This is a genomic window from Streptomyces exfoliatus, assembly GCF_000725545.1.
Taxonomy (GTDB): domain Bacteria; phylum Actinomycetota; class Actinomycetes; order Streptomycetales; family Streptomycetaceae; genus Streptomyces; species Streptomyces exfoliatus.
Genome location: NZ_JNZP01000032.1, coordinates 1 through 55,101, shown reverse-complemented (window position 1 = coordinate 55,101; position 55,101 = coordinate 1). Strand labels below are relative to the sequence as shown.

The window sequence follows — 55,101 nt, the reverse complement described above, 5'->3', positions numbered from 1 at the left end:
CCGTAGGCTGGGTGGGACGAGGCGGAACGAGGACTGGGCGGGCGTGGACGTGACCGAGGACCAGGGTGTGAACGAGGAGCCCGGGGACGAGCGCCCCGGCGACGAACGGCCTGAGGACGAGCGTCCCGGCGACCTGCGGCCTGGCGCCGAGCTGCCTGGGGGCGCGCCCCCCGCTGACGACCGGACCGCTGACGACCGGCCTGCTGACGACCGGCCTGCTGACGACCGGCCTGCTGACGAACGGCCCGAGGCGCGGCTTGAGCGGGCCGTGCGGGTGGCCGAGCAGGCCCTGATCGAGTTCGAGATCGCCGTCGAGACCTTCCGGGTCGAGGTGGACAACTTCTCCCGACTGCACCACCAGAAGCTCGGCCCCATGTACGCGCGCCTCGACGAGCTCGACGCCCGGATCGCCGAGGCGCGGGCGGCGCGCACCGGTGACCCGGAGGACCTGCGGCGGGCGGAGGAGGCGCGGGCGGCGGTTCTGCCGATGCCGGGCGTGGACGAGCTGTTCCACGACTGGATCGACTCCGACGGCCTCTCCCCCGAGGCGGCGGCCATGCTCACCGACCGGCCGGTGCAGCCGCCGAAGCGCGTCCGCCCCAGCGAGGAGGTGCGCAGGCTCTACCGGGAGCTGGCCCGTAAGGCCCACCCCGATCTGGCCCGCGAGGAGGACGAGCGGAAACGGCGCGAGGAGTTCATCACGCGGGTGAACGCGGCATACGCCAGGGGCGACGAGACGCTGCTTCGCGAGCTGTCCGCGGAGTGGGAGGCCGGTCCCGTGCCGGCCGAGGAGCGGCTCAGCGAGAGCGAGGAGCTGTACGCGCGCCTGGAGTGGCTGGCCGAGCGCAAGGACATGCTGTCGGCGCTGGCGCGCGAGCTGGAGGACAGTGCGATCGGCGCGATGCTGCGGATGGCGCCGGACGACCCGGACCGTCTCCTGGAGGAGATCGCGGAGCAGCTGCTCACGCAGGTCTCCGAGCGTGAGACCGAGCTGGCCGGGCTGGTGCAGTAGGTTTTTCCGTGCGCTCGGATTCCCGCCGGGCGGTACTGACGAGAGAAGGCCGTTCCCATGAATTTCTCCCCGCTGCCCTCGGTGGACGCGGCTTCCGTGCCGGCCGACGGTCTGGTGCTGGACGTCAGGGAGGACGACGAGTGGGCGGCCGGTCATGTCGAGGGTGCGCTGCACGTGCCGATGAGCGACTTCGTGGCCCGATTCGGTGAGGTGACGGAGGCCGTGGCCGAGCGCGGGCGCGCCTATGTGATGTGCCGGGTGGGTGGCCGGTCGGCGCAGGTCACGCAGTATCTGGTGCAGCAGGGCTTCGACGCGGTGAACGTCGAGGGCGGGATGCTCGCCTGGGACGGTGCCGGGCGTCCGATGGTGACGGGGAACGGCAGCCCGGCCTTCGTGCTCTGACGGTCGGCGGACGTCAGCCCAGGGGGTGGGCGGCCAGCAGGTCGCCCAGGGCTTCTTCGTGGGCGGCGGCGGGGCCGAGGGACAGTTCCAGGTGCTTGGCCCAGGCGTGGTAGCGGTGCAGGGGGTAGTCGGTGTCGGCGCCGAAGCCGCCGTGCAGGTGCTGTGCGGTCTGCACCACGCGCCGTACGCCTTCGGATGCCCAGATCTTGGCGACGGCGATGTCCCCTGCCGCGGGGAGCGGCGCTTCGGTTTCGCCGGCGAGGCGCCAGGCGGCCTGCCAGAGGGTGACTTCCATGGCGCGCAGGTCGATGTAGCGGTCGGCGGCCTGGACGGCGACGGCCTGGAAGGTGGCGACGGGGTGGCCGAACTGTTCCCGTTTGCCGGTGTACTGGCTCGTCATGGTGAGTACGGCTTCGCCGAGGCCGAGGGCGAGCGCGCAGGTGCCGGTGGTGAGCATTCCGCGCAGCCATTCCCAGGCGCCTTCGGCGTCGATGACGTCGGTGCCGTCGATGCGTACGGAGTCGAGCCGTAGTTCGGCGAGGAGTTCGCCGTTGGTGGAGTACTGCGCGGCGAGGCCGAGGCCTTCGTGTGCGCGGGGAAGCAGGGCGAGGACGGTGCGTCCTTCGGGGGTGTGCGCGGGTACGGCGATGAGGTCGGCGCCGTGGGCCCAGGGGACGGCGGTCTGGAGGCCGTCGAGGATCCAGTCGGTGCCGTCGCGGTGCGCGGTGACGGCGCGGTCGGCGGGGTCGTGGCCGGTGCGGCCCTGGGAGGCGGCGGTGAGGACGAGTTCGCCGCGGCCCGCGCGGGGGAGGAGTGCGGCGGCGGTGTGCTCGGGGGCGTACCGCTCGATGGTCATGGCGACGGCGCTGGTCTCCAGGAGGGGGACGCGGGCGAGGACGCGGGCCGCTTCGCGCAGGACGAGGCAGAGGGCGACGGGGTCGAGTCCGGCGCCGCCGTGTCGTGGGGACACCACGAGGCTCAGCAGGTCGGCGGTGGCGAGGCGGGACCAGAGGGGCCGGTCCAGGTCCTCGGAGACGGCGCCCGGTGTGAGGGCGGGGCTCGGTACCACGTCGGGTGTGACGGTCGAGAAGACCGCCTTGGCCGTCTCGACGGCCGCCTGCTGTTCCTCGGTGAAGGTGAAGTCCACTGCCCGGCCCTCCCGTTGCTGAACCCCGCTCATCCTGACGGTTCGTCAAGATAGAACAGGTTCTAGTGGAAGGGAATGGCGGCGGCGGTCTCCGAATGCGTCAGCGGTCGAAGTCCAACTCCACGTCGGGCGTGACCGGGTGGGACTGGCAGGCCAGGACGTATCCGGCTTCGGTCTCCTCCGGTTCCAGTGCGAAGTTGCGGTCCATCCGCACCTCTCCGCCGACGAGGAAGGCGCGGCAGGTGCCGCACACTCCGCCCTTGCAGGCGTACGGGGCGTCGGCTCGGGAGCGCAGCACCGTCTCGAGGAGCGTCTCGCCCCGGTCCACCGGCCAGGTACCGGACCGGCCGTGCAGGGTCGCGGTCAGGGTGGCGTGCGCGGGAGTGTCGGCCGTGGGGACCGCGGTGGGCGCGGAGCCGTCGTCGACGTGGAAGATCTCCTGGTGGATCAGGCCGCGGCCGACCCCGAGGTCGCCGAGTGCCTGCTCGGCGCCCTGTACGAGGCCGAAGGGGCCGCAGAGGAACCAGCCGTCGACGGTGTCGACCGGCAGCAGCGCGGGCAGCAGCTCGGTGAGCCGCTCGCGGTCGAGCCGGCCGGACGGCAGGCCCGCCTGCTGCTCCTCCCGGGAGAGCACGGTGACCAGCTGGAAGCGGTCGGCGTAGCGGTCCTTCAGGTCGGCGACCTCGTCGAGGAACATCGTGGACGCGGCGGTGCGGTCGCTCCGGATGAGGCAGAACCTGGCTTCCGGCTCCTGGGCGAGCAGGGTGGTCGCGATCGACAGGACCGGGGTGATGCCGCTGCCGCCGACGACGGCGGCGAAGTGGCCGGGGCGCGGGGTGAGGGAGAAGCGGCCCATGGGTTCCATGACCTCGACGAGGTCGCCGACGGCCAGTTCCTTGAGCGCGTACGTCGAGAAGGAGCCGCCGTCGACGAGCCGGATGCCGACGCGCAGGACGGGGGGCTCGCCGGCGGGGACGGCGGGGGCGCAGATCGAGTACGTGCGCCGGATCTCCTCGCCCTGTTCGCCCGTGCGACGCAGGGCGAGGTGCTGGCCGGGGAGGTGCCGGTAGGCCTCGTGGAGTTCGGGCGGGACCGCGAAGGTGACGGCCACGGAGTCGTCCGTGAGCCGTTCGACCTCGCTCACGCGGAGCGGATGGAACCCGGCCCGTCCGGTGGCGCCTGAGGACCCCATCTACAGCTCCTTGAAGTGGTCGAACGGTTCGAGGCAGGCGGTGCAGCGGCGCAGCGCCTTGCACGCGGTCGAGGAGAAGCGGCTCAGGAGCTCGGTGTCCGTGGAGCCGCAGTGGGGGCAGCGGATCGCCAGGGTGAGCGGCACGGGGCCGCCGGCCGGGCCTTGGGGGCGTGGCGGGGCGACGCCGAACTCGGCGAGTTTGCGGCGGCCTTCCTCGCTGATGTCGTCGGTGGACCAGGCGGGGGCGAGGACCGTGACGACGGAGACGTCGGGTACTCCGTGTGCGTGGAGTGCGCGCTCGATGTCCGAGGACATCGCCTCGACGGCGGGGCAGCCCGTGTACGTCGGGGTGAGGGAGACTTCGACGCTGCCGGGGCCGGTGACCTGGACGCCCCGCAGGACGCCGAGCTCCGCCAGGGTGAGGACGGGCAGCTCGGGGTCGAGGACGGCGCCGGCGATGCGGCTCAGTTCCTCTTCCAGGGCGGTCATGGTCACCATGTCGCCCCCGGGTGGCTGCGGTGCAGGTGCTGCATCTCGGCGATCATCCGGCCGAAGGGTTCGGTGTGCAGTCCCTGGCGGCCGGCTCCGGCGGCCCAGGCGCCGGTGCGGGGGCCGGAGGGCACGGTGAGGGTGGCCCTGCCGAGGATGTCGGTCATGGACGCGAGCCAGGCGCTCTCCATGGCGGCGTGGTCCACGTCGAGTCCTTCGACGGGCTGGAACAGTTCGCCCGTGTACCGCCAGAGGGCGTCGCAGGCGCGCTGCATGCGCTCGTGGCTCTCGGTGGTGCCGTCGCCGAGACGCAGGGTCCAGTGCTCGGCGTGGTCCCGGTGGTAGGCGACCTCCTTGACGGCCTTGGCCGCGAGTCCGGCGAAGGGGCCGTCGCCGGAGGCCAGCTGCCCGTACAGGAGGTGCTGGTAGGTGGAGAAGTAGAGCTGGCGGGCGATGGTGTGGGCGAAGTCGCCGTTGGGCTGTTCGACCAGCTGGACGTTCCGGAAGGAACGCTCCTCGCGGAGGTAGGCCAGTTCGTCCTCGTCGCCGACGAGGGAGAGCAGGACGCGGGCCTGGCCGAGGAGGTCGAGGGCGATGTTGGCGAGGGCGACCTCCTCCTCCAGGACGGGGGCGGACCCTGCCCACTCCCCCAGGCGGTGGGAGAGGATGAGGGCGTCGTCGCCGAGGGCGAGGGCGGCGCCGGTGGACGTGGCGGCCTCGTGGGTGTCGGGGGTGCTGCTCACAGGTGCTTCACCCCCTCCGGGATGTCGTAGAACGTCGGGTGGCGGTAGGGCTTGTCCGCGGCCGGTTCGAAGAAGGGGTCCTTCTCGTCGGGCGAGGAGGCGGTGATCTCGGTGGAGGGGACGACCCAGATCGACACGCCTTCGCTCCTGCGGGTGTACAGGTCGCGGGCGTTGCGCAGGGCCATCTCCGCGTCGGGCGCGTGGAGACTGCCCGCGTGGGTGTGGGACAGTCCGCGGCGGGAGCGCACGAACACCTCCCACAGCGGCCAACCGTCGCTCGTCATGCCTGTGCCTCCCCGTGCTTGCCGGTGTGCTTGTGCTTCTCCGCGTGGGCGGCCGCGGCTTCTCTCACCCAGGCGCCGTCCTCGTGGGCCTGACGCCGCTTGCTGAGCCGCTGGTCGTTGCAGGGGCCGTTGCCCTTGAGCACGTCCCAGAACTCGGTCCAGTCGATGGCGCCGAAGTCGTAGTGCCCGCGCTCCTCGTTCCACCGGAGGTCGGGGTCGGGGAGGGTGAGTCCGAGGGCCTCGGCCTGCGGCACGGCGATGTCGACGAAGCGCTGTCGCAGTTCGTCGTTGGTGTGGCGCTTGATCTTCCAGGCCATGGCCTGGGCGGTGTGGGTCGACTCGTCGTCGGGCGGGCCGAACATCATCAGGGAGGGCCACCACCAGCGGTCCACGGCGTCCTGCGCCATGGCGTGCTGGGCCTCGGTGCCCTGGGAGAGGGCGAGCAGCGCCTCGAACCCCTGGCGCTGGTGGAAGGACTCCTCCTTGCAGACCCGGACCATCGCGCGGGCGTACGGCCCGTACGAGCAGCGGCAGATCGGGACCTGGTTGGTGATCGCGGCCCCGTCCACCAGCCAGCCGATGGCGCCGACGTCGGCCCAGGTCAGCGTGGGGTAGTTGAAGATCGAGGAGTACTTCTGGCGGCCCGAGTGGAGCTTGTCGAGCAGCTCGTCGCGGCTGGTGCCGAGGGTTTCCGCGGCGCTGTACAGGTAGAGGCCGTGGCCGGCCTCGTCCTGGACCTTGGCCATGAGGATCGCCTTGCGGCGCAGCGAGGGCGCGCGGGTGATCCAGTTCGCCTCGGGCTGCATGCCGATGATTTCGGAGTGGGCGTGCTGCGCGATCTGCCGGACGAGCGAGGCGCGGTAGGCCTCGGGCATCCAGTCGCGCGGCTCGATCCGCTCCTCGGCGGCCACCGCGGCGTCGAACACGGCCTCGTGAGCGGCCTGCTCCGCCGCCACGGCCGCGTCCGACACGCCGGGCACGCCCGTGGTCCCTGCCGTATCTGCCGTCACTGCGGTCATCGGACCCCCTACCGACCGATCGTTCGGTTGAATGACTTCAATGGTGAGTCGGCGGCCCGTATGGTGTCAACCCTGTGGATAACCGAGTGGGCCGATCGGGATCGGGGCGGGATGGACGCGGACGTCGAAAAGGGCGCGGCTGACGTGAGCGACGACCGTCCGGCAGCCCAGGCGGACCCCCTCGGCGCGATCGCCCCGGACGCGTCCCCCGACGCCCAGGACTCCGGCACCGGGATCATGGCCCTCTCGCTGCCCTACCAGGTCGTTCTCGCCGTGGCGCTCGCCGTCGCCGGGGTGTTCGCCTGTGTGCACCTGGCGATGGTGTTCCTGCACGTGGCGCCGTCCAACACGCTGACCAAACGGCACGGCCAGGCCGTCGACGACTGGGTCTATCCGGAGTTCGAACAGAACTGGAAGCTCTTCGCGCCCAATCCGCTCCAGCAGAACATCTCCGTCGAGGTCCGCGCCGAGCTCGCCGCCCCGGACGGCGCCCTGCGCACCACCGGCTGGATCGACCTCACGGCCCAGGACACCGAGGCGATCCGCCACAACCCGATGCCCAGTCACGCCCAGCAGAACGAACTCCGCCGGGCCGTGGACTTCTACCTCCACTCGCACTCCGACGACGAGCGCCCCGAAGGGCTGCGCGGCCACCTCTCGGAGGAGTACATGCGCAGGATCGCGATGCACCGCCTCGACGCCCTTCCCGTCCTCCGGGGGCCCGACGGGCGGGCGCTCGCGGGCGACGTGCGCCGTGTCCAGCTCCGGGCCGTCACCCGGCCCGTGGCCGCCCCCCGGTGGAGCTCCGAGGAGACCGACACGGCCCCCTCCTACCGCGACCTCCCGTGGTGGCGGGTCACCGAAGCCGACCGGCCGGCAGGAGCCCACCGAAGCGGTACGGAGGCGGCCCGATGACCACGCCCACACCACCCCAGCCGTCCCCCGCACCCCGGCCGTCCCCCGCACCCCTGTCGGGCCCCACTCCCCAGCCGTCCCGCACGGCAGCCCGCGAGCCCTTCGACCGCCGGCTCGCCCGTGCCGTCCAGACCGTCACGGGCCGCTCCCTGGGCCCGTACCAGACGGCGATCGTACGGATCGGCTTCTCGCTGACCTGGCTGCTCTTCCTGCTGCGCGAGCTGCCGTACCGGCACGAGCTGTACGGCCCCGACAGCCCCTGGTCCTGGGAGATGGCCCGCCGGCTGATCGCCGACAACCGGTCCTTCAGCGTGCTCATGTGGTCGGACGGCCGGCTCTGGTTCGAGCTCGTCTACGGGCTGGCCGTGCTCTCCGCCGTGCTCCTCCTGGTCGGCTGGCGCACCCGGGCCGTCTCGGTGGTCTTCATGGTCGGGGTGCTCTCGCTGCAGAATCGCTCCGTCTTCGTGGGGGACGGCGGTGACAACGTCCTCCACCTCGCCGCGATCTACCTCGTGCTGACCCGCTGCTCCCAGGTGTGGTCCCTCGATGCCCGGCGGGCCGCCCGCGAGGCCCGCGCCGCCCAGGCCGGCGGGCCGCCACGCGTCGATCGCACCGGCCCGCTGCTGTGGACCGTGCTCGGCGGCCTCCTCCTCGCCACGACGTGGTTCAGCGAGGTCTCCGGCGAGTGGTGGCTGCCCGTGCTGCTGTGGGTCCTGTGGCTCGGGAACGCCCTCTGGTGGCTGGTGTGCCGGTTCGCGCCCGGCGAGCCGCGCACCCTGCTCGACGCCCTCGCCCACCTCGGGCACAACGCCGCCCTCCTCGTGATCATGGCGGAGGTCTGCCTGATCTACGCCACGGCCGGCTGGTACAAGGTCCAGGGTTCGCGCTGGCAGGACGGCACCGCGCTGTTCTACCCCCTCCACCTCGACTACTTCACGCCCTGGCCCGCCCTCTCCGGCCTGCTCGCCGCCAGCGGGATCATGGTGATGCTGGTGACCTACGGCACGGTGATCGTCCAGGTCGCCTTCCCGTTCACGCTCTTCCACCGCAAGGTCAAGAACGTGCTGCTCGTCGCGATGATGCTGGAGCACGCCGGGATCGCCGTGCTTCTCGGCCTGCCGGTCTTCTCGCTCGCGATGATCTCCGCCGACGCCGTCTTCCTGCCGACGGCGTTCCTGGCCGGGCTCGGCGCGTGGGTCGTACGGGGCAGGGACCGGCTGCTGCGGCGGGCGCCCGCCGGGACGCTGCCCGAGCAGCGCCGTACGGGTGAGGAGCACGGCCCCCGTACCCTCGTCGGGTGAGCACCACCAGTACCACTGACGAGAAGCCCGGGGCCGGAGACGAGGCCGGAGCCGGAGTCGAGCCCGTAGCCCAGGCCGGGGCTACGGCGGCCGAGCCGGTCCAGTACGACGAGGGCTTCGGCCCCGAGATCGGCGTGGGACCGCACCCGGAGCCGTGGCCCGAGGGCGAGCGGTACGACCCGGAGCTGCTTGCCGGCGGCGACCGGCGCAATGTCGTGGACCGCTACCGGTATTGGACGCGGGAGGCGGTCGTCGCCGACCTGGACACCCGGCGTCACGACTTCCACGTGGCCGTGGAGAACTGGGGCCACGACTTCAACATCGGCTCGGTGGTACGAACCGCCAACGCGTTCCTGGCGAAGGAGGTCCACATCGTGGGCCGACGGCGCTGGAACCGGCGCGGCGCCATGGTCACCGACCGCTACCAGCACGTCCGGCACCACCCGGACACCGAGTCGCTGACCTCGTGGGCGGCGGCCGAGGGCATCCCGGTCATCGGCATCGACAACCTGCCGGGCGCCGTCCCGCTGGAACGGACCGTGCTGCCCCGCCGCTGCGTGCTGCTCTTCGGGCAGGAGGGCCCGGGACTCACGGAGGAGGCCCGCGCCCATGTGGAGATGGTCTGCTCGATCGCCCAGTTCGGTTCGACCCGCTCGATCAACGCGGGGGCGGCCGCCGCCATCGCCATGCATGCCTGGGTGCAGCGCTACGCGGAGATCCAGAGCCCGTAGACGTGTTCCCGGGGGCCTTCAGTGCGCCCCCGGGAACACGTGGATCACCCGGGATCGCTCGGGTTCACCCGAGGTCAGGCCTGGCGGCGGACCTCCACCACCCGGAAGCGGTTGGAGACGAAGGCGCCGTCGCACAGGGCCGCGTTCGCCGCCGGGTTGCCGCCCGAGCCGTGGAAGTCGGAGAACGCGGCGGTCTGGTTCACGTACACCCCGCCCGTGAGGTTCAGCGAGAGCTGGGCCGACTCCTCCAGGCAGACCTCCTCCACCGCGCGCTCGGTCTCCTCCGAGGTCGTGTAGGCCCCGACCGTCATCGCGCCCTTCTCCCGGACCGTACGGCGCAGCAGCTCCAGGGCCTCCTTGGTGGACTCCACCGAGACGGCGAAGGAGACCGGGCCGAAGCACTCCGAGAAGTACGCCGCCTGGGCGTCGGGCTTCGAGCCGTCCAGCTTCACGATGACCGGCGTCCGCACGACCGCGTCCGGGTACTCCGGGTTGACCACCTCGCGGGAGGCGAGCGCCACCTCCCCGAGGCCCGCGGCGGCCTCCAGGCGCGCCTTCACGTCCGGGTTGACCAGGGCGCCGAGGATGCCGTTCGCCCGGGCGTCGTCGCCGAGCAGACCGCCGACGCCCGCCGCGAGGTCGGCGACGACCTCGTCGTACGACTTGGGGCCCTGGTCGGTGGTGATGCCGTCGCGGGGGATCAGCAGGTTCTGCGGGGTGGTGCACATCTGGCCGCTGTACAGGGACAGCGAGAACGCCAGGTTGGCGAGCATGCCCTTGTAGTCGTCGGTGGAGTCGACCACGACCGTGTTGACGCCGGCCTTCTCGGTGTAGACCTGCGCCTGGCGGGCGTTGTCCTCCAGCCAGTCGCCGAACTCGGTGGAGCCGGTGTAGTCGATGATCCGGATCTCGGGGCGGACGGCCAGCGTCTTGGCGATGCCCTCGCCCGGCCGCTCGACGGCGAGCGCGACGAGGTTCGGGTCGAAGCCGGCCTCGGCGAGCACCTCACGGGCGACACGGACGGTCAGGGCGAGCGGCAGGACCGCGCGCGGGTGCGGCTTGACCAGGACCGGGTTGCCGGTGGCGAGGGAGGCGAACAGGCCCGGGTAGCCGTTCCACGTGGGGAAGGTGTTGCAGCCGATCATCAGGGCGATGCCGCGGCCGACCGGGGTGAACTCCTTGCTCAGCTGCAGGGGGTCGCGCTTGCCCTGGGGCTTGGACCAGTCGGCCCGCCCGGCGGGGGTGCGGGTCTGCTCCGCGTACGCGTAGGCCACGGCTTCGAGGCCGCGGTCCTGGGCGTGCGGGCCGCCGGCCTGGAACGCCATCATGAACGCCTGTCCGCTGGTGTGCATGACGGCGTGGGCGAACTCGTGGGTGCGGGCGGAGATCCGGGCGAGGATCTCCAGGCAGACCAGGGCCCGGGTCTCGGCCCCGGCGTCGCGCCAGGCGCCCATGCCCGCGCGCATCGCGGGGAGCAGGACGTCGATGTCGGCGTGCGGGTACTCGATGCCGAGGGACGGGCCGTACGGCGAGGTCTCGCCGCCGGTCCAGCCGTCCGTGCCGGGCTGGTCGAGCTCGAAGCGGCTGTTCAGAACGGCCTGGTGGGCGGCGAGACCGGCCGCGGCGTCGAGCGAGCCGTCCGCCCCGTACGCCTTCGGGTGCTCCGGATGCGGCGACCAGTAGGCGCGGGTCCGGATGGTGTCGAGCGCCTGGTCGAGCGTGGACCGGTGCTTGTCGGCCAGACGGTCGGTGGTCAGCTGAGCGATGGCCATGGAAGGACCAACTCCTCGTCGAGCTGGGCAGGGAGACACGTACGGAGTTAGAGTAACCGAACGATCGGTCGGGACAAGGGGGTCCGTCGATCCTGTGGAAAACCCATCGGGGAGGATCACCCCTATGAGCGCCAACGTGAGCGCCAACGTGAACGTCAGGGGGAGCGACGACGTGACCGCCACTGAGCCCGCCGCCGTGCGGACCGCAGGAACCGGAGCCGAAGAGGCCGCCGAGGCCACCGACACGGTCAGCGAGGCCGCCCGGGACACCCAGGCCGCCGAAGCGTCCGAGGCCGCCGGGACCGTCGGCCGGGACCGTACCGTCGCCGTCGTCGGCACGGGCACCATGGGCCAGGGGATCGCCCAGGTCGCGCTGGTCGCCGGCCACCCCGTGCGCCTCTACGACAGCGCCCCCGGCCGCGCCGAGGAGGCCGTGGCCGCCCTCACCGCCCGCCTCGACCGGCTCGTCGAGAAGGGACGTCTGGACGCCGCCGCGCGCGAGGACGCCGTCCGTCGGCTGCACGCCGCCGCCGAGCTCGACGAGCTCGCCGACGCGGCCCTCGTCATCGAGGCGATCGTCGAGCTGCTGCCCGTCAAGCAGCAGCTCTTCGCCGACCTGGAGAAGGTCGTCGGCGACGACACGGTCCTCGCCACCAACACCTCCTCCCTCTCCGTCACCGCCATCGCCGGCGGCCTGCGGCTGCCCGGCCGGTTCGTCGGCCTGCACTTCTTCAACCCGGCGCCGCTGCTCCCGCTCGTCGAGGTCGTCAGCGGCTTCGCCACCGACCCGGACGTCGCCACGCGCGCGTACGCGACGGTGAAGGAGTGGGGCAAGACGCCGGTCCGCTGCGCGGACACCCCCGGCTTCATCGTGAACCGGGTCGCCCGCCCCTTCTACGCCGAGGCGCTGCGGGTCTACGAGGAGGGCGCGGCCGACCCGGCCACCATCGACGCCGCCCTGCGCGAGTGCGGCGGCTTCCGCATGGGCCCCTTCGAGCTGACCGACCTCATCGGCCAGGACGTGAACGAGGCGGTCACCCGGTCGGTGTGGGAGTCCTTCTACCAGGACCCGAAGTTCACGCCCTCGCTCGCGCAGCGGCGGCTCGTCGAGTCGGGCCGGCTCGGCCGCAAGACGGGCCGGGGCTGGTTCTCGTACGCGGAGGGCGCCGAGCGGCCCGAACCGCACACGGCGGCCCCGGCCGAGGCGCCCGCGAAGATCGTCGTCCGGGGAGACCTGGGGCCCGCTGAGCCGCTCGTGGGGCTCTTCGAGGAGGCCGGGATCACGGTCCGCCGCAAGAAGGGCTACGGCGGGTTCATCACGCTGCCGGGCGGCGGTGAGCTCAACCTCGCGGACGGCGAGAGCTCCTTCGAGTACCACAAGGAGGAGATCGTCTACTTCGACCTCGCGCTCGACTACGCGCGCGCGAGCCGGATCGTGCTCTCCGCCAAGGAGGGGATCTCGCCCGGGACCCTCGCCGAGGCCGTGGGTCTCTTCCAGGCCCTCGGCAAGAAGGTCTCCGTGATCGGCGACGTGCCCGGCATGATCGTGGCCCGTACGGTCGCCATGCTGGCCGACGTCGCGGCCGACGCGGTCGACCGGGGCGTCGCCACCGCCGAGGACGTCGACACGGCCATGCGGCTCGGGGTCAACTATCCGGTCGGTCCGCTGGAGTGGGCCGGGAAGGTCGGCTACCAGCGCACGTGCGGCCTGCTGGGGGAGCTGCACGAGCGGTATCCGACGGGGCGGTACGCGCCGAGCGTCGCCCTCGTGCGCCGGGGATACGCCGAGGACGGGAAGGACTCCTGATGACCACGGCGAAGCGCGACACGTACACCCCCGAGACGCTGCTCTCGGTCGCTGTCCGGGTCTTCAACGAGCGCGGCTACGACGGCACCTCCATGGAGCACCTCTCCAAGGCGGCCGGAATCTCCAAGTCGTCGATCTACCACCACGTGTCCGGCAAGGAGGAGCTGCTGCGGCGGGCCGTGAGCCGGGCGCTTGACGGGCTCTTCGCGATCCTCGACGAGCCGGGCGCCGGGCAGGGGCGGGCCGTCGAGCGGGTCGAGTACGTCACGCGGCGAACGGTCGAGGTGCTGATCGCGGAGCTGCCGTACGTGACGCTGCTGCTGCGGGTGCGCGGCAACACGGGCACCGAGCGGTGGGCGATGGAGCGGCGGCGCGAGTTCGACCACCGGGTGTCCGAGCTGCTGAGGGCCGCCGCCGACGAGGGCGATCTGCGCGCTGATGTGGACATACGGCTCGCCACCAGGCTGCTCTTCGGCATGATCAATTCACTCGTGGAGTGGTACCGGCCGCATCCGGACGCGACGGCGGAGCGCGAGCAGCTCGCCGAGACCGTCGCCCACCTGGCCTTCGACGGGCTGCGGACGGCCCGCTGAGGGCCGTCCGGCTCCGGAGGAGGGGTCCGTCGGGGCGGTCGTCGGGGCGGTCCGTCGCGGCTCAGGCTCCTGAGGCGGCCCTCAGCGCTCACGGCTCCTGAGTCGGCCATCGGGCTCAGGCGCGCGGGTCCGTGTTGAGGTCCGTCTCCTCGAAGACCAGCAGCGTGCGCGTGGACAGCACCTCGGGGATCGCCTGGAGCCGGGTGAGGACCAGCTCGCGCAGCGTCCGGTTGTCCGGCGTGTGGACCAATAGCAGTACGTCGAAGTCCCCGCTGACGAGTGCGATGTGCGTGGCGCCAGGCAGCGCCCTGAGCTGCTCGCGGACCGTGCGCCAGGAGTTCTGGACGATCTTGAGCGTGATGTAGGCCGAGGCGCCGTGGCCGGCCCGTTCGTGGTTGACGCGGGCGCTGAAGCCGCGGATCACGCCGTCGTCGATGAGCCGGTTGATGCGCGCGTAGGCGTTGGCCCGGGACACGTGGACCCGTTCGGCCACGGAGCGTACCGAGGCGCGGCCGTCCGTCTGCAGCAGGCGCAGGATGTCCCGGTCGATCGCGTCCAGAGGGCGTGCCGGAAGCGCGCCCGTCGGGGTGCCCACAGGGGCGCTCAGGACCTCGCCGGCCACTTCTCCGTCGCTTCCGCCGAGGGTGTTGCCCGGTTCGTCGGCCGGAACCCCGCTCCGGTCGACGGCCATTTGTTCATCCGCCATGTCCCCCCGCCTCTCTCCGCTGGACGACCTGCTTCTATCCCAGGCTGTGGAGAACCGTTTGTCCACAGGCTGGAGGTGCCTGTAGCCAAAATGCCTCCACGACCGAACAATCGGTAGGTGAGGCGCGCCACACTCGCGCCACCCGCCTTCGGGTCTTATGCCCGCTCCCACGAGGAGGTGGACTCGTTGCAACAGCGCAGTTCGACAGTCCAAGAGCCGCCCGGTGCCGTTCCCGCCTACCGGCCCACCCCGCCGCCGGCCTGGCAGCCGCGGACCGATCCCGCCCCGCTGCTGCCAGACGCCGAGCCGCTGCGCGTGCTCGGCACGGACGCCGTGGCCGACGCCGACCCCGCGCTGCTGCTCCGGCTCTACGCGGAGCTGATCCGCGGCCGCCGGTACAACACGCAGGCCACCGCTCTCACCAAGCAGGGCCGCCTCGCCGTGTACCCGTCCACCACGGGCCAGGAGGCGTGCGAGATCGCCGCCGCCCTCGCCCTGGAGGAGCGGGACTGGCTCTTCCCCTCGTACCGCGACACCCTCGCGGCCGTCGCCCGCGGCCTCGACCCGGTCCAGGCGCTGACGCTGCTGCGCGGCGACTGGCACACCGGGTACGACCCGCACGAGCACCGCATCGCGCCGCTCTGCACCCCGCTCGCCACACAGCTGCCGCACGCGGTGGGCCTGGCCCACGCCGCCCGGCTCAAGGGCGACGACGTGGTCGCGCTCGCCATGGTCGGCGACGGCGGCACCAGCGAGGGCGACTTCCACGAGGCGCTGAACTTCGCGGCCGTCTGGCAGGCCCCCGTGGTCTTCTTCGTCCAGAACAACGGCTTCGCGATCTCCGTGCCGCTCGCCAAGCAGACCGCCGCCCCCTCCCTGGCCCACAAGGCCGTCGGATACGGGATGCCCGGCCGGCTCGTCGACGGCAACGACGCGGTCGCCGTCCACCAGGTGCTGACCGAGGCCGTGGCCCGCGCCCGGCGCGGCGGCGGCCCCACCCTGGTCGAGGCGATCACGTACCGGATCGACGCCCACACCAACGCCGACGACGCCACCCGCTACCGCGCGGCCGGCGAGGTCGAGACCTGGCGGGCGCACGACCCGATCCTGATCCTCGAAAGAGAACTGACGGAGCGTGGCCTGCTCGACGAGGACGGCAGGCGCGCGGCGGCGGAGGCCGCCGAGACGATGGCCGCGGAGCTGCGCGAACGGATGAACGCCGACCCGGTGCTCGACCCGATGGACCTCTTCTCCCACGTGTACGCGGAGCAGACGACACAGCTGCGCGAACAGGCGGCGCAGCTGCGCGCCGAGCTCGAAGCCGAGGGTGAGGCGTGATGACGACGGCGACCACCGGACCCGCGGCGGACAGGACCACCGCGAACGCCGGAAAGCCCAAGCCGGCCACGATGGCGCAGGCGCTCCAGCGGGCCATGCGCGACGCGATGGCCGAGGACCCGACCGTCCATGTGATGGGCGAGGACGTCGGCACGCTCGGCGGCGTCTTCCGGGTCACGGACGGGCTCGCCAAGGAGTTCGGCGAGGACCGGTGCACGGACACCCCGCTGGCCGAGGCCGGCATCCTCGGCGCGGCCGTCGGCATGGCGATGTACGGCCTGCGGCCGGTCGTCGAGATGCAGTTCGACGCGTTCGCCTATCCGGCGTTCGAGCAACTGATCTCGCACGTGGCGAAGATGCGGAACCGGACGCGCGGCGCGATGCCGATGCCGATCGTCATCCGTGTCCCGTACGGCGGCGGGATCGGCGGCGTCGAGCACCACAGCGACTCCTCCGAGGCCTACTACACGGCCACGCCCGGACTGCACGTCGTCACCCCGGCCACGGTCGAGGACGCCTACGGGCTGCTGCGCGCGGCCATCGCCTCCGACGACCCGGTGGTCTTCCTGGAGCCCAAGCGGCTCTACTGGTCCAAGTCCGACTGGTCCCCCGAGGCGCCCGCGCCCGTGGAGCCGATCGGCAAGGCCGTCGTACGGCGGCAGGGCACCGGCGCCACCCTGATCACCTACGGCCCCTCGCTGCCGGTCTGTCTGGAGGCGGCGGAGGCCGCCCAGGCCGAGGGCTGGGACCTGGAGGTCGTCGACCTGCGCTCGCTCGTGCCCTTCGACGACGAGACCGTCTGCGCCTCGGTGCGGCGCACCGGCCGCGCGGTCGTGGTCCACGAGTCGACCGGCTTCGGCGGGCCCGGCGCGGAGATCGCCGCGCGCGTGACCGAGCGGTGCTTCCATCATCTGGAGGCGCCGGTGCTGCGGGTCGCGGGCTTCGACATCCCGTACCCGCCGCCGATGCTGGAGCGCCACCATCTGCCGGGCGTGGACCGGGTGCTCGACGCGGTGGCGCGGCTGCAGTGGGAGGCGGGAAGCTGATGGCGCAGGTGCTCGAGTTCAAGCTGCCCGACCTCGGTGAGGGACTCACCGAGGCGGAGATCGTCCGCTGGCTGGTCAGCGTCGGCGACGTCGTCGCCATCGACCAGCCGGTCGTCGAGGTCGAGACGGCCAAGGCCATGGTCGAGGTGCCCTGTCCGTACGGCGGTGTCGTCACCGCCCGGTACGGCGAGGAGGGCTCCGAACTGCCCGTCGGCGCGCCGCTCCTGACGGTCGCGGTGGGGGGTGGCACGGCGGTGTCCGGGGCCGCCGTCCCGGCCGCCTCCGCCGCCGAGGAGTCCGCCTCCTCCGGGTCTTCGGAGCAGTCGGGCAACGTGCTGGTGGGGTACGGCACGGCGGAGCCCGCCGCCCGTCGTCGTCGGGTACGGCACGAGAGCCCGGCGGTGTCGCAGAAGCCCGCCCCCGCCGCTCCCGCGCCCGTACCGGTGCCGGTGGCGGCCGCTCCGGTGCCCGTTGCCGTGGGTTCCGGTGGTCACGAGGGCCCGGTGCCGGTCATCTCGCCGCTCGTACGGAAGCTGGCCAGGGACCGGGGGCTCGATCTGCGGGAGGTCCGCGGATCGGGGCCCGAGGGGCTGATCCTGCGGGCCGATGTGGAGCTGGCCCTCGCCGCCCTGGATCGTCCGGCGGCGGCGCAGGTGCCCGCGCCCGCGCCCGTCGCCACCCCCGCGCCCTCGGGCCCCGCTCCGGCCGGTGAGCGGATCCCGCTGCGCGGCGTCCGCGGCGCCGTGGCGGACAAGCTGTCACGCAGCCGCACGGAGATCCCGGACGCGACCTGCTGGGTGGACGCGGACGCGACCGAGCTGATGGCCGCGCGCGCGGCGATGAACGCGGCGGGCGGGCCGAAGATCTCGCTGCTCGCGCTCCTCGCCCGGATCTGCGTCCATGCCCTGGCCCGGTTCCCCGAGCTCAACTCCACCGTGGACACCGCCGCCCGGGAGATCGTCCGGCTGCCGTCCGTGCACCTCGGCTTCGCGGCCCAGACCCCGCGCGGGCTCGTCGTGCCCGTGGTCAAGGACGCGGGGACGCGCACGGCCGAGTCGCTCACCGCGGAGTTCGCCCGACTGACGGAGGCCTCCCGGCAGTCGGCGCTGACTCCGGCCGATCTGACGGGCGGCACGTTCACCCTGAACAACTACGGGGTGTTCGGGGTCGACGGATCCACGCCGATCATCAACCACCCCGAGGCCGCCATGCTCGGTGTCGGCCGGATCATCCCCAAGCCCTGGGTCCACCAGGGCGAATTGGCCGTCCGTCAGGTGGTGCAGCTCTCGCTCACCTTCGACCACCGCGTCTGCGACGGCGGCACGGCCGGAGGCTTCCTGCGGTACGTGGCGGACTGCGTCGAGCAGCCCGCGGTCCTGCTCCGCACGCTCTGACGGCCCGTCCGTCCCTCCGGCGGCGGCCCATGCCTGCCCGGGCCGCCCCTCCGGCGGCGGCCCGGACGGCTCCTCCGTCCCCCGGCGCGCGGCCCGGACCGTCTCTCTGGATGGGACGGGGCGCGCGGCCGTGGCGCCCCGCGCCCCATACTGCTGGGATGACCACCGCATACGACGCCGTCGTGCTCGCCGGAGGCGCCGCCCGGCGCCTCGGCGGATCCGACAAGCCCGCGGTACGCGTCGGAGGACGGACCCTCCTCGACCGGGTCCTCGCGGCCTGCCCCGACGCGGGCCTCACCGTGGTCGTCGGCGATCCGCGCCCCACGCTCCGTCCTGTCCGCTGGACCCGGGAGGAGCCGCCCGGCGGCGGACCGGTGGCCGCGCTCGACGCCGGAGTCCGGGAGACGGACGCCGCCGCCCTCCTCGTCCTCTCCGCCGACCTGCCCTTCCTGGACCGGGACACCGTCCGGCGCCTCCTCGCGGCGCTCGACGAGACACCCGAGGCGGACGTCGCCCTCCTCGCCGACAGTGAAGGACGGGACCAGCCGCTGGTCGCCGCGTACCGGACCGAGCCGCTGCGACGGGAACTGCGCCGACTCACGCAGGATCACCGCGGCCTGGCCCACATGCCGTTGCGCCACCTCACCCAGGTGCTCCGCCCCGTCCGGCTCGCCGCCGGGCCGCTCGCCTCCTTCGACTGCGACACCTGGGAGGACATCGCCACGGCCCGGGCGCGCATCAGGGAGCATGGAACCGTGCTGGATGAATGGATCACCGCAGTCAAGGACGAACTGGGCATCGAGCTGGACGTCGACACCGACGTGCTGCTCGATCTGGCCCGTGACGCCGCCCACGGGGTGGCCCGCCCCGCCGCGCCCCTGACCACCTTCCTGGTCGGATACGCGGCGGCACGCGCGGGCGCCGAGGGCGGTCCGGAGGCGGTCGCCGAGGCCGCCCGCAAGGCCGCCGCGCTCGCCCAGCGCTGGGCGGCCGAGCAGGACGAGGCCGGATGAACCTGAAGGATCCCCTCCCGGTGGCCCCGGGAACAGCGGCCGACGCGCGGGACGGACAGCCGCACCGGGCGACCGCGTGGCCGGAGGCGCGGGCCGTCGCCGTCCGCGCCGGCGCGGACGCACGGGCCGGACGGGCGCCGCTGGGCGTTCCGCTCGGCCAGGCGCTCGGACAGGTCCTCGCCGGGCCGCTCCTCGCCCTCACCGACCTGCCGCCCTTCGACACCTCCGCCATGGACGGCTGGGCGGTCGCCGGGCCGGGTCCGTGGATCGTTCGCGAGGACGGCGCCGTGCTCGCCGGTCACGCGCCCGCCGCCGTACCGGCCGCCGGCGAGGCCGTGCGGATCGCCACCGGAGCCCCCGTCCCCGTCGGGACCACCGCCGTCGTGCGTACCGAGCACTCCCGGACCGCGCAGGGAGGAACGGGTGCGGTGAGCGGCGCCACCCTGCTGCACGCCCTGCGCGAGGTGGTACCCGGGCAGGACATCCGTCCCCGGGGACAGGAGTGCCGCTCCGGCGACGAGCTGCTTCCGCCGGGCACCCGTGTGACCCCCGCCGTCCTGGGCCTCGCCGCCGCCGCCGGCTACGACGAGCTGCCCGTACCGTGCCGGCCCCGGGTGGAGATTCTGGTCCTCGGCGACGAACTGCTCACGGCGGGACTCCCCCACGACGGGCTCATCCGCGACGCCCTCGGCCCGATGCTCGGCCCCTGGCTGACGGCGCTCGGCGCCGATGTCCTCGCCACCCGGCGGATCGGCGACGACGCCGAAGAGCTGTACGCCGCCGTCACCGGCTCCGGCGCCGACCTCGTCGTCACGACCGGCGGGACCGCCGCCGGGCCCGTGGACCATGTCCACGGCGTGCTCGACAGGGCCGGAGCCACCCTCCTGGTCGACGGGGTGAAGGTCCGGCCCGGCCACCCGATGCTGCTCGCCCGCCTCGACGCCGAGCCCACCGGAACCGGCCCAGTCCGGCATCTCGTCGGGCTCCCCGGCAACCCGCTCGCCGCCGTCTCCGGCCTCCTCACCCTCGCCGAGCCCCTGCTCACGGCCCTCGCCGGAGCCGGAGTCGGAGCCGGGTCCGCGTCCGGGTCGGGGTCCGGGTCGGGGGCCGGGAACGAGGTCGCCCGCGTACCCGTCCAGGACGAGGTGCACGGGCATCCGCACGACACGCGGCTCGTCCCCGTCGTCCGCCGCGGCGGACGGGCCGTACCCCTGCGTTACAACGGACCTGCCATGCTCCGGGGCATCGCCGCCGCGGACGGCCTGGCCGTCGTCCCGCCGGGCGGAGCACGTCCCGGCCAGGAGCTGGATGTCCTCGACCTTCCCTGGCCGGCGGCAGAGGGGGCCGTACCGGCCCAAGGAGCGTGTTTCACGTGAAACTTCCCAGTCGTGACGTGATGGCACGCCACGCGGACGAGCGGATCAGCGGCCCCCGGGTCAGCCTGCCCCGCCGGGTGATCGAGCGGCCGCTGCGCCAGGTCGGCAAGCGGCTGCTCATGGCGCTCGGCGTGCTCCTCCTGACCGTCCTCATCGTCTACGTCGACCGTGACGGCTACCACGACAACGCCAACGGGACGCTCGACTTCCTCGACTGCGCCTACTACGCGACCGTCACGCTCTCCACCACCGGATACGGCGACATCGTGCCGTACAGCGACACGGCGCGGCTCGCCAACATCCTGCTGGTCACGCCCCTGCGCGTGCTGTTTCTGATCATCCTGGTCGGCACCACCCTCGAAGTCCTCACCGAGCGGACCCGCGAGGAGTTCCGGCTGAACCGCTGGAGGTCCACCTTGCGCGACCACACCGTCATCGTCGGATTCGGCACCAAGGGGCGGTCCGCGATCCAGACCCTCTGCTCGACCGGGCTGAGCAAGGACCAGATCGTCATCGTCGACCCCTCCAACAAGGTGATCGAGACGGCGAACGCGGACGGATTCGTCGGCGTCATCGGCGACGCGACCCGCAGCGACGTGCTGCTCCGCGCCGAGGTGCAGCGGGCCCGGCAGATCGTCATCGCCACCCAGCGCGACGACACGGCGGTCCTGGTCACCCTCACGGCCCGCCAGCTCAACCGGGGCGCGAAGATCGTCGCCGCCGTCCGCGAGGAGGAGAACGCGCCGCTGCTGCGCCAGTCCGGTGCGGACGCGGTCATCACCAGCGCCAGCGCCGCCGGGCGTCTGCTCGGCCTCTCCGTGCTGAGCCCCAGCGCCGGCACGGTGATGGAGGACCTCATCCAGCAGGGCTCCGGCCTGGACCTGGTGGAGCGCCCGGTCACCAAGAGCGAGGTCGGCAAGAGCGTGCGGGAGACCGGCGACCTGGTGGTCAGCGTGCTCCGGGGCCACCGGCTGCTCGGCTACGACGACCCCGCGGCCAGCCCGCTCCAGCTCACCGACCGGGTGATCACCATCGTGCGCGCCGCCGCCGTCACCCCGCTCACCACGCCGCCGCAGGACTGAGTACCCGGCACCGGGCCGCGATGTGGCGGCGGGAGTAGCCTCGCCGCCATGTATGCGATCACGATTCCGGAACCCGGTGGCCCCGAGGCCCTCGTCTGGGCCGAGGTGCCCGATCCCGTACCCGGCGAGGGCGAGGTGCTCGTCGAGGTGGTGGCGAGCGCCGTGAACCGCGCCGATCTGCTCCAGCGCCAGGGCTTCTACGACCCGCCGCCCGGCAGCTCCCCGTACCCCGGCCTGGAGTGCTCGGGCCGGATCGCCGCCCTCGGCCCCGGGGTGTCCGGCTGGTCCGTCGGCGACGAGGTGTGCGCACTGCTCGCCGGCGGCGGTTACGCGGAGAAGGTCGTCGTCCCGGCCGGCCAGCTGCTCCCCGTTCCGGAGGGCGTCGACCTGGCCACGGCCGCGGCGCTTCCCGAGGTGGCCTGCACGGTCTGGTCCAACATCTTCATGATCGCGCACCTGCGGCCGGGCGAGACGCTGCTCGTGCACGGCGGCGCGAGCGGGATCGGCACGATGGCGATCCAGCTGGCGAAGGCGGTCGGGGCGCGGGTCGCGGTCACCGCCGGGGGCCCCGAGAAGCTGGCGCGCTGCGCCGGTCTCGGCGCGGACATCCTCATCGACTACCGCGAGCAGGACTTCGTCGAGGAGCTGCACAAGGCGACCGACGGGGCGGGTGCGGACGTCATCCTGGACATCGTCGGCGCCAAGTACCTGGAGCGGAACGTGAAGGCGCTGGCCGTGAACGGCCGCCTTGTCATCATCGGTCTCCAGGGCGGCGTGAAGGGCGAGCTGAACCTCGGGGCGCTCCTCGCGAAGCGCGCCGCCGTGCTCGCCACGACGCTGCGGTCCCGCCCGGAGCACGAGAAGGCGGCGATCGTCGCCGCCGTCCGGGAACACGTCTGGCCGTTGGTCGCCGCGGGCACGGTCCGGCCGGTCGTCGACCGGACGGTGCCGCTGACGGACGCCGCCGAGGGCCACCGAGCCCTGGAATCCGGTACCCACGTCGGCAAGGTCCTGCTGCTCGCCCCCTAGGCATACGAGGGAGGGGCCCGGCACCCATGTGCCGGGCCCCTCTCGTCTCGCGGGGTGACGTCCTACAGGTACGGCCCCGAGCGGATCGCGTGACCGTTGCCGCGGTCGTCGTCGTCATCGTCGTGCGACGCACCCGGCGGCAGCGCCCTGCGCATCTGCTCCAACTGCGCGCGAGCCGCCATCTGCTGGGCGAACAGCGCCGTCTGGATACCGTGGAAGAGGCCCTCCAGCCAGCCCACCAACTGCGCCTGCGCGATGCGCAGCTCCGCCTCGGAGGGGATCGCCTCGTCCGTGAACGGCAGGGAGAGACGCTCCAGTTCCTCGACCAGCTCGGGCGCGAGCCCGTCCTCGAGTTCCTTCACGGAGCTGGCGTGGATGTCCTTGAGCCTGACCCGGCTGGCCTCGTCGAGAGGTGCCGCGCGTACTTCCTCCAGGAGCTGCTTGATCATGCTGCCGATCCGCATGACCTTCGCAGGCTGCTCGACCATTTCCGTCACCGGGACCTCGCGGGGTTCGTCGTCGCCCTGAACGCCGCCGAGTGCCATCCCGTCCTGTCCCACGATGAGGACCTGGGGGCTCTCCTGCGACCTGTCATTCCTCGGCATCTCCATGCCGCCATTCTCTCGTACATACGCGTCATCACACGGTGTGCCCCTGTACGAGGGTGATCCACCCTCGTACAGGGGCACAGGACGGCAACGAAGAACGTCAGGTCGCCGCGCGCCGGGCCAGCGCGCCGCGCGAGCGGGTCACCAGGGCGGCGAGCAGGGCGGCACCCAGCGGTACGGCGACGAGCAGGCCCGCGAGCGTCTCCCAGGGGATGACGATCGGGACGTACGGCGGGCCCGACAGGCCGTTGTCCCAGCCCTGGCGGATCGCCTCCTCGTAGTATCCGATCGCCTCGCGCTCCTCGGTGAGCCGGAGCCCGATCGCCGGCAGCACGCCGGCCGCCGATCCGAGGATCACGCCCATCGCCGCGACGACTCCGCACTGGAAGCCGCTGAGCGTACGGCGGACCCGGGGCGGGGCGCCTACGGCCGCGAGCGTCTTCAGGTCGGCCTCCGCGTCGGCCTGGGCGAGACCGGTCGCGATGCCTGCGGCGCCGATCGTGACGAGGCCGGCGAAGACGGCCAGCGCGATCACGAAGAGGCTGTCGTCGTTGACGAAGCCCTGCTCCACGTGCAGGTCGACATTGCTGCCGAGCTTGGCGAGCTCGCCGTCCAGCTTCTGGCGCTCCTCGGTGCCCGGCATCCGCTCGGTGCTGAAGTACGCACCCGCCGGCAGGGTGGCGAGACCGGCGGCCTTCGCGGTGGCCGGGGTCATCAGCAGTCGGACGCCGTAGGACTCCTGCCCCTCGGGCACCAGGTAGGCGGGGACGGAGCTGACCTTCCCGGGTGCGGGCAGGCCCTTCTCCATGGCCTTGTCGGCGGCGGCGATGTCGGTGACCTGCTTGATCCCGACGGTGCCGTTCTTGTCGATCGCGGCCCGGGAGAAGGAGACGATCTTCCCCTCGGCGAGGGCCTTCACGGCCCCCGGGTCGTCGACGCCGAGGACCTGGAGGACCTTCGCGTCACCGACGAGCAGGCCGCCGTCGACGGAGACCCAGCCGCCGCCGGAGGACTGGGCGCAGCGCCAGTCCTCGGTGATCATCTTCCGTCGCTGGTCGGGGGTGTACTTCTCGCTGGGGTCGCCGGCGCCGGGCAGGGCGGTGGCGTACAGCGGGCACTCGTTCGCCTTGGGAAGCACGACCTCGTAGCGGCCGCAGTCCTGGCCGCCGCCGCCCCAGGGGTCGCAGCCGGGCTTGCCGACCGAGACCCGCTCGACGTCGGCGCGGACGTCGACGGGGAGGTAGCGCTGGACCGCCTCGCGGACCGCGGGGACGTCCCGGCCGCCCTCCTCCATGACGAAGGTGGAGACCGCTCCGTGCGGCAGACGGGCCTCGTAGGCGGCCCTGTTCTGTGCCTCGCTGCTGGCCATGAAGGTGGAGACGGCGACCGTGCCCGCGACGGCGGCGAGGACGGCGGCGACGGCGGGTGCCGTACGCCCCCGGTTCCGGACGGCGTCCCGGAGCGCGAGCCGCGGCGAGAGCGGCAGCCAGCGTCCGGTCCGGCCGAAGAGCCCCACCAGGGCCGGGGTCATGGCGACGACACCCAGCTCGGCGATGGCGGATCCGCCCGCCACGATGACGAACGACTCGGTGACGATCGAGCCGAAGAGTGCGATCGCGCCGCCCAGGAGGACGGACGCGAGGCCGATCAGGGGCAGGACGCGGCTGCTGCGACGGACACCGCGCCGCCCCGTGAGGGAGGCGAGGACGGTCTGCCGGGAGGCGGTCACCGCCGGGACGATGGCGGCGAGCAGACCGGTCAGGACGGCGAGCAGCGCGATGCCGAGGAGTTCGAGCGGCCGGACGTCGAAGGCGCCGAACCGCTGCTTCATCATGTCCTCGAGGACCGGCTGCAGCGCCAGCGTGAGGACCACGGCGAGGACCGTGCCGATGACGGCCGCGGCCACGCCGATGACGAGGCCACCGCTCAGCACGATGGCGCGGATGTGGCTGCGGGCGCCGCCGTTGGCCCCGACCAGACCGAGCTGGCGGCGCGAGCGGCGGGCGCCGACCGCGAAGGCGGGTCCGGCGAGGAGACAGATCTCCAGCATGGCCAGGCCGACGACGGTGCCGACGGCGGCGAGTTCGGCGGCGTCGGCCCCCGGGCTGGAGTCCCAGGCTCCCCAGCCCTCCTTCGCGTACAGCGGCACCTCGGACTCGGCGGGCGGGTCGAGGAGGACGGCACGGGAAGTGACCGCAACGCCCTTGGTGTTGATCTGCTGGACCGTGTTCCACGTGAAACCACCGGACTTCTTCACCAGGTACGCGGTGGAGTTGTCGGGGGCGGGCAGACCGGACTTCTCGACCGCTTTCGCGTACGGGGCGAGAAAGGCCCCCGGCAGCGCGTTGACCTGGGCGGTGCCGAGCGCGTCGGGAAGTTCGTAGGAGCCGACGATCCGATACGTACGGTCGAAGTTGCGGGCGGAAAGGGTCGATCCGACCGACAGACCGCTGACCTCCAGGAATTGCGAGGTCGCCATGACCTCGTCGGACTTCTCCGGGTAACGCCCCGAGAGGAGGGTCGTGATGCCGCGGGTGATCGGGTCGGACGCCTTCAGCTCACGGACGTCGGTCGTGAGCAGACCGTGGGCCGTGGTCAGCTTGGCCGGACCGGAGCGGTCCGTGAGGACCGTGGAACCCGCCGGGATCGCCTTGGTGACGTCGGTGCGGCCGTTCGGCCACGCCTGGTCCTTGTAGTCCTTGGCCGGCGTGTGCATCTCGCCCAGCGGGTCCTGCAGGATCGGAACGCCCTCGACCTGGGCGTCCCTGAATATCGCGTCGGCCGCGCCCATCGACCGCTCCACCCGTTCGGCGGGGGAGAGTTCGGAGCTGCGGTAGGTCAGATCGAGGCCGCTGACGCCCAGGATGGGCAGGGCGATCATCGCCAGGACGAGGGCGCTGCGGCCCTTGGAACGCCAGGCGTCGCGACGGGCGATGCGGATCGCGGCCCGCCAGGAGTGGAGCCAGGTCTTCACGCTTCGGCCACCTGGCCCGACAGCAGGGACTCGGCGTCGTTGCGTACGGTCTGATCGACGATCGCGCCGTCCCGCAGGAACACGACCCGGTCCGCCCAGGCGGCGAACCGCGGCTCATGGGTGACGAGGACTCCGGCGGCACCCGCGTCGCAGCGGGAACGGAGCAGGGCGAGCACGGACTCGCCGGTCTCGGAGTCGAGGGCGCCGGTCGGCTCGTCGGCGAGGACGAGCCGTCGGTCGCCGACCAGGGCGCGGGCGATGGCGACCCGCTGCTGCTGGCCGCCGGACATCTCGTCGGGGAAGCGGTCGGCGAGGTGGCCGAGTCCCATCTCCTCCAGTGCCGTGAGGGCTTCGACGCGCGCCTTGCGGGCGGAGGTCCCGTCGAGCTCACGGGGGAGGGCCACGTTCTCGGCGGCGGTCAGGGCCGGGATGAGGTTGTAGTCCTGGAAGACGTAGCCGATGCTGCGGCGGCGCAGGGCGGCCAGTTCCTTGACGCTCGCGGTGGTGATGTCGGTGTCCTCGACGATCACCCGGCCCGAGGTGGGGGTGTCGAGGCCGCCCGCGATGGTCAGGAGCGTGGACTTGCCGGAGCCGGAGGGGCCCATGACGGCGACGAGTTCACCGGGGTACACGGCGAGGTCGATGCCGCGCAGGGCGTGCACCTCGGTGGCGCCCGCGCCGTGGACGCGGGCCAGGTTCTGGAGTTGCAGCACGGGCTGCTGTGCGGACATGAGGGGTCCCCCTTGGACGCACCCGGCGGTCGGCCGGGTCCGGGATCGAGCGGTGGAAGGTGGTGCGAGAGCGGTACGGGGTGGGCGCCGGCGTGCGGTCAGCGCGCCCCGGCCGCGGGTGGTGTGGTCGGGGCGGGCGTGGCTGGGGCAGGCGCGGCCGGTGTGCTCCGGGCGTCCGTGGCCGTCGAGGTCGCCGTGGTCGCCGTGGTCCTCGCGGCTGTCGCGGACAGGCGGATCAGCCGGGACTCGCAGTGGTCGAGCCAGCGCGCCTCGGCCTCGGTCTGGAAGATCAGCTGCTCCAGGACGAGCAGCCAGGCCACGTCGTCCCGCTCCTGTGCGCCGCCGTTCTCGACGGCGACGAGCGCCTGGGCCTTCAGGCGGGTGTAGTCCTGCATCGCCTTCACGGTGTGGTGGCGCTGGGACTGGATGACGTCGCGGATGTCGACGCCGGGGGCGCCGACGGCCATGGCGAGCTTGATGGCCAGCTCGTCACGGGCGGGGCTGGTGCGGTCGACCGGCTTCTCGAACCAGGCCTTGAGCTCGGCGCGACCGCTGTCGGTGATCGCGTAGAGCGCGTGCCCGGCCGCGTCCTCGCCGCCCTGGGCGACCATGCCGTCGCGCTCCAGCCGGCTGAGGGTCGTGTAGACCTGGCCGACGTTGAGCGGCCAGGTGGAACCGGTGCGGGACTCGAACTCCGTACGGAGCTGGGAACCGTACCGAGGGCCGCGTTCGAGGAGGGCGAGGAGCCCGTGGCGGATCGACATACTCAGTATGTATACCGGGTATGCCCGAGCCGACAACCGCCCTGAGACGGAAGCGGGGGGTCCGCCTCAAGGGGGACCCGGGCGCGCCGAACGGCTCAGCGGCGGCGCATCCGCACCCCGAGGAAACCGATCCCGAGCCCCATCAGGGACAGCCCCACCCCCAAGGTGAGGACGGGAATCCGCTGGTCGACGAGGGGCGGCGTCGCTTCCGCCGCCATGCGCGGCGCGGCGGCGGGCCGGCTGGCGGGCACCGCCTCCGTCACGACCGGGTCCTCCTCGCGTACCGCTTCGGCCTCGCCCCCTTCGACCTCCTGGGCGCCCGGTTCTGTTGCCGTTTCGGTACGAGGGGCGTCGACGGCGGTCTCCGTGGCGGTCGCGGACGGGCTGGGCGGCACGGAGCGGCCGGGTCGGGGCCGCCCCTCACCCGCCGGCCGCCCGGCCAGGGAGGCGGAGCCGCTGGGGGCGGGGGCGTCGCTGGGCCCGGCGGTCGACGCGGACGCGGTGGGTGCCCCGGTGCCGGTCGGCGCGGGCGCCGGGGGCGGAGGCGTACCGGCGACCCCGGTTCGCCCGGGAGAAGCGGAGCCCGAGGGCGTGCCGGGGCGGGTGGCGGAGGGCGTCCCGGAGCGGGTGGCGGTCGCGGACGGCGCGCCGGAGGAGGGGGACGCCGAGGGTGACGCGGGAGGCGTCGAGGAGGGGGCCGCCGGGGTGGTGCCGGCCGGGGGCGGCGGCGCCGTGGTGCCCACCGACGTGGCGGGCGCCTCCGCCCCGTACGCCAGGCTCTCCCCGTAGCCGGGGGGCGCGGCGTACAGGGCGCACGCGCAGGCGAACACGCAGGTGAGCGCGGGGCTGAGAGCCCGCGCCCGTGCCCTGCGGAATGCTGGAGTCACCGGGTGACCCCCTCCCGTACCGAGGCGCCGACTGGTCGACTCAGCGTCACATGACGGGAGATTTCCGGCATCCGGGACGGTGGCGGCAGGCGTAGGCGGGAGGGGAGGACGAAGGCCCGGGCGGGCGTCCGGCCTACTGCGGCGGGTTTCCCGTGGAGATGCTGAGGGTGAACTCGGCGTCCTTGTCGGTGATGTCCTCACCCGCCGGCGGGTACTGCTGCAGGACCGTGCCCTCGCCGTACGTCGCCTCGTCCACCGGGGTCTGGGTCATGATCTTCCACCCGGCCGCCTGGACGCAGTCCTTCACCGACTGGATGTTCTTGTAGGTGAAGTTCGGGACCTCGAACTTCTCCGGGTCGTCGTTCGACTCCGTCGGCTGCGTGCACTTCTTCGGGTCGATGGTCTTGGTCAGATCCGGGCCCTTGTGGCCGGGGGCCGCCGTCTGGGTCTCCGTGGTCGTGCCGCCGGTGCCCCCCGTGCCGCCCGCCTTCGGGTCGTCCTCCTTCTGGTTGACGACCAGGAAGACGCCGCCGATCGTGAGCAGGGCGACGACGATCGCGCCCACCAGCACCGGCGTGTTCCGCCGGGAGCCGCCGCCGGTCGGGGCGGGCGTGTGCGCCGGGGCGTACGGCGCGGGCGCCGGGGTCTGGTACTGCGCCGGCGCGGGAGCCGGGGTCTGGTACGCCGACACGGGGTTCGGCGCCTGCTGCGGGTAGCCGTACGACGGGGCGGGCGCGGGGGTCGCGGGGCCGTACGGTCCCGGCTGGTAGGGCTGCTGCACGCCGTGCGGGCCGGGCTGCGGGGTCGGCGGCGGCGTCTGGCCGACGGGCGGGAACACCGCGGATCCGACGCCCGCGCCGCTGGTGACCGGGCCGCCCTGCACGATCACCGGGGCGCCGGTCTGACCGGCCGAGAGCACCCGCAGGCACTCGTCGCGCATCGCCGCCGCGCTCGGGAACCGCTCGTTCGGGTTCTTTCGCAGCGCGCGGGCGACGAGCGCGTCCATCGCCGGTGTCACCGCCCGGTTGACGGTGGACGGGGCGACCGGCTCCTCCTGCACGTGCGCGTACGCGATGGCCAGCGGGGAGTCGGCGTCGAAGGGAAGACGGCCGGTGAGCAGCTGGAACAGCATGATGCCGACCGAGTAGAGGTCGGACCGGGCGTCCACCGCGCGCCCGAGGGCCTGCTCGGGGGAGAGGTACTGGGGGGTGCCGACGACCATGCCGGTCTGCGTCATCGACGTGACCCCGGACTGCATGGCCCGCGCGATGCCGAAGTCCATGACCTTGACCACGCCGCGCTTGGTCGTCATCACGTTGCCGGGCTTGATGTCGCGGTGGACCAGGCCCATCTCGTGGCTGACCTCGAGGGCGGCGAGCACGTCGGCCGTGACCTTCAGCGCCTTGTCGGCCGGCATCGCGCCGTACTGCCGCACGTCCGCCGCGAGGACCGAGCCGAGCGGCTGCCCCTCCACGTACTCCATGACGATGTACGGCATGACGGCGCCGTCGAGGGTGTCCTCGCCGGTGTCGAAGACCGAGACGATGTTGGTGTGCGACAGCTTCGCGACCGCCTGCGCCTCGCGCCGGAAGCGCTCGCGGAAGGACTGTTCCCGGCCGAGCTCGGTGTGCAGCGTCTTGATGGCGACCTGCCGGTCGAGCGCGCTGTCGTAGGCCAGGTACACCGACGCCATGCCGCCCTCGCCGAGTAGGTCGCGCAGCTGGTACCGGCCGCCCGCGACCGAACCGCCCGCATAGCGGCCCTGTGCGCCGTCCTGGCTCATCTGTGCTTCCCCCTACGCGCGCGTGGCGGCGTTGATCCGGAATTTACTGGCCAAGTCTGCCCGAGGGCAGTGACACGTCAAGCCGGGTGCCCGTTCCGTGACCCTCCGCACAGGAAGCTTCGCCGAACCGTTTCCGAAGTGGCGGAGGAAACCCGCCGAATTTGCACAGGCGTACGTGGGCGGGGTTGGATGGCCGGTCCATCTCGGACCGTGATGTCGTACGGAGCCTGTAGCGTGACGACTGGACACGGCACGACAGACGACGGCGAGGACTGATGGCACCCGAATCCGGATCAGGTGGCGGTGTGCCGGACGCGTCAGCGGAGTCCTGGGGCGTCGGCGGCGTCGTCGGCGACGGCCGCTACCGGCTGACGCACCGTCTGGGCCGCGGCGGCATGGCGGAGGTCTTCGCCGCCGAGGACGTACGCCTCGGGCGCACGGTCGCCGTCAAGCTGCTCCGCGCCGATCTCGCCGAGGACCCGGTGTCCAAGGCGCGCTTCACCCGCGAGGCGCAGTCCGTCGCCGGTCTCAACCACCACGCGATCGTCGCCGTGTACGACTCCGGCGAGGACCTGGTGGCCGGCCGCCCCGTGCCGTACATCGTGATGGAGCTGGTCGAGGGCCGCACCATCCGCGACCTGCTGCTCAGCGCGGAGGCCCCGGGTCCCGAGCAGGCCCTCATCATCGTCTCCGGAGTCCTGGAGGCGCTGGCCTATTCGCACCAGCACGGCATCGTGCACCGCGACATCAAGCCGGCCAACGTGATCATCACCCACGGCGGCGCCGTGAAGGTCATGGACTTCGGCATCGCCCGCGCCCTGCACGGCGCGCAGTCGACGATGACGCAGACCGGCATGGTCATGGGCACGCCCCAGTACCTGTCCCCCGAGCAGGCGCTCGGCAAGGCCGTCGACCACCGCTCCGACCTGTACGCGACGGGCTGCCTCCTCTACGAACTGCTCGCGCTGCGGCCCCCGTTCACCGGTGAGACCCCGCTGTCCGTCGTGTACCAGCACGTCCAGGACGTACCGGTCCCGCCGTCCGACGTCACGCACTCCGTGCCGCCGGAGCTGGACGGTCTGGTGATGCGCTCGCTCGCGAAGGACCCGGACGACCGGTTCCAGAGCGCGGAGGAGATGCGCGCCCTCATCCAGTACGGCCTGCAGATGCTCCAGCAGCAGGGCGGCCACACCGGCACGTGGAACACCGGCCCGGTCGTGATGCACGAGGGCGGGCACACCCCGGTCGGCGGCGTGGCCGCGACGACCGCCATGGGCCACCCCATGCACGGCGAGACCGCGCAGGGCCCGATCCTGCCGCCGATGAACCCGGACGACGGCGGGTACGGCGGATACGACGGCGGCGGTACGGGCGGCGGCGGTGGCTACGGCCCGCAGGGCGGTGGCAGTGGCGGCGGTGGCCGGGGCAAGGTGTGGCTGTTCGCCGCGCTCGCGGTGATCGCGGTCGTCGCCGGCGTCTTCTTCGCCCTCGACAAGGCGGGCGACAACGGCAAGAAGACGGGCGTCGACAAGCCGACCGTCAGCAACACCCCCTCGAAGGCCTCCGAGGAGCCGACTCCTTCGGAGGAGCCGTCCGAGCAGCCCTCGACGGACCCCGGCACGTGGACCGGCGACCAGACGTGGACCACCACCCCGCCGCCGGTGACGACGGCACCGCCGACCACGACCCCGCCGCCCACCGAGCCCACGGGCGAGCCGACGACGACGACCGCGCCGCCCACCGACCCCACGGGCGAGCCGACGAAGACGACCACGCCGCCGACCGAGCCGACGGGCGAGCCGTCGACCGGCACCTCGACCGGCCCCAGCGACGGCGGCAACGAGGACCCGCCTCCGACGGGCGACGACAACGGGACCGAATGACCGGTACGGGCGGAGCCTCACCGCCCGGACTCACCCCGTGAACGCGTCGCGTACCGCGTCGTACTCACGGGTCCACCAGACCGCCAGGGCCGACACCGCGGGAAACTGCGGGTCGGCCCTTCGGTCGTGCAACTGGTAGCGCCAGCGCAGCGTCCAGAAGTCGTTGAGCCGCTCCCACCACACCCGGTGCGCCGCCGCCGCCAGCTCGGCGCGGTCGGCGCCCGTCGCCCGCCGGTACGCGCGCGCGTACGCCCGCACCTTCTCCAGGGCCAGTTCGCCGCCCGGCCGTACGAAGAAGATGGCGGCTGCCCTGACGGCCTCCTCGGCCCTGGGGCGAACCCCGAGCCGGTCCCAGTCGACGATCGCGGCGGGCTCCGCGCCCCGGTAGAGCAGGTTCAGGGGGTGGAAGTCGCCATGCACCCAGCCGGCGGCCGCGGCGGGCGGCGGCCGGTGGTGGGCGTGCTGGGCCAGGAGCCTGCGCCGCTCCCTGAGCCGGTGCTCGGCGAGCGCGTCGAAGCTGTCGTGGGGGCGGTGCGCGCGGGCGAGACGGATCAGTTCGTCGATGGCCAGGAAGGTGTCCTGGAGGTCGGCGCTCGCCCGGCCGCCGTCGTCGGCCCCGCACGTTCCGTCGGGCCCCGGGTGCTCCGGGGGCTCCATCACCCGGTCCAGGGCGGTGTGGACCTGGCCGAGGAGGGTGCCGAGGCGCCGGGAGCAGCCGGTGGAGAGCTGGGTGCCGTCGCGGTGGCGGCCGTCGATCCAGGGGTGCAGGGCGTAGCAGTGGCCGTCGATGACGGCGACCGTGCGGCCGGTGGCGTCGGGCAGGGGCGGGGCGACGGGCAGGCCGAGGGCGTGCAGCCGCTGGGTGGCGCGGTGCTGGCGGGCGATGGTGGCGCGGTCGGCGGTGGGGGCGTCGAGGTGCTGCTTGAGGAAGTAGGTGCCGCGGGTGGTGGAGAGGCGGAAGCCCCGGTTGAGCAGCCCCTCGGCGACGGGCACGCAAGCCAGGGGTTCCCCGGCGTGCCGGTGTCGGCGGAGCAGGGCGCCGACGGGCGGGGCGGGTGTGGCGCGGGGGGCCCCGCCGGGCGCTGGGGCGGTGGGCCGACCGGGGGTGGCGGTGGGCCGGACGGCGGGGCCGGCGTCCGGCCGGGCGGGTGGGATGCCGGGTCGGGCGGGTGGGGTGGCACCGGGGCGCGCGGGTGGGACGCCGGGGAGCCGGGCGGCCGGCGGGGCGAGCGTTTCAGATGAGCGCGGCACCCGCCAGATGTTAGATCACGCTACGTGGTGGAGGTGTCGCCGCACGGAACGGGCGGCGGGACGGGTCGCCGGGGTCTCGCTCGCGTAGTCGAGCGCGTGCACCGTCACGAACTGCGGTTCGATCCGCATGTAGACCGGGGCGAAGGGCTCGCCGTCCACGACCTCGGGTTCGGGACCGAAGGCCGCGAGTTCCCCCTCGGTCGGCTCGACGATCTCGGCGGTGCCGGTGAACTGCACGGACCAGAGGTGCTCGGAGCCGGAGTTGAAGTTGTCCGCGCCGTACGCGACGACACTGCCGCTGCAGGCGCGGTGGTAGCCGAGCCCCTGGTGCATCCGGAGCAGGACGCGGCCGTCGACCACGATGTGCCGGGCGGGGGCGACGAACGGCATCGCCCGCATGCTCGTCGCCACCCGGCCGTAGGAGACGCGGTGCAGCAGCTCGAGGGCGCGGATCTCGTCGGTGGACATGGCATCCACTCTCCGCCACCGGCCGGTGTCGGGAAAGGGGCCCCCGCCCCGCCTTCGGAAGGACGTAGGTCCCGAATGCGGCCCCGGGGGCCCGGCTGCCCCGTACGGGTGAAGAGACGACCCGCATCTCAGTGCGATGCGGGCCCGCACCTCGGTGAGGTACGGGCCCGTGCCGGGCTTCCGGGGCCGTCAGTGGCGCTCGGCCTGGAGCCGGGCCACGTACGCCGCGGCCTGCGAGCGCCGTTCCATGCCCAGCTTCGACAGCAGGCTGGAGACGTAGTTCTTGATGGTCTTCTCCGCGAGGTGGAGCCGCTCGCCGATGACCCGGTTGGTGAGGCCCTCGCCGATCAGGTCCAGGATCTTGCGTTCCTGCTCCGTCAGGTTGGCGAGCTTGTCGTCACGCTTCGGGTTGTTGCCGTCGCGCAGCCGCTCCAGGACCCGGGCGGTGGCCACCGGGTCGAGCAGCGACTTGCCGGCCGCCACGTCCCGTACGGCGTTCAGGAGTTCGTTGCCGCGGATGGCCTTGAGGACGTAACCCGAGGCCCCGGCCATGATCGCGTCGAAGAGCGCCTCGTCGTCGGCGTACGAGGTCAACATCAGACACTTGATGTCCTCGTCCCGCGAACGGATCTCGCGGCACACCTCGACTCCGCTGCCGTCCGGCAGCCGGACGTCGAGCACCGCGACGTCCGGGCGGGTCGCGGGGATCCTGACCAGCGCGTCCGCCGCCGTCCCGGCCTCGCCGACCACCTCGATGTCGTCCTCCACGGAGAGCAGCTCGTGGACGCCGCGCCGGACCACTTCATGGTCGTCCAGCAGAAATACCCGGATTTTTCCTTCTTCGCGCACGCGGTCAGTCTCACATATTGGCTCTTCCCGTGCCCGGGGTGCGCGGGATAACGTGCCGGATGTTCCGGTGGCCCTCTCGGCCGTTGCCGACGCGCTGACCAGCCGCTGTTCCCGCTTTTCTCGATTTACTTGGAAATCCAAGCAAAATCGCAGGTCAAGTGGGGTTTCGCGGTAATGCCACGCTGTGGGTAACGTGCCTATGACAGGGCGCTCGCCGGGGCACCTGTCACGCCCGACCCCGGCCGCGTCGCACCCACCCCGTGCGAAGGGTACGGATAAGGCGGAGAGCCGCACTGGCCTTGCCCGGCGAACCCGGGGGCCGGACCGACGGAGGAGCACGCACGTGACCGTGGAGAGCACTGCCGCGCGCAAGACGACGCGACGCAGCAGCGGCACCAAGCGCACCGCTAGCGCCAGCACGAGCACCACCAAGAAGACGAGCACGCGCGCCGGGGCGGAAGCCACGGAGCCCGAGCTGGTCCAGCTGCTGACGCCCGAGGGAGAGCGCGTCCAGCACCCCGACTACGACATCGACCTGAGCGCCGAGGAGCTGCGCGGTCTCTACCGCGACATGGTCCTCACGCGTCGCTTCGACGCCGAGGCGACCTCGCTGCAGCGCCAGGGCGAGCTGGGCCTGTGGGCCTCGCTGCTCGGCCAGGAGGCGGCCCAGATCGGTTCCGGCCGGGCCCTGCGGGACGACGACTACGTCTTTCCCACCTATCGCGAACACGGTGTCGCGTGGGTCCGGGGAGTCGACCCGACGAATCTGCTGGGAATGTTCCGCGGTGTGAACCACGGTGGCTGGGATCCCAGCAGCAACAATTTCCACCTGTACACGATCGTTCTCGGTTCGCAGACCCTGCACGCCACCGGCTATGCCATGGGTATCGCCAAGGACGGCGCGGATTCCGCCGTGCTCGCGTACTTCGGTGACGGCGCGTCCAGCCAGGGTGACGTCAACGAGTCGTTCGTCTTCTCCGCGGTCTACAACGCCCCCGTCGTGTTCTTCTGCCAGAACAACCAGTGGGCCATTTCCGAGCCCATCGAGAAGCAGACGCGCGTCCCGCTCTACCAGCGCGCCGCCGGTTTCGGCTTCCCCGGCGTCCGGGTCGACGGCAACGACGTCCTGGCCTGTCTGGCCGTGACCCGTTCGGCCCTGGAGCGTGCCCGCCGTGGCGAGGGCCCGACGCTCATCGAGGCGTTCACGTACCGCATGGCCGCCCACACCACCTCCGACGACCCGACCCGCTACCGCCGCGACGCGGAGCGCGCGGAGTGGGAGGCGAAGGACCCGATCCTGCGTCTGAAGGCGTACCTGGAGAACGAGGGCCACGCCGACGCGGCCTTCTTCGAGGCGCTGGAAGCGGAGAGCGAGGCGCTCGGCAAGAACGTCCGCGAGGTCGTCCGCGCCATGCCCGTACCGGAGCACATGGCGATCTTCGACCACACGTACGCGGACGGGCACGCGCTCGTCGACGAGGAGCGCGCGCAGTTCGCCGCCTACCAGGCGTCCTTCGCGGCCGGAGAGGGCGAGTAATCATGGCTGTTCAGAATCTTCCTCTCGCGAAGGCGCTCAACGAGTCGCTGCGCAAGGCCCTGGAGACCGACCCCAAGGTCGTCATCATGGGCCTGGACGTCGGCAAGCTCGGCGGTGTCTTCCGGATCACCGACGGCCTGCAGAAGGACTTCGGCGAGGACCGTGTCGTCGACACCCCGCTCGCCGAGTCCGGCATCGTCGGCACCGCGATCGGCCTCGCCCTGCGCGGCTACCGGCCGGTCGTGGAGATCCAGTTCGACGGCTTCGTCTTCCCGGCGTACGACCAGATCGTCACCCAGCTGGCGAAGATGCGGGCCCGTTCGCTCGGCACGGTGAAGATGCCGGTCGTCATCCGCATCCCGTACGGCGGCGGCATCGGTGCGGTCGAGCACCACTCCGAGTCCCCCGAGTCGCTCTTCGCGCACGTCGCGGGCCTCAAGGTCGTCACCCCGGCGAACTCCTCCGACGCCTACTGGATGCTCCAGCAGGCGATCCAGAGCGACGACCCGGTCATCTTCTTCGAGCCCAAGCGCCGCTACTGGGACAAGGGAGAGGTCGACACCGAGGCCTTCCCCGGCGAGCTGCACAAGGCCCGTGTCGCCCGTGAGGGCACGGACCTCACCCTCGCCGCCTACGGCCCGATGGTGAAGACCTGCCTGGAGGCGGCCGCCGTCGCCGCCGAGGAGGGCAAGTCGGTCGAGGTCGTGGACCTGCGCTCCATCTCGCCGCTCGACTTCGACACCATCCAGGCCTCGGTCGAGAAGACCCGCCGCCTGGTCGTGGTCCACGAGGCGCCCGTCTTCTTCGGCTCCGGCGCGGAGATCGCCGCCCGGATCACCGAGCGCTGCTTCTACCACCTGGAGGCCCCCGTCCTGCGGGTCGGCGGCTACCACGCGCCGTACCCGCCGGCGCGCCTGGAGGAGGAGTACCTGCCGGGTCTCGATCGCGTGCTCGACGCCGTCGACCGCTCGCTGGCGTACTGAGGAGAGCACCGTGACGATCCACGAATTCAAGATGCCCGATGTGGGCGAAGGCCTGACCGAGGCCGAGATCCTCAAGTGGTACGTCCAGCCCGGTGACACGGTCACCGACGGGCAGGTCGTGTGCGAGGTGGAGACGGCCAAGGCCGCGGTCGAGCTGCCGATCCCCTTCGACGGCACCGTCCACGAGCTGTGCTTCCCCGAGGGGACGACGGTCGACGTCGGCCAGGTCATCATCTCGGTGAACGTCGGCGGCGCGGCCCCGGAGGCCTCCGCGGCTCCGGCCGCCACGGTGGCCGAGGCCGCTCCGGCAGCCGCACCCGTACCCGCGCCCGTGCCGGTCCAGGAGGACGAGGAGCCGAAGGGCCGCCAGCCCGTCCTCGTCGGCTACGGGGTGGCCGCCAGCTCCACCAAGCGCCGTGCGCGCAAGGCGCCGGCGGGCACGGTCCCGGCGGCCGCGGTTCCCGCCGTCGCAGCCGTGGTGCCCGTCGCCGTCTCCGTACCGGAGCAGCTCAACGGGCACGGGCCGGCCGCCGGACGGCCGCTGGCCAAGCCGCCGGTCCGGAAGCTCGCGAAGGACCTCGGCGTCGACCTGGCGACGGTCACCCCGACCGGCCCGGACGGCGTCATCACCCGTGAGGACGTCCACGCGGCGGCCGCTCCGGCGCCCGCGCCGGCCGTCGAGGCCCCGGCCCCGACGCCCGTGGCGGCTCCGGCCCCGGCTGCGGCTCCGGCCCAGGCCGCGGCGCCCGCGCCCGCCCTGTCGGCCGAGGGCCGGGAGGCCAGGGAGACCCGTGTGCCCGTCAAGGGCGTACGGAAGGCCACGGCGGCGGCGATGGTCGGTTCGGCCTTCACCGCTCCGCACGTCACCGAGTTCGTGACCTTCGACATCACGCGCACGATGAAGCTGGTCGAGGAGCTCAAGGCCGGCAAGGACATGGCGGGGCTGCGGGTCAACCCGCTCCTCCTCATCGCCAAGGCCGTCCTGGTCGCGGTCCGGCGCAACCCGGAGATCAACGCGGCCTGGGACGAGGCGGCGCAGGAGATCGTCCTCAAGCACTACGTGAACCTGGGCATCGCCGCGGCCACCCCGCGCGGTCTGCTCGTGCCGAACATCAAGGACGCGCACGCGCAGACCCTGCCCGAGCTCTCGGCGTCCCTGAGCGAGCTGGTCTCCACCGCCCGCGAGGGGAAGACGACCCCGGCCGCGATGCAGGGCGGCACCTTCACCATCACCAACGTGGGCGTCTTCGGCGTCGACACCGGTACGCCCATCCTCAACCCCGGCGAGTCCGCGATCCTCGCGGTCGGTGCGATCAAGCTCATGCCGTGGGTGCACAAGGGCAAGGTGAAGCCGCGTCAGGTCACCACGCTGGCCCTCTCCTTCGACCACCGACTGGTCGACGGCGAGCTCGGCTCCAAGTTCCTGGCGGACGTCGCCGCGATCCTGGAGCAGCCGAAGCGGCTCATCACCTGGGCGTGACACCCCCGTGTGACCGTTTCACGTGAAACAGTCCCCCTTGAGACCGTTTCACGTGAAACAGGCCCGTCCGCGATGCGGACGGGCCTGTTTGTTGCACCTCTGTTGTATCTATGCTGTGCGCATGCCAGCAGCCCCCGTCAAGCCGCCCGCCGCAGCCGACCGTGTCTACATGCACGTCAAGCAGGCCGTACTCGACCGGCGCTACGAGGGAGGCACCCTCCTCACCGAAGGCGAACTCGCCCTCGCCGTGGGGGTGTCCCGGACGCCCGTCCGCGAGGCGCTGCTCAAGCTGGAGATGGAAGGGCTGCTGAAGCTCTACCCCAAGAAGGGCGCCCTCGTCCTCGCCGTCTCCGCCCAGGAGATCGCCGACGTCGTCGAGACCCGGCTGCTCGTCGAGGAGTTCGCCGTCCGCCGGGCCGTGCCCGCCCCCGCCTCGCTCGTCGAGCGGCTCGAAGAACTCCTGGAGGAGCAGAAGCAGCGCGCCGAGGCCGGTGACCTCGCCGAGGTCGCCGTCACCGACCGCTGCTTCCACGCCGAGATCGTCCGCCACGCCGGGAACCAGATCCTCTCCCGCCTCTACGACCAGCTCCGCGACCGCCAGCTGCGCATGGGCGTCGCCGTGATGCAGTCCCAGCCGGACCGCGTCGCCAAGAACATCACCGAGCACGCCGAGATCCTCGACCGGATCAAGGCCGGGGACGTGGAGGGCGCCGCGCACTGCGTCCGCCAGCACCTCACCTGGGTCAAGGTCCTGGTCCGGGGGGAGGACCGGTGAGCCGGTCCCACGGCTCCGCCGTCACCCTCCCCGGCGACCCGCCCGGCGGCCGCCGCGCCGCCCTCGTCTGGGGCGTCGGCGTCGCCGTCTACTTCGTCGCCGTCATCTTCCGCACGTCCCTCGGCGTCGCCGGACTCGACGCCGCCGACCGCTTCGACATCAACGCCTCGGCGCTCTCCACCTTCTCCATCCTCCAGCTGCTCGTCTACGCGGGCATGCAGATACCCGTCGGCCTCATGGTCGACCGGCTGGGCACCAAGAAGGTCCTCGTCCTCGGCGTCGTCCTGTTCACCATCGGCCAGCTGGGCTTCGCGCTCTCCCCCTCGTACGGCACGGCACTGGCCGCCCGCGCGCTCCTGGGCTGCGGCGACGCCATGACCTTCATCAGCGTCCTGCGGCTCGGCAGCCGCTGGTTCCCCGCCCGCCGCGGCCCGCTCATCGGCCAGGTCGCCGCGCTCTTCGGCGTCGCCGGCAACCTCGTCTCCACCGTCGTCATCGCCCGTGCCCTGCACGGCCTCGGCTGGACGACCACCTTCGTCGGCAGCTCCCTCGCGGGCGTCGTCGTCCTCGTCCTGCTGCTGCTCTTCCTCAAGGACCACCCCGAGGGGTACGAGCCCCAGCCCGCCACCCACGCGGGCGCGGCCTTCGTCCGCCGCCAGATCGTCGAGTCCTGGCGGGAGCCCGGCACCCGGCTCGGCATGTGGGTGCACTTCACCACCCAGTTCCCCGCGATGGTCTTCCTGCTGCTCTGGGGACTGCCGTACCTCGTGGAGGCGCAGGGTCTCTCCCGGTCGACCGCCGGGGGTCTGCTCACCCTGGTCGTCCTGTCGAACATGGTCGTCGGCCTCGCCTACGGGCAGATCATCGCCCGTCACCACGCGGCCCGCGCCCCGCTCGCCCTCGGTACGGTCGCGGCCACCGCCCTGCTGTGGGCGGCCACCCTCGCGTACCCCGGCGACCACGCCCCGATGTGGCTGCTCGTCACGCTCTGCCTGGTCCTCGGCGCCTGCGGTCCTGCTTCGATGATCGGCTTCGACTTCGCCCGTCCGGCGAACCCGCCGGAGCGTCAGGGGACCGCCTCCGGCATCGTCAACATGGGCGGTTTCACCGCCTCGATGACGACGCTGCTCGCCGTCGGAGTCCTGCTCGACGCGACCGGTGACGACTACCGGATCGCGTTCTCGTCCGTCTTCGTCCTGGAGGCGATCGGCGTCGTGCAGATCCTGCGCCTCAAGGCCCGCACCCACCGCAGGGAGCGGGAACGGCTCGTCGCCAGCCGCGTGGAGGCCGTGCACGTCCCCGTGTAGGGCCTGGGGAGTGTCGTTTGGATCATGCGGGCTCGCCCAGACGACAGGCCCTAGCGGGGCGTCACCGCGAAGTTGTCGAGGATCGCCGCCGCGAGCCCCTCGTCGCCCTCCGTCTTGACCCGGTCGGCCACATCGGCCGGCCGGACCCGGCCGCAGGCGAGCCGCACGAACGTCTCCCAGTCCGTCGCGAGCGTCACCGCGGGGCCCAGCGACGGCGCGCCGTCGATCGAACCGCGGCCCTCCGCGTCGACCCGTACCGTCCGCAGGAACTCCACGGGACCGCTCACGTCGAGGACGACCGCCGAGGAGGGCGGCGCCCCCGCGTCCTTGGCGACCACCTTCGGCAGCGCCTCCAGGAGCACGTCCCGCGTCACGTGCGCGCCCGCCGAGTCCAGGTTGCCCGGCACACCGAGCGCGGCCCGCAGGTCCTGCTCGTGCACCCACACGTCGAAGGCGCGCATCCGGTAGGCCAGTTCCAGGGACTGCTCGGCGCCGAGGGGGGCGCGGATCAGATGCTCGGGGGAGCGGTTCTCGTTGCGGAGCTGCCGGGCCCGGCGGATGAGGATGTACTCCAGCTCGGAGGTCATCTCCGGCGCGGTGTGGTGGCGCCGCACATCGACCTGGACCTCCATGTAGCGCGCGAAGTCACTGCGTACGTGGTACAGATCGCGCGGCAGGGAGTGGATCGGCCGGGGATCGCCGAGCATCTCCGTCTCCATGCCGATCACATGGGACACGATGTCCCGCACCGACCAGCCGATGCACGGCGTCGGCCGGTTCCACTCGCCCTCCACGAGCGGCTGCACCAGCTCGGCTATCGCCTCGATGGAATGGGTCCAGGCGTCGGCGTAGTTCTGGAGGCTGGGATGGACGGTCACGGGACCCCTCGGCGGTTCTTCGGTGCGCGGGCTGAAAACACGACTGGGTGGGAGGCTCGGACGCTAAGTTACGCTGCCCGGAGGCACCCCGGCAGTGCTTTCGTGTGACGATCGTAGGCCTGTGTTGACGGCTCGAATGCCAGGACGGTGGTAGTGTGCGCGCCTCGCTGATCCAGATCGCGGTAGACCCGGACGAACCGGTCGACGCCCGGCGCGCCCGCGTGGCCCGTCTCGTACGGGCGGAATCCGGCCGCGCCGACCTCGTCGTCCTGCCCGAACTGTGGCCCATGGGGGCCTTCGCGTACGAGTCCTTCGCCGCCGAGTCGGAGCCGCTGAACGGCCCCACGCACCGGGCGATGGCCGCCGCCGCGCGCGACGCCGGGGTCTGGCTGCACGCCGGCTCCTTCGTCGAGGCCGAGGGCGGCGCCCTCTACAACACCTCGCTCGTCCTCTCCCCCGACGGCGAACTCGCCGCCTCCTACCGCAAGATCCACCGCTTCGGCTTCGACAAGGGCGAGGCGGTGATGATGGCCGCGGGCGAGGACCTGGTGACCGTCGACCTGCCGCACCTCACCCTCGGCGTCGGCACCTGTTACGACCTGCGCTTCCCCGAGCTCTTCCGCGGGCTCGTGGACGCGGGCGCCCAGGCGTTCGTCGTCCCGGCCGGCTGGCCGGCCCGCCGCCGCGCCCACTGGAGCCTGCTCGCGCGGGCCCGCGCCGTCGAGAACCAGGCGTACGTCCTCGCCTGCGGTACGGCGGGCACGCACGCCGGCGTCGAGCAGGCCGGGTACTCGGTCGTCGTCGACCCGTGGGGCGAGGTCCTCGCGGAGGCGGGCCCCGACGAGGAGGTCCTGCGAGTCGTCCTCGACCCGGCGAAGGTCACCACGACCCGCGAGCAGTTCCCGGCCCTGAAGGACCGGGTGCTCGGGATCGCGGCGCCGAAGCGGGCCTGAGCACCCGGCCCCGCCGGGCCTCACCCCTGCGCCGGCCCTGCCGGACCTCACCCTCGCGAGGCGCCTCACCCCTGCGAAGGCGCCGGTGCCGGCTCCCGGACCAGTTCGCCCTCGTCCGGGAGGAGGCCCGTCAGCTCCTGCCAGATGTCCTTCGGGGCGACGTGGCGCAGCCGGAACGGGCTGCCCGCGCTCGCCCCGCCCTCCGCCATCGGCTCGGCGGGCAGCTCCCGCAGCCAGTAGCCGAGCGGACCGCAGTCCCAGGCGGCGACCGCGCGGGCCGTCACGCCCTGCACCCCGTCCTGACGGCCCTGCCAGGCCGCGGTCATGCGCCAGTTGGAGCGCACCTCCACGATCAGCTCCGCGAGCCGCACGGCGGTACCGTCCGCCGCCCCGGCCGCGCGCAGCGCCTCGGCGACCTGGACGCGCTCGTCCGCGCCGGGGGTCGACGCGGCCTTCTCCAGGGCCGCGAGCCCCGCCTCCAGGACGCCCACGGTCGTCTCGACCACCTCGCCGCCCGCCTCCGCCGCACCGGACCGGCGCAGCCCGATCAGGTCGGCGAGCGTCCACACCACGGTCCGCGGTTCGACGAGCCGGTACTCGGCCTCCTCCTGGCCGGGCCAGGTCTCGTGGCAGACGACGTGGTCCGCGCCGATGAGCACCCCGTGGTGCAGCGTGCCCTGCCGGCCGCCCGCCTCCAGGGAGACGATCACGGCAGGCTGCACGAGGGTCTGCATCAGGGGCAGCAGGAGCGCGGACAGCTCCCCCGCCCCGTTCGTGAGCCCGCAGTCCCGCAGCCGCGCCGCGGCGGGCGCCATGGACTCCGGGACCGGCTGACCGGTCGCCAGCTGGGCGAGGACGAAGACCTCGTCGTCGTTCAGCCGGAAACGGGATCGGGTCACGTCGAAGGAAGGCATGTCTCGCTCACTCATGTAGGTCGGTTAGGGCCGGGGGGCCGGTGGGGCCGGGGGGTGTCAAGTCACGCCCTAGTACTGGGACTCGGTCCAGAAGTGGGTCGCGCGGGAGAGGCCCGCCTTCACCGCGCCGACCCGTGTCAGGACGGAGCGGTCGACGCCCGCGAAGATCAGGGCGAGGGCCAGGTCCCCGCCCTCGGCGCGCCCGGAGACCTGGACGGACAGCCTGCGGTTCTTGCCGCGCCCGGACTCGCGCACGGTGATCGTGACCCCGGGGTCCTCGTCGTCGGCCTGGCGGGTCAGGACGTAGCCGTACTTGTCGAGGGCCGCGAGCCGGTAGTGGTCGCCCGCGTACCGCATCGTCAGGGCGCGCTGTTCGAGGGTGGCGCCGAAACGGTTCCGGTCCACGTACACCATCCGGTCGCCGACCCTCAGCGTGGACCGGTTCAGGGTCGGCAGCTTGAGGCCCTCGGCGTGCATCCCGCGCGACTCGTACGAGGTGGTCGGGAGCAGCCCGCCGCGCACCTCCGAGACGATCGACTCGGGCGTGGTCCGGGTCATGGGGCAGGTCAGGACGATCTCGCCGAACTCCGGCGAGACGCCTCTCCAGCCCGCGCGGTAGTCGTGCCGGTTCCCCTCCTTCCACGCCTGGAGCTCGAACGGGGTGACGTTGGTGTGCATGAACGGATTCCTTTACGGTCACGGTCACGGGCGCGGCCACGGCCCCGGGGTCAGTCGAACGGGTTCAGCGCACTGCCCAGCTTCTTCGCACCGTCCGCGATCCCGGACCCCACGTCGGAGGCCTTGTCGCCGATCCAGTCGCCCGCCTCCTCCAGACCCTTCCCGATGGCCTCGTGGTTGTCCCAGATCAGCGCGGCACCGTAGGCCACGCCGGTGCCGACGGCGAGCCCGAGGGTGACCGGGTTCGGGGCCACGGTCAGCGCCGTCATCGAGGCGCTGAAGGCCGTCCCGGTGAGGTCCGAGGCGAACTTCGCCGGGTCGGCCTTGATCATGTCCGTGTTGTACGTGGCGAGGTTGGCCACGCCGTACGCGGTGGCCGCCACACCGCCGACGACACCGGCGCCGCGGATCCATCCCGCGGCCTTGGCGGCGTTGGCGAGTCCGCCGTTCTGCGCGACCTTCACGAGGTTGGCCTCGGCGGCGGTCGGCATGAAGAAGGCGCCGTTGCGCATGAACCCGCCGAGCATGGCGGCCTCGTCGGAGCCGGTCAGCGCGGTCGCGAGACCCGGCGGCACCTTGCTGAGCAGGCTGCCGGGAGCCGCCCCCGCCAGCCGCATGTTGAAGTGCTTGGACAGGAAGGTGCCGGGCGCGGTCGGATGGACGAACGGCGGCCGGATCGCCTTGGACAGCTTGTACGAGTAGAGGCCGGCCGACGTCAGGGCGCCCGCGAACGCGCCCGCCGTGATGGTGCCCTTGGTGAACCCGGCCACCAGGTCGGCCAGTTTCTCGTTGCCGGTGAGCTTGGCGATGCCGTCGCGCTGGAGCCGCGCGACGTAGTCGTCGAGCGTCTCGTTGTCCTTCATCTTCAGCCAGGCGAGGTTCATCCGGTCGTCCTTGGCCTTGTCGTCGGCCGCGGAGACCTTGCCCGCGTCACCGTTGAACCCGGTGCCGAGCGTCTCGTCGTTCTTGTTGCCGTAGCCGTCCTTGACGACGGCCTCCAGGTCCTTCTTCAGGTCCTGGTCGGCGAGGTCGAAGGCCTTCACACAGCCGGCCAGGTGCTCGGTCCAGGCGGCCTCGGCGTCCCGGACGCTCTTGGCGCCGTCCGGGTCGTGGTGCAGCGCGCTGCGCTCGGCCGGCGAGAGCCGCTCGTAGTCGTAGGCGACCCTGCCCTGCTCGGACACCTTCATCCCGGCCTTGACGGCGTCGGCGCGGGCGTTCTCCAGCTGCTTCTTCAGCTCGGTGAACTGCTCGTGGGCGTTGCGCAGCAGCGTCGCGGTGGCCTTCGCCTGCGTCTGGGCCGCCTGGTACTCGTAGCGGGTCGCCGTGAAGTTGGTGTGGGCGGCGGTCGCGCTCTCGCCCAGCCAGGTCTGCGCCGTCGTCAGCGACTGCACGCTGTCGCGGTAGCGCTCCTCGACCTTGTGCAGTTCGGCCGCCATCTCGTTCCACTTGTCGGCGGTGGCGGAGAGCTTGCCCAGGTCGGTCGTCATGATCTCGGAGTACGTCAGCATGTCCGCCGCCCTCTCAGTACTGCTCGATGCGCGAGGACGGCCGGACCCCCGCGATACGGGCGCGGGTGTCGATCTCCTGCTGGCCGAACGAGAGCGCGGCGCCGCGCAGGGCGGTCTTCTCGGAGGCGAGCCGGGCGAGGAGGTTCTTGACCTGGTTGTCCCAGGTGGTCTCGACGGTCTTCAGACCGGCGGCGGTGGCCCAGCCCTCGAATCCGCCGACGGCGGCGGTCGTGGCGGCGTCGGCCCACTTGGCGGCCTTCGCCGTGTCCGGCTCCAGCTCGTTCTCGATGGTGTTCGCCGCGGCCTTCTTCTTTGCTGGTGCGGTGGCGAGGTTCGGCGCGCCGCCCGGAGCGGCGCCGCCACCACCTCCACCGCCGCCGCCGTCGAGCTGGTTCAGCCGCGTACCGACCGGGTCTTGTGCCGTCGTGCCGGACCGTATTCCGGCCCAATCCTCGTCAAAGCCCATGCCGCTGCGCCCCCATGAAAAAAAGATCATCACTTTGCAGGTGCACCGTATGTTTCCGTGGTGACGCCCGAGACGCAAGGTGGGATCTTCCGCGCCTGATCAGAGCGTGATGCCCCGCAGGGACGCCCGCTCGGGTGCCGGGCCCGGCGTGTACTCCGCCCAGGCCGCCGCCAGTCTGACCACCGCCTCCGTGAGCACCTCCGGCGGCAGCAGGAAGGGCAGGCGCAGATGCCGCACGCTGCCGCCGAGGGCGTCGGTCGTCGCGCCCGGCAGTACGGCCACACCGTGCCGGAGGGCGAGTTGGGCGAAGGAGACGCCGTCGCCGTGCGGAAGCCGCACCCAGAGGGTCTGGCCGCCGGTCGCCGGGGCGCAGGACCAGGAGGGGAGCAACCGGGCCAGCTCCGCGCGGAGATGGGCGTGACCCGCGCGCAGATCGCGCAGCCGGGCGTCCCGTACGGCCGCGAACCCGTCGAGGAGCCTGGCCGCGACGAGCTGGGACGCCACGTCGGAGCCCAGGTCGTGCAGGGCCTTCAGGCGGGCGAGCCGGGAGACCAGGGGTGCGGGACCGCGCACCCAGCCGATGCGCAGGCCGCCCCACACGACCTTGCTGAGCGAGCCGACGGCGATCACCTCGCCGTACGAGGAGAGGGAGGGGTGGGACGGTCCCGGGGACCCGCCGGTGTCATCGGCCCCGTCGGTCCCATCGGTGTCGAACGCCAGGTCGCCGAGGACCTCGTCGTCGATGAGCGGCACCCCCAGCGCGTTCGCCGCCTCCACGAGCCGACGCCCCGCGAGCGGCGGGAGGACCGCCCCCGTGGGGTTATGGAACCGCGCCACCACATAGGCCAGAGAAGGCCGGTGATCCTCCATCACCCGTACCGCCTCCGTCACGTCGAGACCGTCGGGACCCACCGCCACCGGCAGCGGAACGGCGGCCGTCTCCCGGAACAGGTCGAGCGCCCCCGGATACGTCGGCGCCTCCACGAGCACCCCGTCCCCGGGCGCGAGGAGCAGCCGGGCGAGCAGCGACAGCGCCTGCTGCGCACCGGTGGTGACCAGGATCTGCCCCGGTTCGGTCGGCACCCCCCGCGCCGCGTACCGCCCCGCCACCGCCGTCCGCAGCACCGCGAGCCCGGCCGGGTGGTAGCCGATGTCGCCGTCGGGCAGGACGAGCGTGCGGTACGCCTCCGCCAGCGCGGGCGGCGGCTGGGTGGGCGCGGCGCAGCTCAGCAGGATCACGTCGTCCGGCGCCTCCAGGAGGTGCAGGAACATCGGGTTCGACGTCTCCGTCACCCGGGGCGTCTCCGGAGCGAGCGCCGCGCGCGCGACCCGGGTCCCGCTGCCCTGCCGCCGTACGAGCCGACCCTCCTGGCGCAGGGTGTCGTAGGCGGCGACCACCGTCGTACGGCCCACGGAAAGGGCCTGCGCGAGCCGCCGGTCGGGCGGCAGGAGGGTGCCGGGCGGCAGCGCGGCCTCGTCGATCAGACGGCGCAGCCGCGCGGCGAGCAGCAGGTACAGCGGCCCGCGCCCGGCCGACCAGCGGCCGAGCCGGGCGGTCAGGTCGGTGACGGACGCGTCGATTGGCTCCATTGCCGAACCAATCTGCCGGTATTGGACCTGGGAAGGCAAACGGCCCGTCCACAGACTGATCCCATGAGCCACGCCGACTCCACGCCCGCCGCCGCGCCCCACGACCCCGCGCCCCACGCCGTCAGGGCTCCCCGCGCCGAGACCCTCGCCGTCCACCCGCCGCACGTCGAGATCACGGGCAGTCGGCCCCTCGGGGTCCCCCTCCACCAGGGCCACGTCTTCGCCTTCGACTCGGCCGACGCCCTCGCCACCGCCTTCACCTCCGGCGACGCCTTCCTCTACAGCCGCCTCGGCAACCCCACCGTCCGCACCCTGGAGGACGCCGTCGCCCGCCTGGAGGGGGGCACCACCGCCCTCTCCTTCGCCTCCGGCATGGGCGCCGTCAACGCCGTCCTGCTCGGTCTGCTCTCCAGTGGCGACCACGTCATCGCCCAGTCCTGCCTGTACGGCGGTACGTACGCGGTCCTCACCGACCTCGCCACCCGCTGGGGCGTCGACGTCACCTACGTCTCCGGCACCGACCCGGACGAGGTGCGCGCGGCCCTGCGCCCCACGACCCGGCTCCTCTACCTCGAGACCATCGCCAACCCGACCACCCGCGTCTCCGACCTGCCCGCGCTCGCCGCCGTCGCCGCCGAGGCCGGGATCCCGGTCGCCGTCGACAACACTTTCGCGTCGCCGCTCCTCTGCCGGCCCCTCGACCACGGCGCCGACATCGTCGTCCACTCCGCCACCAAGTACCTGGCCGGACACGCGGACGTCCTCGGCGGCGTCGCCGTCTTCAAGGACCCGGAGCTGTACGGGCGCGTCCGCCACCACGCCGTCGAGCAGGGCGCGTCCACCGACCCGTTCGCCGCCTGGCTCACCCTGCGCGGCATGCAGACCCTGTCCCTGCGCATGGAGCGGCAGTGCGCGAGCGCCGCCGACCTCTCGGCCCGGCTCGCCGCGCACCCGGCGGTCGAGGCCGTCCGCCACCCCGCGCTCGCGAGCCACCCGGACCGGGAGATCGCCGCACGCCTGCTGCCCCGCGGGGGCGGCGGCGTCGTCTCCGTCGACCTGGCGGGCGGCCGGGAGGCGGGCCGCGTCTTCGTCGAGGCGGTGCGGCTCGCCTCCCTCAGCGTCTCCCTCGGCGACGTGAAGACCCTGGTGATGCACCCGGCCTCCACCTCGCACCACCAGCTCGACGCGGCGGCCCTGGCGGCGGCCGGGATCGGCCCCGGCACGGTCCGGATCTCGGTCGGCATCGAGCACGTCGAGGACCTGTGGGAGGACCTGGAACAAGCCCTGCGGAAGGCGACCTAGTCGTCCCCCCGCTCGCGCTCGGCCATCCGGATCACGCACACCGCCACGGCGACGAGCAGGGCGGCGTCCGCGTCCTCGCGGACCACGTTCACCGCGTACGTCTCGCGGACGTGGAACCACTGGCGGGAGACGTGGGCCAGGAGTTCACCCTCGTACTCGACGGTGAACTCCCGGTCCAGGATCCGCCCGCTGACGTCGAGTTCGGTGCCCTCGACGAGCGTCACCCGGAAGTGGTTGCGCAGCAGCGAGAGCCGCTTGCGGCGGACCGACGCGAGCGGCCGGTCGTCGCGCTCGATGGTCATGGCGTCCCGCAGGCTGAACATCTTCTGCCGCAGCGTGATCAGGACCCGACCGTCGGGGTCCTTCAGTTCCAGGGTGTCGCGCAGCCGCAGCGCCTTGCCGTCGACGAGGAAGGCGTGGCGGCCCTGCTCGTCCTCGATCCAGTAGTCGTCGCCGATCGCGAAGATCTTGTCCCGTACGAGATATTTCACGCCGGTATGCCTGCCCGTACGAGCGGTGCTTCTCACCCGAAGTAGCGGGTGAACGCGTCCGGCGTCGCCCCGAGCACCGGGCCGAACGGCGAGTCGAGCTGATGGATGAGCAGCACGGTGAAGGCGATGAAGCCGGCCAGGCCCATCACCATCACCACATGGGTCGTGCTCTGCCTGATCCCGAACAGGAACATGAACGCCAGCGTCAGCGCACCGCCGATGATGAGGCCCGTCCACAGCACGGGGGAGAGGCGCTCCTGCGCCGCCGCCTCCCGGCCGCGTCTGGCGTCGTCGACGTAGCCGAGCTGGGCGAGGACCTCCTGGGCGGCGATCTGGTGGGGCACCTTCGCGGTCTCCCCCACCTCGCCGGCCTGCCGCACCTGTTCGAGGAGCCGCCAGCCGGCCGGGTCGAGCGGTTCGCGCGCCGCCATCACCGGCCACTCGACGGACACGACATGACCGGCGTACGTCCGGGCCGCGTCCCGCAGCGGCTGCCGCCGGTCGGCGGGGAGCGCGTCCGCGAGCAGATACGTCTGGTGCAGGGCGCTCGCCTCGTCCTGTACGTGGTCGGCGGCGGAGGAGCGGGTGTCCCAGACGGACACCAGGCAGAGGCCGAGGACGACGGCGTAGAGCACCGACACCATCATGGCGATGTACTCGGCGACGTCCTCGCGCGGCTCCTCGTCCTCGCCGAGCGGGAAGAGCCGGGTCTTGGCGACGACGGCGAGGGCGGCGACGAGCGCGACACCGAGGACGACGACGAGCGTTTCGAGCAGGACCACGGTCAGCTTCTCCGGTTGCCGAGGAGGGCGGCCGCGACGGCCGCGGGGATCAGGAGCAGCAGGAGCGTCGTGGCGACCCCCAGCTCGCTCGCCTCGCGCCCCCGCCGCCGCACCCGCCCGAGGAACCCCTCGGAGTCGAGCGCGGCGGCGCGGCGGGCGGAGGGAGGGGTGACGGCGCCACCGACACCACCGACGCCGACGTCGCCGCGGGGCGGATCGGGCGGATCGAGAGGAGGCCCCTGCGGCATGAGGCCAGGAACCCCGGCGGCCGGAGCCGCAGCGGCACCCGGAGGCGGGGCGGCACCCGGAGGCGGGGCGGCACCCGGAAGGGGGTCGGCCCCGGCCCCCGACCCGGCGACGCCTTCCGGTAAGACGGCGGCCCCAGCGGCCCCGGCAGCAACGCCAGCGGCCCCGGCAGCCCCAGCGGCCCCGGGAACACCACCCCCACCGTCAACGGTGCCGCCGTCCCCAGCCGCCCCACCCCGCCCCCCTACGGGCTCGAGCGCAGGATTCCGTACGCCGCCTCCACCTCCCCCGGCCCCTACGGGTACGACCGGCGGCGTCACAGTGAAGACGGCGGACGACCGGGCGACGAGCGTCGGCGCCCCCACGCGTCCGCCGCCGGGCCCGTAGGTGGTCACCCGGTCGCTCCCGGAGGCGAGCCCCGTACTCCGGTGGGTGCCCGGGGCCCGCCGTACGGTGGCCGTACAGCGGGCGGAGGCGCCGGGGGCGAGCAGCGGAACCGTCCCGGGCCGCCCCGCGCAGTCCACGGCGCCGGCGCGCAGCCCGAGGGCGGTGTCCTCGACCCGCACCGCGTGCAGGGGCCGGTTGCCGCGATTGGTCACGGTGTACGTGAGGGTGGCCGCGCCCCGCCCGGCGGCCGCGGGAGCCGCCCGCCCCGGTGCCCCGCCGCCGCGCCCCGGGGCCCCGAACGTCACCCGCTCGGTGAGCGTGAGGCCGGCGGCGACCCCGGTGTACCCGGTGCGGGCGGTCGCGGTGAGCCGCCGCCCGAGCGAGGGGACGGCGCCCTCCGCGCGGACGGTCCCGCGGTGCGCCCCGGGCGCCGCGCGGAACCTGGCGACGCACTCCAGCTCCCCGAGCGCGGCGAGCGGCTCGGTGGGGCAGCGCAGGGACCCGGAGGGGACCTGGGGGTCGACGACCTTCACCCCGTACAGATGCGCCTCCCCGCGGTTCACGATCCGGTACCGCTTCACGACCGGTCCGCCGGCCCGGAGAGCGGGCGGTCGCAGCCCGGTCTGCCCGCGCCCGTTCACGGTCACGGTGAGCCGCAGGGCCTCGTCCCCCACGCCACCGGCCCGGGCCGCGGTGGCGGGCAGGGCCAGACAGGGGAGAACGAGCAGCACCACCAGAAGCCCACCGCGTAGCTGTCGGCAGGAAAAGTCTGATGATCTGACCAAGCGTTCCACCATGCCCGCCATGCTGACCACCACCCACCCCGACCCCACCCCCGGACACGCATCCCCGCCCCACCCGGCCCTTACTTTCCACCCGTACGGCACCCTTGACCCATGAACGACTCCACGCCCGCGACCCCGCCCCGCCGTGCCCGTGTCCGCGCCCCCGAGCTGATCGGCAAGGGTGGCTGGCTGAACACGGGAGGAGACGACCTGACCCTCGCCGACCTGCGAGGAAAGATCGTTCTGCTCGATTTCTGGACCTTCTGCTGCGTCAACTGCCTCCACGTGCTCGACGAGCTCCGGGAGCTGGAGGAGAAGCACCGGGACACGCTCGTGATCGTCGGGGTGCACTCGCCGAAGTTCGTGCACGAGGCCGAGCACCAGGCCGTCGTCGACGCCGTCGAGCGGTACGAGGTGCACCACCCCGTACTGGACGACCCGGAGCTCGCGACCTGGAAGCAGTACGCCGTGCGCGCCTGGCCGACGCTCGTCGTGATCGACCCCGAGGGGTACGTCGTCGCCCAGCACGCCGGTGAGGGGCACGCCAACGCGATCCGGACGCTCGTCGAGGAGCTGGAGGCCGAGCACGAGGCCAAGGGCACCCTTCGGCGCGGGGACGGGCCGTACGTGGCGCCCGAGCCGGTCGCGACCGACCTGCGGTTCCCCGGCAAGGCGATCCTGCTGCCCTCCGGGAACCTCCTCGTCTCCGACACCACCCGGCACCAGCTCGTCGAGCTCGCGGCCGACGGCGAGACCGTCGTGCGGCGGATCGGCGACGGTGTCTTCCGGGAGCCGCAGGGTCTCGCGCAGTTGCCCGACGGCAGGATCGTCGTCGCCGACACGGTGAACCACGCCCTGCGCGTGTTCGATCCGGAGAGCGGCGCCATCGAGCTCGTCGCCGGCACCGGGAAGCAGTGGTGGCAGGGGTCCCCGACCTCCGGGCCCGCTCTCGACGTCGACCTGTCCTCGCCGTGGGACGTGGCCTGGTGGCAGGGCAAGGTGTGGATCGCCATGGCCGGCGTCCACCAGCTGTGGACGTACGACCCCGAGGCCGGGACCGTGGAGGTCGCCGCCGGCACCACCAACGAAGGCCTCGTCGACGGGCCCGCCGCCGAGGCCTGGTTCGCGCAGCCCTCGGGGCTCTCGGCCACCGACGACCGGCTGTGGATCGCCGACTCCGAGACCAGCTCCCTGCGCTGGATCGACCCCGAGGGGGTCGTCCGCACCGCCGTCGGCACCGGTCTCTTCGACTTCGGGCACCGCGACGGTGCGGCGGGCCAGGCCCTGTTCCAGCACCCGCTGGGCGTGACGGCCCTGCCCGACGGCTCGGTCGCCGTCAGCGACACGTACAACCACGCCCTGCGCCGTTACGACCCGGCCACCGGCGAGGTCACCACGCTCGCCACCGATCTGCGCGAGCCGAGCGACGCGGTCCTCGTCGACGGCGACATCGTGGTCGTCGAGTCCGCCCGGCACCGGCTGACCCGGCTGCGGCTCCCCGAGGAGGCCGTCCGGGTCGAGGCGGTCGCCCACCGCACCAAGCGCGAGGCCACCGAGGTCGCCCCCGGCCGCCTCCGCCTGGACGTCGTCTTCCAGGCCCCCACGGGCCAGAAGCTGGACGAGCGCTACGGCCCCTCGACGCGGCTCCTGGTCTCCTCGACCCCGCCCGAGCTGCTGCTCGGCGGCGAGGGCACGGGCACGGACCTCTTCCGGGAGCTCGACCTGAACCCGGAGCTCACGGAGGGCGTCCTGCACGTCTCGGCGATGGCCGCGTCCTGCGACGACGACCCCGCCAACGAGTACCCGGCCTGCCACGTCCACCAGCAGGACTGGGGCGTCCCGGTGAAGATCACGCCGACCGGAATCGCCCGCCTCCCCCTGATCCTCGCGGGCATGGACGGCTGACGAGCGATGCCCTGGTCGCCTTCCCGGTGTGCTCAGCCCTCCAGGAAGGCGACCAGGGCGTTCGCGAGGAGGTACGGGTCGGCCGCCCCGCAGAGTTCGCGGGCGCTGTGCATGGAGAGGATCGCGACGCCGATGTCGACGGTGGTGATGCCGTGGCGGGCGGCGGTGATCGGGCCGATCGTCGTGCCGCAGGGCATGTCGTTGTTGGAGACGAACGACTGCCAGGGCACCCCGGCCTTCTCGCAGGCGGCGGCGAAGATCGCCCGGCCGCTGCCGTCGGTGGCGTACCGCTGGTTGACGTTCACCTTGAGGATGGGGCCGCCGTTGACGCGCGGGTGGTGCGTCGGGTCGTGGCGCTCCGCGTAGTTGGGGTGGACGGCGTGGCCGGTGTCGGAGGACAGGCAGACGGTGCCGGCGAAGGCGCGCGCCCGGTCCTCGTACGAGCCGCCCCGGGCGTAGACGGAACGCTCCAGGACGTTGCCGAGGAGGGGGCCCTGGGCGCCGGTGTCGGCCTCGGAGCCGTTCTCCTCGTGGTCGAAGGCGGCGAGGACCGGGATGTACGGGAGGTCGTCGCGGCCCGCGAGGGACGCGAGCGCGGCGGTGGCGGCGTGCACGGAGATCAGGTTGTCCATGCGCGGGCCGGCCAGGAGCTCGCGGTCGCGGCCGAGGTAGGCGGGCGCCTCGACGGCGTGGACCATCAGGTCCCAGCCGCTGACGTCCTCGGCGTCGACGCCGGCCTCGGCGGCGACGAAGGAGATCAGGTCGCCCTCGTGGACGTCGCCGATGCCCCAGACGGGCTGCATGTGGCGCTGGCGCTCCAGCTTGAGGCCGTCGTTCGCGCCACGGTCGAGGTGGATGGCGAGCTGCGGGACGCGCAGCAGCGGCCGGTCGACGTTGACGAGGTGGTGGCTGCCGTCGCGGAGGGTGAGGCGGCCGGCGAGGCCGAGGTCGCGGTCGAGCCAGGTGTTGAGGAGGCTGCCGCCGTAGATCTCGACGGCGACCTGCCGCCAGCCCTGCGCGCCCATGTCGGGCCGCGGCTTGACGCGCAGGTTGGGGGAGTCGGTGTGGGCGCCGACGATGCGGTACGGGGTGTGGGCGGCGGCGCCCTCCGGCACGTACCAGGCGATGATCGCGCCGCCGCGGATCACGTACTTCCCGCCGTGCGTCCCGTCCCAGGCGGCGGTCTCCTCGACCTGCCGGAAGCCGGCCTTCTCCAGCCGCTCGGCGGCGCTCGCGACCGCGTGGTACGGCGTGGGCGAGGCCGTCAGGAAGGCCATGAGGTCGTCGGTGTGTCCGCGGTCGAAGGCGCCGGCGGTAGGACGGGAAGCTGCGCTGCTCATGGATCAACCTTACGCAGCGGGGCGCCGCCGGATGTGGCGGGATGACCACTGCCCGCCGGGGCGGTGCGCCGGGGGCCGGTCGCGTTCCCCTTTCCCCGTAGGACCTGGCGAGTGAGCCGAAGGGGCGCGGCCGGGGGAACAGGGCCGAGCGCGCGGAGCCTCCCGAGGAACGAGGGAGGCGAGCACGGTCGGCCCTGTGAGCCCG

The 55,101-nt window shown here is 72.8% G+C and carries 51 protein-coding genes; 24 read left to right on the top strand and 27 right to left on the bottom strand.

The features are described 5' to 3' along the window. Window positions 1–268 precede the first annotated feature (268 nt). Both IO20_RS0130140 and IO20_RS0130135 read left to right on the top strand, forming a co-directional pair. On the top strand, window positions 269–1,012 hold the full coding sequence (locus IO20_RS0130140) for a hypothetical protein (RefSeq protein WP_106978686.1): 744 nt from the start codon (window positions 269–271) through the stop codon (window positions 1,010–1,012). Window positions 1,013–1,069: 57 nt separating this feature from the next. Next, window positions 1,070–1,414: a rhodanese-like domain-containing protein gene (locus tag IO20_RS0130135; RefSeq protein ID WP_030555686.1), complete on the top strand. Its 345-nt coding sequence runs from the start codon at window positions 1,070–1,072 to the stop codon at window positions 1,412–1,414. A 13-nt stretch (window positions 1,415–1,427) separates the two neighbouring features. Here IO20_RS0130135 and IO20_RS0130130 read toward each other — a convergent pair whose 3' ends face one another. The 6 genes from IO20_RS0130130 to paaA all read right to left on the bottom strand — a co-directional run bounded on the left by IO20_RS0130130 (window position 1,428) and on the right by paaA (window position 6,288). Beyond that, complete coding sequence (locus IO20_RS0130130) at window positions 1,428–2,561, bottom strand: acyl-CoA dehydrogenase family protein (RefSeq protein ID WP_030555688.1); 1,134 nt, start codon at window positions 2,559–2,561, stop codon at window positions 1,428–1,430. A gap of 100 nt (window positions 2,562–2,661) precedes the next feature. Then, window positions 2,662–3,753 carry a 2Fe-2S iron-sulfur cluster-binding protein gene (locus IO20_RS0130125; RefSeq protein WP_030555690.1) on the bottom strand — a complete coding sequence of 364 codons (1,092 nt, stop codon included), beginning with the start codon at window positions 3,751–3,753 and terminating at the stop codon, window positions 2,662–2,664. Continuing rightward, window positions 3,754–4,251, bottom strand: a complete 498-nt coding sequence (gene paaD / locus IO20_RS0130120; RefSeq protein ID WP_030555692.1) for a 1,2-phenylacetyl-CoA epoxidase subunit PaaD — start codon at window positions 4,249–4,251, stop codon at window positions 3,754–3,756. Continuing rightward, window positions 4,245–4,985, bottom strand: a complete 741-nt coding sequence (paaC, locus tag IO20_RS0130115; protein WP_030555693.1) for a 1,2-phenylacetyl-CoA epoxidase subunit PaaC — start codon at window positions 4,983–4,985, stop codon at window positions 4,245–4,247. Before paaC ends, paaD begins: the two co-directional genes overlap by 7 nt. Beyond that, complete coding sequence (paaB, locus tag IO20_RS0130110) at window positions 4,982–5,269, bottom strand: 1,2-phenylacetyl-CoA epoxidase subunit PaaB (protein WP_030223573.1); 288 nt, start codon at window positions 5,267–5,269, stop codon at window positions 4,982–4,984. Before paaB ends, paaC begins: the two co-directional genes overlap by 4 nt. Beyond that, on the bottom strand, window positions 5,266–6,288 hold the full coding sequence (gene paaA, locus IO20_RS0130105) for a 1,2-phenylacetyl-CoA epoxidase subunit PaaA (RefSeq protein ID WP_030555695.1): 1,023 nt from the start codon (window positions 6,286–6,288) through the stop codon (window positions 5,266–5,268). The genes paaB and paaA overlap by 4 nt, the downstream gene beginning before the upstream one ends. Before the next feature lie 111 nt (window positions 6,289–6,399). On the opposite strand from paaA, the gene IO20_RS0130100 reads away from it, so the two are divergent. From IO20_RS0130100 to IO20_RS0130090, 3 genes are all read left to right on the top strand, one after another. Continuing rightward, window positions 6,400–7,203, top strand: a complete 804-nt coding sequence (locus IO20_RS0130100; RefSeq protein WP_030555697.1) for a DUF5819 family protein — start codon at window positions 6,400–6,402, stop codon at window positions 7,201–7,203. Then, complete coding sequence (locus IO20_RS0130095) at window positions 7,200–8,504, top strand: HTTM domain-containing protein (protein WP_030555699.1); 1,305 nt, start codon at window positions 7,200–7,202, stop codon at window positions 8,502–8,504. Before IO20_RS0130100 ends, IO20_RS0130095 begins: the two co-directional genes overlap by 4 nt. 128 nt (window positions 8,505–8,632) lie before the next feature. Next, window positions 8,633–9,235: a TrmH family RNA methyltransferase gene (locus tag IO20_RS0130090; protein ID WP_245685102.1), complete on the top strand. Its 603-nt coding sequence runs from the start codon at window positions 8,633–8,635 to the stop codon at window positions 9,233–9,235. A 74-nt stretch (window positions 9,236–9,309) separates the two neighbouring features. On the opposite strand, the gene paaN is transcribed toward IO20_RS0130090, so the two are convergent. Continuing rightward, window positions 9,310–11,007 (bottom strand): phenylacetic acid degradation protein PaaN, encoded by a 1,698-nt coding sequence (paaN, locus tag IO20_RS0130085; RefSeq protein ID WP_030555702.1) that lies wholly within the window; start codon window positions 11,005–11,007, stop codon window positions 9,310–9,312. Between the two features lie 124 nt (window positions 11,008–11,131). Here paaN and IO20_RS0130080 point away from each other — a divergent pair, with 124 nt between their 5' ends. Together IO20_RS0130080 and IO20_RS0130075 are read left to right on the top strand one after the other, a co-directional pair. Next, the gene (locus IO20_RS0130080) at window positions 11,132–12,814 is read left to right on the top strand and encodes a 3-hydroxyacyl-CoA dehydrogenase (protein ID WP_078946235.1); all 1,683 of its coding nucleotides are present in this window, start codon (window positions 11,132–11,134) and stop codon (window positions 12,812–12,814) included. Further along, window positions 12,814–13,407 (top strand): TetR/AcrR family transcriptional regulator, encoded by a 594-nt coding sequence (locus tag IO20_RS0130075; RefSeq protein WP_030555706.1) that lies wholly within the window; start codon window positions 12,814–12,816, stop codon window positions 13,405–13,407. The genes IO20_RS0130080 and IO20_RS0130075 overlap by 1 nt, the downstream gene beginning before the upstream one ends. Window positions 13,408–13,522: 115 nt before the next feature. Here the strand turns inward: IO20_RS0130075 and IO20_RS0130070 are convergent, their stop codons facing one another. Beyond that, on the bottom strand, window positions 13,523–14,113 hold the full coding sequence (locus IO20_RS0130070) for an Lrp/AsnC family transcriptional regulator (protein WP_245685100.1): 591 nt from the start codon (window positions 14,111–14,113) through the stop codon (window positions 13,523–13,525). A gap of 177 nt (window positions 14,114–14,290) precedes the next feature. Here IO20_RS0130070 and pdhA (IO20_RS0130065) point away from each other — a divergent pair, with 177 nt between their 5' ends. The 7 genes from pdhA (IO20_RS0130065) to IO20_RS0130035 all read left to right on the top strand — a co-directional run bounded on the left by pdhA (IO20_RS0130065) (window position 14,291) and on the right by IO20_RS0130035 (window position 22,391). After that, window positions 14,291–15,451: a pyruvate dehydrogenase (acetyl-transferring) E1 component subunit alpha gene (pdhA, locus tag IO20_RS0130065; protein WP_030210319.1), complete on the top strand. Its 1,161-nt coding sequence runs from the start codon at window positions 14,291–14,293 to the stop codon at window positions 15,449–15,451. Continuing rightward, window positions 15,451–16,497: an alpha-ketoacid dehydrogenase subunit beta gene (locus IO20_RS0130060; protein ID WP_030555710.1), complete on the top strand. Its 1,047-nt coding sequence runs from the start codon at window positions 15,451–15,453 to the stop codon at window positions 16,495–16,497. Before pdhA (IO20_RS0130065) ends, IO20_RS0130060 begins: the two co-directional genes overlap by 1 nt. Next, complete coding sequence (locus IO20_RS0130055; RefSeq protein WP_030555712.1) at window positions 16,497–17,891, top strand: dihydrolipoamide acetyltransferase family protein; 1,395 nt, start codon at window positions 16,497–16,499, stop codon at window positions 17,889–17,891. The genes IO20_RS0130060 and IO20_RS0130055 overlap by 1 nt, the downstream gene beginning before the upstream one ends. A gap of 158 nt (window positions 17,892–18,049) precedes the next feature. After that, window positions 18,050–18,904 carry an NTP transferase domain-containing protein gene (locus tag IO20_RS0130050; protein ID WP_030555714.1) on the top strand — a complete coding sequence of 285 codons (855 nt, stop codon included), beginning with the start codon at window positions 18,050–18,052 and terminating at the stop codon, window positions 18,902–18,904. After that, the gene (locus tag IO20_RS0130045) at window positions 18,901–20,280 is read left to right on the top strand and encodes a molybdopterin molybdotransferase MoeA (RefSeq protein WP_031127744.1); all 1,380 of its coding nucleotides are present in this window, start codon (window positions 18,901–18,903) and stop codon (window positions 20,278–20,280) included. The genes IO20_RS0130050 and IO20_RS0130045 overlap by 4 nt, the downstream gene beginning before the upstream one ends. A 20-nt stretch (window positions 20,281–20,300) precedes the next feature. Continuing rightward, the gene (locus IO20_RS0130040) at window positions 20,301–21,362 is read left to right on the top strand and encodes a potassium channel family protein (RefSeq protein WP_037636607.1); all 1,062 of its coding nucleotides are present in this window, start codon (window positions 20,301–20,303) and stop codon (window positions 21,360–21,362) included. Between the two features lie 48 nt (window positions 21,363–21,410). Further along, entirely contained in the window at window positions 21,411–22,391 is a 981-nt protein-coding gene (locus IO20_RS0130035; RefSeq protein ID WP_030555720.1) for an NAD(P)H-quinone oxidoreductase, read from the top strand. Window positions 22,392–22,453: 62 nt separating this feature from the next. Here the strand turns inward: IO20_RS0130035 and IO20_RS0130030 are convergent, their stop codons facing one another. The 5 genes from IO20_RS0130030 to IO20_RS40860 form a co-directional block, all read right to left on the bottom strand. Next, entirely contained in the window at window positions 22,454–23,002 is a 549-nt protein-coding gene (locus tag IO20_RS0130030; RefSeq protein ID WP_030210302.1) for a bacterial proteasome activator family protein, read from the bottom strand. Between the two features lie 97 nt (window positions 23,003–23,099). Then, window positions 23,100–25,973: an ABC transporter permease gene (locus IO20_RS0130025; RefSeq protein ID WP_030555722.1), complete on the bottom strand. Its 2,874-nt coding sequence runs from the start codon at window positions 25,971–25,973 to the stop codon at window positions 23,100–23,102. After that, the gene (locus tag IO20_RS0130020) at window positions 25,970–26,704 is read right to left on the bottom strand and encodes an ABC transporter ATP-binding protein (RefSeq protein ID WP_030555724.1); all 735 of its coding nucleotides are present in this window, start codon (window positions 26,702–26,704) and stop codon (window positions 25,970–25,972) included. Before IO20_RS0130020 ends, IO20_RS0130025 begins: the two co-directional genes overlap by 4 nt. A 98-nt stretch (window positions 26,705–26,802) precedes the next feature. Further along, window positions 26,803–27,468 carry a PadR family transcriptional regulator gene (locus IO20_RS0130015; protein ID WP_037636605.1) on the bottom strand — a complete coding sequence of 222 codons (666 nt, stop codon included), beginning with the start codon at window positions 27,466–27,468 and terminating at the stop codon, window positions 26,803–26,805. Window positions 27,469–27,563: 95 nt separating this feature from the next. Beyond that, the gene (locus IO20_RS40860; RefSeq protein ID WP_169749558.1) at window positions 27,564–27,731 is read right to left on the bottom strand and encodes a hypothetical protein; all 168 of its coding nucleotides are present in this window, start codon (window positions 27,729–27,731) and stop codon (window positions 27,564–27,566) included. 103 nt (window positions 27,732–27,834) lie between these two features. Between IO20_RS40860 and IO20_RS0130005 the strand changes: the two genes are divergently transcribed. Beyond that, complete coding sequence (locus IO20_RS0130005) at window positions 27,835–28,257, top strand: hypothetical protein (protein ID WP_030555727.1); 423 nt, start codon at window positions 27,835–27,837, stop codon at window positions 28,255–28,257. A gap of 231 nt (window positions 28,258–28,488) precedes the next feature. On the opposite strand, the gene IO20_RS0130000 is transcribed toward IO20_RS0130005, so the two are convergent. Continuing rightward, the gene (locus IO20_RS0130000) at window positions 28,489–30,138 is read right to left on the bottom strand and encodes a protein kinase domain-containing protein (RefSeq protein ID WP_030555729.1); all 1,650 of its coding nucleotides are present in this window, start codon (window positions 30,136–30,138) and stop codon (window positions 28,489–28,491) included. Between the two features lie 275 nt (window positions 30,139–30,413). Here IO20_RS0130000 and IO20_RS0129995 point away from each other — a divergent pair, with 275 nt between their 5' ends. Continuing rightward, complete coding sequence (locus IO20_RS0129995) at window positions 30,414–32,021, top strand: protein kinase domain-containing protein (protein ID WP_037636603.1); 1,608 nt, start codon at window positions 30,414–30,416, stop codon at window positions 32,019–32,021. A gap of 30 nt (window positions 32,022–32,051) precedes the next feature. Here IO20_RS0129995 and IO20_RS0129990 read toward each other — a convergent pair whose 3' ends face one another. The 3 genes from IO20_RS0129990 to IO20_RS0129980 form a co-directional block, all read right to left on the bottom strand. Continuing rightward, window positions 32,052–33,056, bottom strand: a complete 1,005-nt coding sequence (locus IO20_RS0129990; RefSeq protein WP_037636609.1) for a phosphotransferase — start codon at window positions 33,054–33,056, stop codon at window positions 32,052–32,054. Window positions 33,057–33,287: 231 nt separating this feature from the next. Then, complete coding sequence (locus IO20_RS0129985) at window positions 33,288–33,740, bottom strand: pyridoxamine 5'-phosphate oxidase family protein (RefSeq protein WP_030555736.1); 453 nt, start codon at window positions 33,738–33,740, stop codon at window positions 33,288–33,290. A 189-nt stretch (window positions 33,741–33,929) separates the two neighbouring features. After that, window positions 33,930–34,589 carry a response regulator gene (locus IO20_RS0129980; RefSeq protein WP_030555738.1) on the bottom strand — a complete coding sequence of 220 codons (660 nt, stop codon included), beginning with the start codon at window positions 34,587–34,589 and terminating at the stop codon, window positions 33,930–33,932. Window positions 34,590–34,932: 343 nt separating this feature from the next. On the opposite strand from IO20_RS0129980, the gene pdhA (IO20_RS0129975) reads away from it, so the two are divergent. From pdhA (IO20_RS0129975) to IO20_RS0129955, 5 genes are all read left to right on the top strand, one after another. Further along, complete coding sequence (gene pdhA, locus IO20_RS0129975) at window positions 34,933–36,126, top strand: pyruvate dehydrogenase (acetyl-transferring) E1 component subunit alpha (RefSeq protein WP_030210270.1); 1,194 nt, start codon at window positions 34,933–34,935, stop codon at window positions 36,124–36,126. A 2-nt stretch (window positions 36,127–36,128) separates the two neighbouring features. After that, a complete protein-coding gene (locus IO20_RS0129970) occupies window positions 36,129–37,109 on the top strand; it encodes an alpha-ketoacid dehydrogenase subunit beta (protein WP_030555741.1) in 981 nt (326 codons plus the stop codon). 31 nt (window positions 37,110–37,140) lie between these two features. Continuing rightward, a complete protein-coding gene (locus IO20_RS0129965) occupies window positions 37,141–38,589 on the top strand; it encodes a dihydrolipoamide acetyltransferase family protein (protein ID WP_051874911.1) in 1,449 nt (482 codons plus the stop codon). A 121-nt stretch (window positions 38,590–38,710) separates the two neighbouring features. Then, complete coding sequence (locus IO20_RS0129960) at window positions 38,711–39,364, top strand: GntR family transcriptional regulator (RefSeq protein WP_030555746.1); 654 nt, start codon at window positions 38,711–38,713, stop codon at window positions 39,362–39,364. Beyond that, window positions 39,361–40,671, top strand: a complete 1,311-nt coding sequence (locus IO20_RS0129955; RefSeq protein ID WP_030555747.1) for an MFS transporter — start codon at window positions 39,361–39,363, stop codon at window positions 40,669–40,671. The genes IO20_RS0129960 and IO20_RS0129955 overlap by 4 nt, the downstream gene beginning before the upstream one ends. A 50-nt stretch (window positions 40,672–40,721) precedes the next feature. Here IO20_RS0129955 and IO20_RS0129950 read toward each other — a convergent pair whose 3' ends face one another. Then, window positions 40,722–41,549, bottom strand: coding sequence for a maleylpyruvate isomerase family mycothiol-dependent enzyme (locus IO20_RS0129950; protein WP_030555749.1), 828 nt, complete (start codon window positions 41,547–41,549; stop codon window positions 40,722–40,724). A 155-nt stretch (window positions 41,550–41,704) separates the two neighbouring features. Between IO20_RS0129950 and IO20_RS0129945 the strand changes: the two genes are divergently transcribed. Continuing rightward, window positions 41,705–42,502, top strand: a complete 798-nt coding sequence (locus IO20_RS0129945) for a carbon-nitrogen family hydrolase (protein WP_030555751.1) — start codon at window positions 41,705–41,707, stop codon at window positions 42,500–42,502. A gap of 65 nt (window positions 42,503–42,567) precedes the next feature. On the opposite strand, the gene IO20_RS40450 is transcribed toward IO20_RS0129945, so the two are convergent. From IO20_RS40450 to IO20_RS0129920, 5 genes are all read right to left on the bottom strand, one after another. Then, window positions 42,568–43,431 carry a histidine kinase gene (locus IO20_RS40450; protein ID WP_157850827.1) on the bottom strand — a complete coding sequence of 288 codons (864 nt, stop codon included), beginning with the start codon at window positions 43,429–43,431 and terminating at the stop codon, window positions 42,568–42,570. Between the two features lie 54 nt (window positions 43,432–43,485). Next, window positions 43,486–44,094, bottom strand: a complete 609-nt coding sequence (locus tag IO20_RS0129935) for a hypothetical protein (protein WP_030555755.1) — start codon at window positions 44,092–44,094, stop codon at window positions 43,486–43,488. A gap of 50 nt (window positions 44,095–44,144) precedes the next feature. Then, a complete protein-coding gene (locus IO20_RS0129930; RefSeq protein WP_030555757.1) occupies window positions 44,145–45,602 on the bottom strand; it encodes a hypothetical protein in 1,458 nt (485 codons plus the stop codon). A gap of 13 nt (window positions 45,603–45,615) precedes the next feature. Further along, the gene (locus IO20_RS0129925) at window positions 45,616–46,068 is read right to left on the bottom strand and encodes a hypothetical protein (RefSeq protein WP_030555759.1); all 453 of its coding nucleotides are present in this window, start codon (window positions 46,066–46,068) and stop codon (window positions 45,616–45,618) included. Window positions 46,069–46,167: 99 nt separating this feature from the next. Beyond that, the gene (locus IO20_RS0129920; protein ID WP_030555761.1) at window positions 46,168–47,658 is read right to left on the bottom strand and encodes an aminotransferase-like domain-containing protein; all 1,491 of its coding nucleotides are present in this window, start codon (window positions 47,656–47,658) and stop codon (window positions 46,168–46,170) included. A 63-nt stretch (window positions 47,659–47,721) separates the two neighbouring features. Between IO20_RS0129920 and IO20_RS0129915 the strand changes: the two genes are divergently transcribed. Further along, window positions 47,722–48,960, top strand: a complete 1,239-nt coding sequence (locus IO20_RS0129915) for a trans-sulfuration enzyme family protein (protein ID WP_030555763.1) — start codon at window positions 47,722–47,724, stop codon at window positions 48,958–48,960. On the opposite strand, the gene IO20_RS0129910 is transcribed toward IO20_RS0129915, so the two are convergent. Genes IO20_RS0129910 through IO20_RS0129900 form a run of 3 tightly spaced genes read right to left on the bottom strand, consistent with a single transcriptional unit; the run spans window position 48,957 to window position 51,600 of the window. Further along, window positions 48,957–49,451: an LURP-one-related/scramblase family protein gene (locus tag IO20_RS0129910; RefSeq protein WP_030555765.1), complete on the bottom strand. Its 495-nt coding sequence runs from the start codon at window positions 49,449–49,451 to the stop codon at window positions 48,957–48,959. The genes IO20_RS0129915 and IO20_RS0129910 overlap by 4 nt on opposite strands. Before the next feature lie 32 nt (window positions 49,452–49,483). Continuing rightward, entirely contained in the window at window positions 49,484–50,233 is a 750-nt protein-coding gene (locus tag IO20_RS0129905; RefSeq protein WP_037636597.1) for a bestrophin-like domain, read from the bottom strand. Between the two features lie 2 nt (window positions 50,234–50,235). Beyond that, the gene (locus IO20_RS0129900; protein WP_030555769.1) at window positions 50,236–51,600 is read right to left on the bottom strand and encodes a DUF7507 domain-containing protein; all 1,365 of its coding nucleotides are present in this window, start codon (window positions 51,598–51,600) and stop codon (window positions 50,236–50,238) included. 162 nt (window positions 51,601–51,762) lie between these two features. On the opposite strand from IO20_RS0129900, the gene IO20_RS0129895 reads away from it, so the two are divergent. Beyond that, entirely contained in the window at window positions 51,763–53,556 is a 1,794-nt protein-coding gene (locus tag IO20_RS0129895; RefSeq protein WP_030555771.1) for an NHL domain-containing thioredoxin family protein, read from the top strand. A gap of 32 nt (window positions 53,557–53,588) precedes the next feature. Here IO20_RS0129895 and IO20_RS0129890 read toward each other — a convergent pair whose 3' ends face one another. Next, a complete protein-coding gene (locus IO20_RS0129890; RefSeq protein WP_030555773.1) occupies window positions 53,589–54,896 on the bottom strand; it encodes a M18 family aminopeptidase in 1,308 nt (435 codons plus the stop codon). Between the last annotated feature and the right edge of the window lie 205 nt (window positions 54,897–55,101).

Excerpts from the sequence above, each read along its gene's own strand:
- IO20_RS0130135 (WP_030555686.1), top strand. The coding sequence starts at position 1,070 with ATGAATTTCTCCCCGCTGCCCTCGGTGGACGCGGCTTCCGTGCCGGCC.
- IO20_RS0130125 (WP_030555690.1), bottom strand. The coding sequence starts at position 3,753 with ATGGGGTCCTCAGGCGCCACCGGACGGGCCGGGTTCCATCCGCTCCGC.
- paaD (WP_030555692.1), bottom strand. The coding sequence starts at position 4,251 with ATGGTGACCATGACCGCCCTGGAAGAGGAACTGAGCCGCATCGCCGGC.
- paaB (WP_030223573.1), bottom strand. The coding sequence starts at position 5,269 with ATGACGAGCGACGGTTGGCCGCTGTGGGAGGTGTTCGTGCGCTCCCGC.
- paaA (WP_030555695.1), bottom strand. The coding sequence starts at position 6,288 with ATGACCGCAGTGACGGCAGATACGGCAGGGACCACGGGCGTGCCCGGC.
- IO20_RS0130100 (WP_030555697.1), top strand. The coding sequence starts at position 6,400 with ATGGACGCGGACGTCGAAAAGGGCGCGGCTGACGTGAGCGACGACCGT.
- IO20_RS0130095 (WP_030555699.1), top strand. The coding sequence starts at position 7,200 with ATGACCACGCCCACACCACCCCAGCCGTCCCCCGCACCCCGGCCGTCC.
- paaN (WP_030555702.1), bottom strand. The coding sequence starts at position 11,007 with ATGGCCATCGCTCAGCTGACCACCGACCGTCTGGCCGACAAGCACCGG.
- IO20_RS0130080 (WP_078946235.1), top strand. The coding sequence starts at position 11,132 with ATGAGCGCCAACGTGAGCGCCAACGTGAACGTCAGGGGGAGCGACGAC.
- IO20_RS0130075 (WP_030555706.1), top strand. The coding sequence starts at position 12,814 with ATGACCACGGCGAAGCGCGACACGTACACCCCCGAGACGCTGCTCTCG.
- IO20_RS0130070 (WP_245685100.1), bottom strand. The coding sequence starts at position 14,113 with ATGGCGGATGAACAAATGGCCGTCGACCGGAGCGGGGTTCCGGCCGAC.
- IO20_RS0130060 (WP_030555710.1), top strand. The coding sequence starts at position 15,451 with ATGACGACGGCGACCACCGGACCCGCGGCGGACAGGACCACCGCGAAC.
- IO20_RS0130055 (WP_030555712.1), top strand. The coding sequence starts at position 16,497 with ATGGCGCAGGTGCTCGAGTTCAAGCTGCCCGACCTCGGTGAGGGACTC.
- IO20_RS0130050 (WP_030555714.1), top strand. The coding sequence starts at position 18,050 with ATGACCACCGCATACGACGCCGTCGTGCTCGCCGGAGGCGCCGCCCGG.
- IO20_RS0130045 (WP_031127744.1), top strand. The coding sequence starts at position 18,901 with ATGAACCTGAAGGATCCCCTCCCGGTGGCCCCGGGAACAGCGGCCGAC.
- IO20_RS0130040 (WP_037636607.1), top strand. The coding sequence starts at position 20,301 with ATGGCACGCCACGCGGACGAGCGGATCAGCGGCCCCCGGGTCAGCCTG.
- IO20_RS0130035 (WP_030555720.1), top strand. The coding sequence starts at position 21,411 with ATGTATGCGATCACGATTCCGGAACCCGGTGGCCCCGAGGCCCTCGTC.
- IO20_RS0130030 (WP_030210302.1), bottom strand. The coding sequence starts at position 23,002 with ATGGAGATGCCGAGGAATGACAGGTCGCAGGAGAGCCCCCAGGTCCTC.
- IO20_RS0130020 (WP_030555724.1), bottom strand. The coding sequence starts at position 26,704 with ATGTCCGCACAGCAGCCCGTGCTGCAACTCCAGAACCTGGCCCGCGTC.
- IO20_RS0130015 (WP_037636605.1), bottom strand. The coding sequence starts at position 27,468 with ATGTCGATCCGCCACGGGCTCCTCGCCCTCCTCGAACGCGGCCCTCGG.
- IO20_RS0130000 (WP_030555729.1), bottom strand. The coding sequence starts at position 30,138 with ATGAGCCAGGACGGCGCACAGGGCCGCTATGCGGGCGGTTCGGTCGCG.
- IO20_RS0129995 (WP_037636603.1), top strand. The coding sequence starts at position 30,414 with ATGGCACCCGAATCCGGATCAGGTGGCGGTGTGCCGGACGCGTCAGCG.
- IO20_RS0129985 (WP_030555736.1), bottom strand. The coding sequence starts at position 33,740 with ATGTCCACCGACGAGATCCGCGCCCTCGAGCTGCTGCACCGCGTCTCC.
- IO20_RS0129970 (WP_030555741.1), top strand. The coding sequence starts at position 36,129 with ATGGCTGTTCAGAATCTTCCTCTCGCGAAGGCGCTCAACGAGTCGCTG.
- IO20_RS0129965 (WP_051874911.1), top strand. The coding sequence starts at position 37,141 with ATGCCCGATGTGGGCGAAGGCCTGACCGAGGCCGAGATCCTCAAGTGG.
- IO20_RS0129960 (WP_030555746.1), top strand. The coding sequence starts at position 38,711 with ATGCCAGCAGCCCCCGTCAAGCCGCCCGCCGCAGCCGACCGTGTCTAC.
- IO20_RS40450 (WP_157850827.1), bottom strand. The coding sequence starts at position 43,431 with ATGAGTGAGCGAGACATGCCTTCCTTCGACGTGACCCGATCCCGTTTC.
- IO20_RS0129935 (WP_030555755.1), bottom strand. The coding sequence starts at position 44,094 with ATGCACACCAACGTCACCCCGTTCGAGCTCCAGGCGTGGAAGGAGGGG.
- IO20_RS0129930 (WP_030555757.1), bottom strand. The coding sequence starts at position 45,602 with ATGCTGACGTACTCCGAGATCATGACGACCGACCTGGGCAAGCTCTCC.
- IO20_RS0129925 (WP_030555759.1), bottom strand. The coding sequence starts at position 46,068 with ATGGGCTTTGACGAGGATTGGGCCGGAATACGGTCCGGCACGACGGCA.
- IO20_RS0129920 (WP_030555761.1), bottom strand. The coding sequence starts at position 47,658 with ATGGAGCCAATCGACGCGTCCGTCACCGACCTGACCGCCCGGCTCGGC.
- IO20_RS0129915 (WP_030555763.1), top strand. The coding sequence starts at position 47,722 with ATGAGCCACGCCGACTCCACGCCCGCCGCCGCGCCCCACGACCCCGCG.
- IO20_RS0129895 (WP_030555771.1), top strand. The coding sequence starts at position 51,763 with ATGAACGACTCCACGCCCGCGACCCCGCCCCGCCGTGCCCGTGTCCGC.
- IO20_RS0129890 (WP_030555773.1), bottom strand. The coding sequence starts at position 54,896 with ATGAGCAGCGCAGCTTCCCGTCCTACCGCCGGCGCCTTCGACCGCGGA.